Here is a 51,671-nt window from a genome sequence, read left to right on the forward strand (position 1 = left end):
TTTTGATCGTGATCGGCACTCAGGACGGAATCGCCGGCGTCGAGCAGATAATCGACAAGGGCTGAGCCGGTGCAGGTTTCGTGGGCGCTGTTGCTACAACTCGGCGCCCTCCTGGCCACGCTGGCCGTGTTGGGCGCCGTCGCACGCCGATTCGCGTTGTCCCCGATCCCGGTGTGCCTGCTCGCCGGCCTGTCGCTGGGCAAGGGCGGGATCCTGCCGCTGGAGGCCGGCGGCCAGTTCATTACGACGAGCGCGCCCATCGGCGTCGTGCTGCTGCTGCTGACCCTGGGCCTGGAGTTCTCGGCGGCCGAATTCGCCGCCAGCCTGCGCCACCACCTGCCGTCCGCGGGCGTCGACGTCGTCCTCAACGCGGCGCCCGGCGCGGTCGCCGGCTGGCTGCTGGGGCTGGACGGCGTGGCGATCCTGTGTCTGGCCGGGGTCACCTACATCTCCTCCTCGGGCGTCATCGCCCGCCTGCTGGAGGACCTGCACCGGCTCGGTAACCGGGAGACGCCGGCCGTGCTTTCCGTGCTGGTCCTCGAAGACTTCGCGATGGCGGCCTACCTGCCGCTGTTCGCCGTGCTGGCCGCCGGCGGCGGCTGGCTGCACGCCGTCGTCGGCATGGTGGCGGCGGTGGCCGCACTGCTGGCCGCCTTCGCCGCGTCCTATCGCTGGGGCCATCACGTCGGCCGGCTGGTCGAACACCCCGACTCCGAACAGCTGCTGCTCCGGGTGCTGGGCATCACGCTGATCGTGGCGGCCATCGCCGAATCCCTGCACGCGTCGGCCGCGGTGGGCGCCTTCCTGGTGGGCCTGACGCTGACCGGGGAGACCGCCGATCGGGCGCGTCGCGTGCTCCGCCCGCTGCGGGATCTGTTCGCCGCCATCTTCTTCCTGGCGATCGGCTTTTCGGTCGACCCGCACGCGCTGGTCCCGATGCTGCCCGCGGCGCTGATCCTGGCCGCGGTGACGGCGGCCACCAAGGTCGCCACCGGGGTGTTCGCCGCCCGGCGCGACGGGGTGGCGCGGCGCGGGCAGCTGCGCGCGGGCACCGCGCTCATCGCCAGGGGCGAGTTCTCGCTGATCATCATCGGCTTGGCGGGCACGTCGATCCCGGCGGTCTCCGCGCTGGCGACGTCGTACGTCTTCGTCATGGCGATCGCGGGGCCGGTGCTCACCCGCTACACGGGCGGTCCGCTGGCGCCCAGCGCCGGTCCGGTGCGCTGACCCGTCGGGTCAACCGATGTGCAGGGCCACCACCAGCCACCGGCCGCCGCCACCGGGCGCCCGCTCGACGCGGCAGGCGATCGCGTGGATCCGGTCGCCGCGGCTGTAGGAGCCGGAGACCTCGGCTGCGGCCTGGGGGTCCCCATGACCGGCCGGCTGCAGACGCATCCGCCGCAGCACCGCGGCGCCCTCGTGGCCGGCGGTCGTGTGGCCCACCGTGACCACGGAATCCACCAGGCTGGGTGTCAGCAACGGGCGCAGCTGGGCGGCCGGGCGGCGCCGGTCGATGACTTCGAGCACCCGCCGCAACGCGGCGTCGGCAAAGGCCGCGGCCTGCCGCATCTGCGGCGACGCGGCGGCGCGGGGCTCCGTCGTCGGCCTTCCCGGCGGGTGGGGCCGGCGCGGCGCGTGGGAGCTGCGCCGTAGCGACGGCGCGCGGGACGACCGCCGGCAGGCCGCGGCATTCGGCGGTACCTCCTGTGCCGGAGGCTCGTAGTCGACGACGGGCAGGACGGCGAAGGCGTCGGGCTGACCCACGACAGGACCGGTGTTCAACGCGCACTCTCCAACTCATCGGCCGGGACCGGAAGCCCGCTGGAGAGTGGCAGGCAGTGGTCATCATGGCACAACTCGGGCGCGCGCGTACCCGCGCTCGGCCCGGCCCCGCCCAGCCGATTACCGTGGGCGGGAAATCTCGTGTAGCGACGCCGGCGATGATTCGACGAGGAGGACGGCTCGCATGGTGACCCGGTTGTCCCCGGCGGACGCGGCGTTTTTCCGGCTGGAGAACACGGCCACCCCGATGTACGTCGGATCGCTGTCGATCCTGCGCCGCCCGCGCGCGGGATTGAGCTACGAGACGCTGCTGTCCACGGTCGAACGGCGGTTGCCGCAGATCCCGCGCTACCGGCAGAAGGTCCGTGAGGTGCGGGTGGGCTCGGCCCGGCCCGTGTGGATCGACGACGCCGACTTCGACATCACCTACCACGTGCGGCGCTCCGCGCTGCCCTCCCCGGGCAGCGACGAACAGCTGCAGGAGCTGGTCGCCCGCCTGGCCGCCCGGCCGCTGGACAAGTCGCGGCCGCTGTGGGAGATGTATCTGGTCGAGGGCCTGTCCAAGAACCGGGTCGCCCTCTACACCAAGTCGCATCAAGCCTTGATCAACGGCATGGCGGCGCTGGAGATCAACCACGTCATCGCCGATCGCACCAAACGCCCCCCGGCCCTGCCCGAGGACATCTGGGTCCCGGAACGCGACCCGGGCAACGCGCGGCTGATCTTCGGGGCCGTTGGCGACTGGTTCGTGGGGCCGACCACCCAGCTGCAGGCCGTCGGGTCGACCATCGGCGGGTTGGTGACCAACCCTGGTGAACTGCTGGCCGCGGGTCGCCGGGTCGTCGATTTCGCGCGGACCGTGGCGCGCGGCACCGCGCCGAGCAGCCCGCTGAACGCCAACGTGTCGCGCCACCGGCGGTTCACGGTCGCTAGCTGCAACCTGGAGGACTACCGCACCGTGCGCGCGCGCTACGACTGCGACGTCAACGATGTGGTGCTCGCGGTGATCGCCGGTGCCCTGGGCAACTGGCTGATGTCACGGGGGGTGGCGGTGTCGGCGACCGCCACCGTGCGCGCGATGGCGCCCCTGTCCATCTACGCCGAAGGCCAGCTCGATGCGAGCGGACCCGGCCAGGCCATCGGCCAGGTGATGCCGTTCCTGGTGGACCTGCCGGTGGGGGAGCCCAACCCGGTGGTGCGGCTGTCGCAGATCGCGCACGCCACCGAGTCGAACCCGACGGCCGCGCGCCTGGTGGACGCCAGGACCATCGTCACCCTGTCGGGATTCGCGCCGCCCACGCTGCACGCCATGGGCATCCGGGTCGCCACCAGTTTCCCGAGCTTCTCCAGGCGGACGTTCAACCTGCTGATCACCAATGCGCCCGGGGCCCAGTCGCAGATGTACATCGCGGGCACCAAGCTGCTGGAGACCTACGCCGTCCCGCCCCTGCTGCACAACCAGGCGCTGGCCATCAGCGTGACGTCCTACAACGGCATGCTGTATTTCGGCATCAACGCCGACCGCGAGGCGATGAGCGACGTCGAGCTGCTGCCCGGCCTGCTGAGCCAGTCGCTCGAGGAATTGCTGGAGGCTTCCCGGTAATTGGTCACAGTGAAAAGCGATGGCCGGTTCTATCATTCGTTGATGTGAGCACCGCGACGAAGAGCGCCAAGGCGAAGGCGGCGAAATCAACTGCGCCGAACGCGCCCAGGATTTCCGACGAGGTATACCAAGCCGAATTATTCCGGTTGCAAACCGAATTCGTGAGGCTGCAAGAGTGGGTGCGCCATACCGGCCAGCGCCTGGTGGTCGTTTTCGAAGGCCGCGACGGGGCGGGCAAGGGCGGCACCATCAAACGAATCACCGAATACCTCAATCCGCGCGTCGCCCGCATCGCGGCGCTGCCCTCGCCGACGGACCGGGAACGCGGCCAGTGGTATTACCAGCGCTACATCGCCCACCTTCCCGCCAAAGGGGAGATCGTGTTGTTCGATCGGTCGTGGTACAACCGCGCCGGCGTGGAGAAGGTCATGGGATTCTGCACGCCCCAAGAGCATGCGCTGTTTTTGCGGCAGACCCCGATCTTCGAGCAGATGCTCATCGACGACGGGATTCTGCTGCGCAAATACTGGTTTTCGGTTTCGGAGGGCGAGCAGCTCCGGCGGTTCAAGGCCCGGCTGAACGACCCTGTGCGGCAATGGAAACTGAGCCCGATGGACACCGAATCGCTGTACAAGCGGGAGGATTATTCACGCGCCAAGGACGAGATGATGGTGCACACCGATACCCCGGTCAGCCCTTGGTATGTGGTGGAATCGGACATCAAAAAGCACGCGCGCCTGAATATGATGGCGCACCTGCTGTCTACGATCCCGTATCACGACGTCGAGCGGCCGCGCGTCAAACTGCCAAAGACGCCGGTGGTGAGCGGCAACTACCGGCGCCCGCCGCGCGAGCTGTCCAAATACGTCGACGACTACGCGGCCACACTGATTGGGGATTCGTGACGATCGCGAGAGCGGCGGGGCCGGTCGAAGCGGGTCGGCAGGTGTCACTATGACGCTCGTCTACATTCCGGCCACGCTGGCGATGTTGCAGCGGCTCGTCGCCGACGGCTCGGTACGGCCCGTCAACGGCACCGCATTCGCGCTGACACCGGCCCTGCGTGAGGCGTACGCCGAGGGCGACGACGACGAGCTCGCCGAGGTCGCGCTGCGTGAGGCGGCGCTGGCTTCGCTGCGCCTGTTGGCCGATGACGCGGGCGCCAGCGGGTCCCTGCCGCCGCGGCGCGCGGTGCTGGCCGCCGAGGTCGGCGACGTCAGCTACCGGCCGGACCTCGACGACGCGGTGGTGCGGCTCGGCGGGCCGGTCGCGCTTGCAGACGTGATCGCCGCGTACGTCGACAACGCGGGCGCCGAGCCGGCGGTGACGAAGGCGATCGAGGCGATCGACGCCGCCGACCTGGGTGACGAGGATGCCGAGTTGATCGTCGGCGACGCGCAGGACCACGACTTGGCGTGGTACGCCAACCAGGAGCTGCCGTTCCTGCTCGAGCTGCTGTAGGGCCGCGCATGCGGACCCGGCGGCGTCGCGTCTCTGGGCCTAACATGCAGCCATGAACCAGGGGTCATTGCCGCGACATGCCCGGCGTCCCAACTCGTGCGACGCCGCATCGCCTCGATGACGCAGCCACCAGCGCGACAGGTCGGCCTGTCCATCGACCGCGTCGAGGGTCGTGCCAAGGTCACCGGGCGTGCCCGCTACACCGCCGATACGGTCGTCGATTCCGTCGCGCACGCGGCCCTCGTGCAGTCGCAGATCCCGCGGGGGGCGGTCACCGTCGAGTCACTGCTCGCCGGCGCCGACCGCGCCGCGGCGGCACCGGGTGTCCTGTACGTGCTGACGCCACTGAATTGCCCTCCACTGCACACGCTTCCACAGGACCTCACGTTCGACGTGCCCATCGAGCGGCGGCCCCCGCTGTCGGACCTGACGGTTCACCACGTCGGGCAGCACATGGCGCTCGTGGTTGCGGACTCGCCGGAGCGCGCGACGTATGCGGCGTCACTTTTCGATCTGCACTACGAGCACCGCCCGGCGACGCTGAGCGCCGCCGAGACGCTGACCCGGCCGCAGCCACCCGACGAACAGGACGGCCGGATTCGGTACGGGAGTTACCTGCCCGACCACTTCGTGAAGCTGGAGGAGGAGAAGCTGCAGGACCGCCGCGGTGCACCTGATGAGCCGCCCCTGCCGCACCGGATCGACTCCCACTACGCGACACCGCGTAACGCGCACTATCCCATCGAATTGTCCTCGACCATCGCCGCCTGGGAGGGTGACCGGCTCACCGTCCACGACACCACCCGCTGGATCACCGGGGAGCGGTCCGTGCTCGCCGGGTACCTGGGCATACCCGAGGCGAATGTCCGGGTGATCGCACCGCTGGTCGGTGGGGCGTTCGGGTCGAAGAGCTTTCTGTGGATGCACGTGGTGCTGGTCGCCGTCGCGGCCCGCGCGGTCGGTAGGCCGGTCAAGCTCGTCCTGAGCCGCAACCAGATGTTCTCCTCGACCGGGCACCGGCCGCGCACCGAGCAGCGGGTGACGCTCGTTGCCGCGGACAGCGGACTGCTGGGCAGCACCGAACATCACACCGTCACCGAGACATCCACCGTGGCCCACTTCTGCGAGCCGACGGGGCTGTCGAGCAGGTTCTTGTATCACTCGCCCCGGCTGGTCGTCTCGCACCGGGTCGCGCGCATCAACGCGCCCACGCCGTGCTTCATGCGCGGGCCGGGGGAGGCGCCCGGCTTGTTCGCCCTGGAGTCGGCCATGGACGAACTGGCCTACGAGCTGGGGGTGGACCCGCTGTCGCTCCGCATCCGCAACCACGTGGACTTCGACCAGCCCAGCGGGAAGCGCTGGTCCGGTGAGCACCTACGGGACTGCTACACCCTGGGCGCCGAGCGATTCGGTTGGGACAAAAGGCCATTGGCGCCCCGCTCGTTGTCGGATCGGGGAATACAGATCGGCTGGGGAATGGCCACCGCGACCTACCCTGGTCGGCGGATGCCGGCCTCCTGCAGCGTGGCCACCACAGCGGACGGGCTGGTGCGCTTCGCCTCGGCGGCCCACGAGCTCGGCACCGGGGTGCGCACGGCGATGAGCCAGGTTGCCGCCGACGCGTGCGGACTGCCGTTGTCGCAGTTGAGGTTTGCCTCCGGAGACTCGGATTATCCCGATGCGCCGTATAGCGGCGCCTCCCAGACCACCGCAACGGTCGGCTCGGCGGTGTTCGCGGCGGCGGCGGAATGGAAGCGACGGCTGCTCAGGCTGGTCAGCGACGACGAAGGGACCCCTTTCCACGGCTTGGCGCCGGACCGGCTCACCGTCGCCGACGGCGACGTGGTGGGCCCCGGCGGCAACCCGCGGATCCCGGTGACGGGGTTGCTCGACCGCGGGGCCGAGCGCTACCGAACAGAGCTGAGCTTCAACATGTCCGCCGACGCGGGCGATCAACGCGACGCGATCTCGCAGTCCTTCGGTGCGCATTTCTGTGAAGTCGAAGTCGACGAGCAGATCGGCCGCGCGACCGTGACACGCTGGGTCGCCGTGCTGGACTGCGGCCGCGTCCTCAACCCGAAACTCGCGCGCAGTCAGGTGATGGGCGGCATCACGTTCGGCTTGGGCATGGCGCTGATGGAGCAGGTCCCGTACGACGCGGCCACCGCACAGTTGATCGGGGAGTATTACGTGCCCACCCATGCCGACCGTCCCGACTTCGACGTCTCCTTCGTGGACACCCCCGATTTCGGGTTGGATCCACTCGGCGTTCGCGGGATCGGGGAGATCGGGGTGTGCGGTGTCCCGGCGGCCATCGCCAACGCCATCTTTCACGCCACCGGCCGCAGGTTGCGCGAGCTGCCGATCACCGTCGAACATCTCATGACACCGTTTGCGACGCCGGAGGGGAACGGCTGATGGAGGCAGCTGCCGAATGCGAGATCGCGCTGGGCGTCAACGGTACGACGCATCGGGTACTCGTGGACGTCCGCACCACACTGCTCGACCTGCTGCGAGAGCGCTTGGGATTGACCGGCACCAAGAAGGGTTGCGATCACGGGCTGTGTGGCGCTTGCACGGTGACCGTGCGCGGGGAGCAGGTGCTCAGTTGCCTGTCGCTGGCCGTGTCGATCGATGGCGCGGAAGTCCTGACCATCGAGGGCGTCGCCGACGGCGACGATCTGGATCCGCTTCAGGAAGCGTTCCTCGAGCACGACGGTTTTCAGTGCGGCTACTGCACCGCGGGCCAGATTTCGTCGGCGCGTGCGATGCTGCGCGAACACGCTCGCGGCGATCTGTCCATGGCTTCCTTCGAAGGTGACCGCCAGGCGGCGCTGAACGGTTCGATCCCGCTGACGGAGAACGAGATCAAGGAACGCATGGCCGGAAACATCTGCCGGTGCGGGGCATACGCCAACATCGTCGACGCGATCGCGGCGGTTGCCGAGGCGAGGCCACAGTGAAGACGTTCGCCTATCAGCGCGCCACCTCGGTGGCCGACGCGATCACCGCGGCGGTCCAGACGGGGGGCGTGTATCTCGCGGGCGGTACCAATCTCGTTGACCTGATGAAATATGGCGTCGTCCAGCCGCCGGCGCTGATCGATATCGGCCGACTCGGCCTGACCTCGGTGACGGCGACCGAGTCGGATGGGGTGTACATCGAGGCGGGCGTCACCAACAGCGCGCTCGCCAACCACACGCTGATCCGAACCCGCTATCCCGTTCTCTCCCACGCGATTCTGAGCGGCGCGACCACCCAGCTACGCAACATGGCGACCGCGGGCGGCAACCTGCTGCAGCGCACCCGCTGCCCTTACTTCATGGACACCGACTTCGCGAAGTGCAACAAGCGCGCACCCGGTTCGGGCTGCGCAGCACTGGACGGCTTCAACCGGGAGCACGCCGTTCTCGGCGCGGGGCCGCGGTGCGTGGCCACAAACCCCTCCGACATGGCGGTGGCCTTGGCGGTGCTCGACGCCGTTGTGCACGTGGCGGGCCCCGGGGGCGTGCGCCGTGTGCCGATCGGCGAGTTCTTCCGCCTGCCCGGCGATACACCGGAGATCGACAACGCCCTCGAGCCCGCCGAATTGATCGTCGGCGTCGAATTGCCGCCGTCGCCCTACGCGGCGAAATCCTGGTACCTCAAGGTGCGGGACCGGCACAGTTATGCGTTCGCGTTGGTATCGGTGGCGGTCGGCCTCGCGCTGTCCGACGGCGTCATCACGTCGGCGGCCATCGCACTGGGCGGCGTAGCGCCCAAGCCGTGGCGGTTGATCGAATCGGAGGCCACGCTGGTCGGGAACGCGCCGGGTCCGCAGGCGTTCCGTGCCGCCGCCGAAGCCGCCATGTCCGGTGCGCAACCGTTGAGCCAGAACGCATTCAAGATCGACCTTGCCCGCCAAGCCGTGGTCCGGGCGTTGAAGCTCGCCACCAGTGCGGCCGGCTAGGTTGCTCCACCGCGAGGGCGGGCGATCGGCAGGGCCCGGCCCGAGGGTGTGATGTGATCGCGCCCACCGAACGCTGGCTACGCAACCGTAGGTTACGGTACCGTAGGTTTCGTGAGGCCCACAGAGTCGACCACAATGGTGAGTGCAAGCAAGACGCAGCATTGTGAGCAGGAGCTTCCCCTGGGCAGACGTAACCCATCGATCGCGGGCAACGTCGTCGACACCAAGCGGCCGGTGGTCGCGGGTGCCGAGCGACACCCCGGCTGGCACGCGCTGCGCAAGCTGGCCGCGCGCATCACCACGCCGCTGTTGCCCGACGACTATCTGCACCTGGCCAACCCGCTGTGGTCGGCACGCGAGCTGCGGGGCCGCATCCTCGAAGTGCGCCGCGAGACAGAGGATTCGGCGACCCTGGTGATCAAGCCGGGATGGGGCTTCAACTTCGACTACCAGCCGGGCCAGTACATCGGGATCGGCCTGCTGATGGACGGGCGCTGGCGCTGGCGGTCGTATTCGCTGACCTCCAGCCCGGCCGAGACGTCCGGATCGGGCTCCGCGCGCACCGTGACCATCACCGTCAAGGCGATGCCCGAAGGATTCTTGTCCACCCACCTGGTGGCGGGCGTCGAGCGGGGAACCATCGTCCGGCTGGCCGCCCCGCAGGGCAACTTCGTGCTGCCCGACCCGGCGCCGCCGTCCATCCTGTTCCTCACTGCCGGATCGGGGATCACGCCGGTGATGTCTATGCTGCGAACCTTGGTGCGCCGCAACCAGATTGGTGACATCGCGCACGTGCACTCCGCGCCCACCGAGTCCGACGTCCTGTTTCGCGCCGAGCTGGCGGCGCTGGCCGTCGAACATCCGGGCTATCGCCTCACGCTTCGGGAGACCCGCTCGCAGGGCCGTCTCGACCTTGCGCTGCTGGACCGCGAGGTGCCGGACTGGCGCGACCGCCACACCTGGGCCTGCGGGCCGGAGGGCATGTTGGCCCAGGCGGAGAAGCTCTGGTCGGCGGCGGGCATCGGCGACCGGCTGCACCTGGAACGCTTCGCCGTGTCCAAGGCCGCGCCCGCGGGCGCCGGCGGCACGGTCACCTTCGCCCGGAGCGGTCGCGCCGTCGCCGCCGACGCCGCGACGTCGTTGATGGACGCCGGCGAGGGCGCCGGCGTGCAGATGCCCTTCGGCTGCCGGATGGGTATATGTCAGTCGTGCGTGGTCGGCCTCGTGGAGGGCCACGTGCGTGATTTGCGCACCGGCGCGGAGCACGACCCGGGGACGCGGATTCAGACGTGCGTGTCTGCCGCCTCGGGCGATTGTGTGCTCGACATCTAAGTGCTACTCACAGGTAACCTACGGATTCGTAGGTTACGATAGCGTAGGTCTGGATCTGGTTTTCGAACCGAAACATCGACCGTAGGGAAGGAAGACGATGGCGATCACCGACGTCGACGTATTCGCCCATCTGACGGACGCCGACATCGAGAGCCTGGCCGTTGAGCTGGACGCCATCCGCCAGGACATCGAAGACTCTCGCGGCGAGCGGGACGCCCGCTACATTCGCCGCACCATCGCAGCGCAGCGCGCGCTGGAGGTATCGGGCCGGCTGATGCTGGCCGCGAGTTCCCGCCGCTCGGCGTGGTGGGCGGGGGCCGTCACCTTGGGCGTGGCCAAGATCATCGAGAACATGGAGATCGGCCACAACGTCATGCACGGCCAGTGGGACTGGATGAACGACCCCGAGATCCACTCCTCGACCTGGGAGTGGGACATGAGCGGGTCGTCCAAGCACTGGCGATTCACTCACAACTACGTGCACCACAAGTACACGAACATCCTCGGGATGGACGACGACGTCGGCTACGGCCTGCTGCGCGTCACCCGGGACCAGCGCTGGAAGCGCTTCAACCTGTTCAACCTGGTCTACAACACCATGCTCATGCTCCTGTTCGAGTGGGGCGTCGGCCTGCAGCACGTGGAGCTCGGCAAGATCGCCAAGAGGCGGATGGACCAGGACGACGCCCGGCAGCGGGTCGACGAGTTCCTGGCCAAGGCGGGCCGGCAGGTGCTCAAGGACTACGTCGCGTTCCCGGCGCTGACCGCGCTGTCACCCGGGGCCACGTACACCTCGACGCTGAAGGCCAACGCGGTGGCCAACGTGATCCGCAACGTGTGGGCCAACGCCGTCATCTTCTGCGGCCATTTCCCCGACGGCGCGGAGAAATTCACCAAGACCGACATGGTCGGCGAGACCAGGGGTCAGTGGTACCTGCGCCAGATGCTGGGCAGCGCCAACTTCGAGGCCGGGCCGGTGCTGCGGTTCATGAGCGGCAACCTGTCCCACCAGATCGAGCACCACCTGTTCCCGGATCTGCCCAGCAACCGGTACGAGGAGATAGCGGTGCGGGTGCGTGAGGTGTGCGACAAGTACGACCTGCCCTACACCACGGGCTCCTTCCTGGTGCAGTACGCCAAGACGTGGCGCACGCTGGCCAAGCTGTCGCTGCCGAACTCCTACCTGCGTGACAGCGCCGACGACGCGCCGGAGACCCGCAGCGAGCGCATGTTCGCCGAGCTGGAGCCCGGCTTCGCGGGCACCGACCCGGAGACCGGCCGGCGCCGCGGGCTGAAGACCGCCATCGAGACCGTGCGTGGGTGGCGGCGCGCCAAGCGCGCGCAGCGGGATGCGCGGCGGGCCAACGGCGGTGCCGACGGCCTGGCGGCCTAACCCTTTTCGCCGAACGTGTACTGAGGGCGAGATTTCGGGCCGATTCTCGCAGTGAGTGCACGTTCGGCGCACCGCCGTTCGCCATACTGGGATACGTGCAGGTCTTCGTCGGGTCCCAGGTTTCCCACTGGGACTTCCCGCGGAGCACGACCAGCGTCGCGTTGATGGCCGAGTTCGGTTCCCGCAACGGGCTTGCCGTAGCGGACGTCCTCGAAGGGACCGGCCTGTCGGAGGCCGACCTGCGCGACCACGAGCGGATGATCGTCGGGCGCCAAGAGCTGACGGTCGCGACCAACCTGGTGAACCTGCTGGGTGACGCTGCCGACCTGGGGGTGCGGGTGGGCGACAGCTATCACGTCGGGTCGCTGGGCATCTTCGGCTTCGCCTGCCTCACCAGTTCGACGCTGGGTGATGCCGTCCGGTTCGCGGCCCGGTTTTACGAGCTCAGCTACGGCTTCGGCCTACCGACGGTCACGGTGGACGGGCCGGTGGCCGCGATGCGGCTCGACCTGCCCGGCCTGACCGGTCCGGTCGCGGAGTTCCTGGTGCGGCGCGACCTGGTCGCGATCGCCCGGGTCATGGCGGAAATGCTGGGCCGCCCCGTCCCGTTCACCTCGATCGAGTTCGCGGGCCCCGCGCCGTCGTCGGGTGATGCGTTGGCGTGCAAGGCATTCGGCGTGGCGCCGAGTTACGATGCGCCGGCCAATGTGGCACGTTGGCCGGCCGCGCTGCTGGACGAGCCGCTCCCGCGCGCCAGCGCGAGCAGCGTCGCCGTGTGCGAGCAGCAGTGCCGCGCCCTGCTGGAGCGCCGCAGGCAGCGGACCGGCGTCGCCCGGCGGGTGCGTGAGCGACTGGCGTCGATCGACGGCGAACCCCACACCATCGGAGCCGTCGCGCGGCAGTTGGCGATGAGCGAGCGGACGCTGCGCCGGCGGCTGGCCGAGGAGAACACCACGTTCCGGGATCTGGCCGATGAGGTGCACCGGGTCCTCGCCGAGGAACTGCTGGCGACGGGCGCGTTGTCGGTGGAGGACGTCGCGCTGCGGCTGGGCTACGCCGAGGCGACGAGTTTCATCGCCGCGTTCAAACGGTGGACGGGCACAACCCCGGCGCGTTATCAGCGTTCGGTCGCGCCGCGGGCCCGCCTGGCCGCCGGCTGAATCGTGGCCGGAATCATGGATTTGCCGACCGCAATCGGCTGCCGGCGACCTGCCGCCCACCCCTAACCTGTGCTTCATGACTTCGACCATCCGCAAGCCTCGCGTGCTGGTGATCGGCGCCGGCTTCGGTGGCCTCGCCGCCGCCTACGAGCTCTCCCGCGACGGCCTGGCCGATGTGACGGTGCTGGAGAAGGCCGACGACATCGGCGGCGTCTGGCGGGAGAACACCTACCCCGGCGCGGCCTGCGACGTGCCGTCGAACCTGTACTCCTACTCCTTTGCCCGCAAGACCGACTGGGGACGCCGGTACGCCGAGCAGCCCGACATCCTCGGCTACATCCACGCCGCCGCCGACCGGTTCGGCCTGCGCGACCTGGTGCGCACCGGGATCGAGGTCACCGCGGCCCGCTACGACGACGGCACCGCCACGTGGCGGGTGGAGACCGCGTCCGGTGAAGTGTTCGAGGCCGACGTGCTGGTGCCCGCCGTCGGCCAGCTGTCGCGGCCGGCGTTGCCGAACATTCCGGGGCTGGACACCTTCGCGGGCCCCTCGTTCCATTCGGCGCAATGGCGCCACGACGTCGACCTGGCCGGCAAGCGCGTCGCCGTGCTCGGCACCGGTGCGTCCGCGATCCAGTTCGTCCCGCGTATCCGCGAAACCGCCGCGCGTGTCACCGTCTTCCAGCGCTCCGCGCCGTACATCATCCCCAAGCCCGACCGCGCCTACACCGACGCCCACCACGCCGCGTTCCGGAACGTGCCCGGGTTCGCCGCCGCCATGCGCGGGCTGATCTGGGAGATCTCGGAGTTCTTCGGCCTCGCGCTGACCAAGGTCGCCCCGCTCGCCTGGTTGATCGGCGTGGTCGCATCGGCGAACCTCAAGCACCACGTCAAGGATCCGGTGCTGCGGGCCAAGCTCACGCCCGACTACCCGGTCGGCTGCAAGCGCCTCCTGTTCAGCAACGACTGGTATCCGGCGCTGGCCAGCCCCAACGTCGACGTCGAGACCGAGGCGATCACCGAGGTGACGCCCACCGGGGTGCGGACCGCCGACGGCCGGCTGCATGAGGTGGACGTCGTCATCTACAGCACCGGGTTCAAGGCCACCGAATTCCTGGCCCCGATGACGATCACCGGCCGCGACGGGCGGGACCTGCACGCCGAGTGGTCCGACGGGGCCCGCGCCCATCTGGGCATGGCCGTGCCGGGCTTCCCGAACATGTTCCTGATCTACGGGCCGAACACCAACCTCGGCAGCAGCTCGATCATCCTGATGATGGAGCAGCAGGCCCGCTACATCCGCCAGCTCACCGAGGAGCTTGCCCGCGGAGGTGTGGCCCGCGCGTTCGAGGTCCGGCGCGCCGTGGAGCAGGCCTACGACGCCGAGGTCCAGTCCCGCCTGGACGCCGGCGTGTGGACCACCTGCGACTCCTGGTACCGCACCGCCTCCGGCCGCGTCACCACCAACTGGCCCGGCCTGGTGCACGAATACCAGCGCCGCACCCGCACCGCAGTGCTCGCGGACTACGAGGTGGTCCTGCCCGAGCGCGCGGCCAAGAAGGTCGGCGCCTAACGCCGCGGCCGGGGACTACGCTCGGAAACATGCTCGCAGCGTTTGGATTCGAAACCATGGGTGTGGTCGTCGGGGACATGTTCTTCGTCGACCCGCGCCCGCTCGAAGGCCAGGAGACCCCGGAGCGGGGAGTCAGATTGGAACTGCGCCTCGTCGACCGGGACGAGCCGCAGGGATCGATCTATGCCGGCGTCCCGATCGGCTTCAACCGGCCGGTGTGGCGGGTGGACCTGTTCGGCTCCACCGAGAGCCCGCCCGGGACGCTGGACCGGGCCCATCACCACCCCCGGTTCGACGGGTGGGAGCCCGGCCGCCGGCATTTCGTCCCCGAGCTGTCGGCCGACCCGGTGGGCTGGCTGGCCGGGCAGCTGGCCGACCCGGCCGCCGTGTTGGCCCGGGCGGGCGTCGACCCCGACCAGGTCAGCGAGGCCGACAAGGCCGGGCTCGCCGCCGCGGCCCCGGAGATCGTCGCCGCGGTCAAGCGGATGCTCGACGGCGTGCGCGACGGGGAGTTGGCCCCGTCGCCGGCCGAGCCGGTCGCCGCCGCCCGCACCGGCTGGCTTTAGTTCACGAGCTGCTCTAGCGCCGACTTGCTCTCGGCGTTCGCGGCGCGGCAGATCATCAACCGCTGGTCCGTATCTTCAAGCGGCATGAGCACTTCGAAGTGCACTGCGATCACGCCGACTTCGGGGTGTCGCATCACCTTTTCTCCGCGGCCGTTCACCTTCACGTCTCGCTCGGCCCACAAGCGGGCGAATTCGTCGTCACCGGAGATGAATTCGGCGATGAGATCGGTCAGCGTCCGATCGTCCGGGTGGGCGGCCCACGCGGCGCGGAGGTGGGCGACCCCCTCCCGCACGACGCGTCGACGGTCGACATATAGCTCGCGTATTTCCGGATGCATCAGGCATAGCCACATCGAATTGCGCTGCGGCGGCGGTAGGGCATCGAAATCCGTGATCAGCTTCGCCATTTCGCCGTTCCAGGTCAGGATGTCGAAGCGGTGGTTCATCAGCATGGCCGGCATTGGCGACAGGTCGCTGACCAGCTCTGCCAGTGGCGGCGCCGCAGCGGTCGCCGGGCTGTCGGCCTTGCGTGGGCGCTGCTGGGTCAGGTCGAAAAGGTAGGCGCGTTCGTCTGGAGCTAGGCGCAGCGCCCGGGCCAGCGCCTCCACGACATCCGCTGAGGGCCGCAGCCCGCGGGCCTGTTCCAGCCGCACGATGTAGTCGACACTGACCCCGGCCAGTTCGGCGACCTCTTCGCGCCGCAATCCCGACGTGCGCCGCGATTGCCGGCGCGACGGCAGGTCGAAATCATGCGGGTCCAGGCGTTCGCGTCGACTCCGCAGGAACGCGGCCAGCTCCTGTGTCCTATCCACCGTCTGGGTCATCACATGGGCGTGCAACAGCCAAGGTGGGACTGGTGTTCCCAGGAAGTTCTCTCCCTTACCCATCGTGCGCCCCGGCCGCAGGCTTGTTGTCGACGACGCAAACAAGCGCAGGAGGACGTGAATGACGCTCAACCTTGACACCTATCGGCTGCTGGGCCGCTCCGGGCTGCGGATCTCACCGCTGGCGCTGGGGACGGCGACCTTCGGCACCGAATGGGGTTGGGGCGCCGACCGAGAAGAGGCACGCAAGCTCTTCGACCTGTACGTCGGGCGCGGCGGCAACTTCATCGACACCGCCAACACCTATACCGACGGCAGCTCCGAACGTCTGCTGGGTGAGTTCACCCGCGAGAACCGCGAAAGCTTGGTGTTGGCAACGAAATACACCACGCTCCGCCGCCCCGCCGACGCGAATTCCGGGGGCGCTCACCGCAAAAGCATGTTCGCATCGGTGGAAACCAGCCTGCGGCAGCTGAATACGGACTACATCGATCTGCTTTACCTGCACGTGTGGGACTTCAGGACGCCGGTCGAGGAGATCCTGCGCGGCCTGGACGATCTGGTCCGGCAGGGCAAGGTCTTGTATGTGGCGATCTCCAACGCCCCGGCCTGGCAGGTGTCCCGCATGCAGGCGATCGCCGACCTGCGTGGCTGGTCACCGCTGGTCGCGCTGCAGATCGAATACAACCTGATCGAGCGCACCGGGGAGCGGGACCTGATCCCGATGGCACGCGAGATGGGTTTGGGTGTGATCCCGTATTCGCCGCTGGCCGGCGGCGTGCTCAGCGGCAAGTACAACCACGGCGACCTGACCGGGCCGAACGGCGCTTCTGGCGACGGCACCCGCAAAAGCTTCAACTTCGCCCTGGGCGCACTCACCGAGCGCAACCTTGCCATTGCCGATGTCGTGAAGGAGGTCGCGACCGAGCTCGACCGCACACCGGCCCAGGTCGGACTCGCCTGGACCCTGCAGAACCCGGGCGTGACGGCACCGATCGTCGGTGCCCGCACCGCCGCTCAGCTCGATGACAATCTGGGCGCCCTCGAAGTCGACTTCACGACCGACCACCTTGGCCGCCTCGACCAGGCCAGCGGGATCGAACTCGGGTTCCCGCACGACGTACTCGCCAGCGATCACATCCGTACCGTGACAGCTGGCGACCTGAAGATTGAAACGCGCCGCTGATGCCGGAGCCGCCGCCCCGCTGAGCAACTTGGGGCTGGGCTGGGAAATATAACCGGACTGAAGTCCGGTTATATTGGTATGCGGCCCCGTGGCCCATGGGCGCCCGCCCCGAAACCCTGCAGCTGAGGAGGTGCGGTCCGTGATGTCGCCGGTACCGTCGGCGGAAGCGCCACAAGCATTCCCCGACAACGACTTTCAGGTGTCGCGGGTGATCGCCGTCGAGGAACACGCCTGGACCGCCGAGCTTCGGGAGGCCCTGGTCGAATTCGGCGGGGATGACACCGTCACCTGGCTCAGTAGTCCCGACATCGTCAGTCATCGGCTGCTCGACCTCGGCGACGAACGGCTGGACCGCATGGACGCCGCGGGCGTTGATGTCCAGGTGCTGTCAATCACCACTCCCGGCACGCAACCGCTGCCCGCGAAGTTGGCCGTGTCCCTGGCCCGCGACGCCAACGACGTGCTCGCCGACGCGGTCCGGCGCCGGCCAGACCGCTTCGCGGCGTTCGCCACCCTGCCCACCCCGGATCCCGATGCCGCCGCCGACGAACTGCGCCGCTGCATCCTCGAACTGGGCTTCGTGGGTGCGATGGTGTTTCCCCGCACCGGGCCAACCCTGCTCGACCACAGCAGTTTCCGGCCGATCTTCGAGGCCGCCGCCGAGCTCGGGGTACCGATCTACATCCATCCCGGGATACCGCCCGCCGCCGTACGCGAAGCCTGTTACGGCGGCTTCGGCTTCGGGACAAACCTCATGCTCTCCACCGGCGGGTGGGGCTGGCACGCCGAGGCCGGGCTTGCCGCGTTGCGGCTCATCCTCGCGGGAACCTTCGACCGCCACCCCGACCTGCAGATCATCCTCGGCCACTGGGGCGAGATGATCGTCTCCTTCGCCGATCGCGCCGATGCGCTCAGCAATACCGACAACGGCCTGGACCGACACGTCCTCGACTACATCACCGACAATGTGTACGTCACGGCCGGTGGCGTGTTCAGCCACCGCATGCTGCGACAAACCCTCGACGTGTTGGGGCCGGATCGCCTCATGTTCGCCCAGGATGACCCGTACAGCAGCGCGCTCGGACAACGACGTCCGGACCTCCTCGGGGCGGCCGCCGGCTACCGCGACGCTCGCGCCTTCATCGACTCCGCACCGCTGAGCGCCGAGGATAAGTCCAAACTGGCCCACCGCAACGCCGAGCACCTACTGCTGGGCCGCGGGGAACCGCCGAAATCCTGAATGCTCACAACGCAGGGACAGGTCGGGCGGCGTTGGCGGGTTACCAACCGCCGGTCACCTTTTCGGCCAGCGCCGCCAGTTTGGCGTCGAGTTCTTGTGCGGCGCCGAGCAATTCAGGATTGGGTTCGACGACCATCAGCGACGACGGCTTGACGTAGGTCAGGCTGCTGCCGGCCGGCTCGTCGGTGATCAGCAGCTCGACCGGGGCGAACAGGCCGGCGGTCAGGTCGTGGCGCAGCATCGTGATCGCGATCAGCGGGTTGCCGAGGATGACGCGGACCACCCTGCGATCGATGCCGGCCTTGGTGATCCACGCGCCGTGGTCGAAGACGCCGAACAGCATGAATCCGCTTGGGCCCGCGTGGGGTTCGATGCGCTCCCGATAGGAGTCCCAGTCGCCGGTGCTCGTCGCGATGTCGTTGACGGGCACCGGCCGCTCGCCGATGTCGGCCAGCAGCGCGGCGAGCAGCTCGTCGTAGCCCTTGGTGCTGTCGTAGCGCACCCGCACGCCCTCGAAAACAGTCTCGGTCATAATTTCCCCAGCCTTCGATCCTCACCAATCTTGAGGATCGGGCTCCGGTTCTCCGGTTGCACCCGGTCCCACAGGCCGCCTTTCCCCAGCGCCCTTCCGAGTTGGTCTTCTCTGCGGAACCATTCCTCGGCACTCCGGATCCGGTTCGGGTGGATTTGATCGAGTAGGTCGTAATCGCGTTTGACGACTCCGTATTTCCACAGATTCCAAAATCCCGTGAAGTTGTCCCGGACGGTCATGGTGCTCTTGTCGCTCGGGTCCGCGTTGTACCCGGCAGGCGCATCCGCCCTCCTGCTGAGGGGGCCGTTCTGCCAATACTCGTCTAGATCGGTGTCGATGTACCGCGCCGGGTGTCCGGTGACCTTCTCGAACGCCGCAGCAAGGTCCGCATAGGTGATGTGGTCCACAGCGACTTCGAGATCGAGGCCCTTCGCGCGCTCGGGATGGTCGAAAAGCCAACGGACATAATATCCGCAATCTTCGAGAGCCACATGGGGCACCGCGCCCTCGCCAAGCGGGACCCGCCACGTCAAGACACCGTCCTCGACGGTAGGCGTCATCGGCGTCCCGGGCGAGATCACCATCTCGATGTAGGGACCCGTCGTGAAGACCGCCGCCCCCATCCGGTCACCATTCACCCGATTCTGGAAGAGGATCCATTCGCCCACCCGGCCCTTGCCGTCATAGTGGCCGGTACGGAAGCGGGAGTCGTATCCCGACTTCTTGAGCCCGTAATCGAGGTTTCCATAGACGAAGAATTTCACTCCCTCTTCGATGGCTATCTCGTAACTGCGGATCGCCCAATACATCTCGGTCTTCTCACCGGTGTTGAATCCGTCGATGTTGACGAATGCCGCATCACAACCGCGGAAACCCTGCCGCAGATTCGCTTCGTCGGCGAATGAGCCTTCCAATACGGACACGTTGTCGAGCCCGAGCAGCTCCTTCGCTCGGCGGGAGTCGGGGTCGCGGCTGAGGAATCGAACGGAGTACCTCTTGTCGGCGACCAGGGCACGGATGATGGGCATGCCCTGAGCGCCGGTGCCGCCGATGACAAAGACGCTCGAGATGCTGGGCGACGACATCGCCGTCAGCCCAGCCGCTCGATGATCGTCGCGTTGGCCATGCCGCCGCCCTCGCACATCGTCTGCAGGCCGTAGCGGCCGCCGCGCTGCTCGAGCGCGTTGACCAGCGTGGTCATGATGCGCGCGCCGCTGGCACCCAGCGGGTGGCCGATCGCGATGGCGCCGCCGTTGACGTTGGTCTTGGCCAGGTCGGCGCCGGTGTCGTGCGCCCAGGCGAGCACGACGGGCGCGAAGGCCTCGTTCACCTCGAACACGTCGATGTCGTCCAGCGTCAAACCGGCCCGCCGCAGCACCTTTTCGGTGGCCGGGATGACCCCGGTCAGCATGTACAGCGGGTCCGAGCCCACTACGGTGGTGGTGTGGATGCGGGCCAGCGGGCGCAGGCCGAGCTTCTCGGCGACCTCGCTGGTGGTGATCAAGACCGCGGCGCTGCCGTCCGAGAGCGGCGAGGAGTTGCCGGCGGTGATCTCCCACTTGATCTGCGGGAAGCGGGCCGCCATCGCCTCGCTGTAGAACGCGGGCCGCAGCCCGGCCAGCGTCTCGACCGTCGTGCCGGGCCGGATGAATTCGTCGGCGGCAAGGCCGGCGATCGGAATCAGCTCGTTGTCGAACAGGCCGTCCTTGGTGGCGCGCGCGGCCTTGTCGTGGCTGCCCGCGGAGAACTCGTCGAGCTGGGTGCGCGAGAAGCCCCACTTCGCCGCGATCAGTTCGGCGCTGATGCCCTGGGGCACCAGGCCGTCGGGGTAGCGCCGCGTCATGTCGTCACCGAACGGGTTGCTGCCCGGCAGCACCGAGGTGCCCATGGGGACGCGGCCCATCGACTCCACGCCGGCGGCGACGACCAGGTCGTAGGCGCCGGAAATCACGCCCTGCGCGGCGAAGCTGATGGCCTGCTGGCTGCTGCCGCACTGCCGGTCGATCGTGACCCCGGGGACCGTCTCCGGGAATCCGGCGCCCAGCAGCGCGTTGCGGGCGATGTTGACCGCCTGGTCGCCGACCTGCGCGACCGCGCCGGCGATGACGTCGTCGATCTGGACCGGGTCCACACCGGTGCGCGCCACCACTTCCCGCAGGCTGTGGGCAAGCAGGTCGGCCGGCAGCACGTCGTGCAAGGCGCCGGTGGGTTTGCCCTTGCCGATGGGCGTGCGGACGGCTCCGACGATGACGGCGTCGCGGGTCATGGCTCCTCCTCGAGTCCTGCAGCCTAGGTATAGACCGCTGTACCCAGATAAACATCTAGGTACACTAAACGCAACCCAGATCGGGAGGTGATCTATGACACTGCTGCAGGGGCCGCTGGCCGATCGCGATGCCTGGTCCGCCGTGGGCGAATGCGCGATCGAGAAGACGATGGCGGTGGTGGGCACCAAGTCCGCGATGCTGATCATGCGCGAGGCCTATTACGGCACCACGCGTTTCGACGACTTCGCCCGCCGGGTGGGCATCACCAAGGCCGCCACGTCGGCGCGGCTGTCCGAACTGGTCGAGCTGGGGCTGCTGAAGCGCCAGCCGTATCACGAGCCCGGCCAGCGCCGCCGCGAGGAATACGTGCTCACCCCGGCCGGCACGGACTTCATGCCGGTGGTGTGGGCGATGTTCGAGTGGGGCCGACGCCACCTGCCGGGACGCAACCGCCTGCGGCTCACTCATCTCGGGTGTGGCGCCGAGGCGAGCGTCGAAATCCGTTGCGCGGAAGGCCATAAGGTGCCGCCCGACGAGCTTGGCATGCGGCTGGCTAAGTCTGGTTGAGCGCGGCCAGCAGCCGGCGCGCGGCGGCCACCCGGCGGGCGGCGGGGCCGGACAGCGCGTCGAGCGCGCACTCCGGGTCGGCCGGAGGCCCCATGTGTCCGCAGCCGCGGGGACAGTCCTCGATCGCCTCGGCGAGATCCGAGAAGGCCATCAGCACGTCGTTTGGCGCGATGTGCGCCAGCCCGAACGAGCGGATGCCCGGGGTGTCGATCACCCAACCCGACGTGGCCAGCGGTAGCGCGACCGATTGGGTGGAGGTGTGCCTGCCCCGGCCGATGTCGGTGACCTCGCCGACGGCCCGTTCCGCCTCGGGCACAAGGCGATTCACCAACGTGGACTTGCCCACGCCGGAATGCCCGAGCAGCACGGTGATCTTGCCGGCGAGCAGGTCGGCGACCGCGAGCAGCGTATCGTCGCGGCCCGCGGCGACCACCGTCAGGTCCAGGTCCACGAACTGCCCGGCGAACGGCTCCGGGGGGGCGAGGTCGGTCTTGGTCAGGCACAGGATCGGCGTCAGCCCGCCGGCGTAGGCGGCGATCAGCGCCCGGTCGACCAGCCCGGTGCGCGGCGGCGGGTCGGCCAGCGCGACCACGATCAGCAACTGGTCGGCATTGGCGACCACCACGCGTTCGGTGGGATCGGTGTCATCGGCCGTGCGCCGCAGCACCGTTCGCCGTTCCCCGCGCCGCACGATGCGGGCCAGGGTGTCGGTGCGACCGGACACATCGCCGACGACGTCGACATCGTCACCGACCACGATCGGGGTCCGGCCCAGTTCCCGGGCCCGCATCGCCGTGACCCGCCGAGCGGGGTCCCCGCCGAGGACGCACCCCCAACGTCCGCGGTCGACGCTGACCACCATCGCGGCCTCGGCGTTGGCGTGCCCGGGACGAGTCTTGGTGCGCGGTCGCGAGCCCCTGCCGGAGCGGACCTTGACGTCGGACTCGTCGTAATCGCCGGGCTTCAAATATCGGACCCCAACATTCGCGCCCACAGCTGCGGAAACTCGGGCAGCGTCTTGGAGGTGGAGCCTATGTCGTCCACCTGGACCCCGGCCACCCGTAGCCCGACGATCGCGCCCGCCATCGCCATCCGGTGGTCGGCGTAGGCCCGCCAGGGGCCGGGCCGCAGCGGCGTCGCGGTGATCACCAGGCCGTCGGGTGTTTCGGTGCAGTCACCGCCCAGGCGGTTGATCTCGGCGCTGAGCGCGGCGAGCCGGTCGGTCTCGTGGCCCCGCAGGTGGCCGATGCCGGTGAGGCGCGACACCGATCCCGGCTTTGCCAGCGCGGCCAGCGCCGCCACCGCCGGGGTCAGTTCGCCGACGGCGCGCAGGTCGACATCGAAACCGGGGTAGCCGTCGTTGTCGGCGCAACCCTGCACCTCGAGAAACGAGTCATCCTGCGAGACAACGGCATTCAGCTTAGCCAGCACGGTCAGGATGTGGTCGGCGGGTTGCACGCTGGCCGCGGGCCAGCCGTTGATACGCACCGTTCCGCCGGTGACCACGGCCGCCGCCAGGAACGGCACGGCGTTCGTCAGGTCGGGCTCGACCTCCCAGTGCCGGGCCGCCACCGGGCCGGGGCGCACCCGCCAGCGGTTGGGCACGGAATCGTCGACGTCGACCCCGGCCTGCCGCAGCATCTGCACGGTCATCGCGATGTGCGGCGCCGACGGCAGTGTCGCGCCGGTGTGCTGCACGGTCAGGCCCTCGGCGAACGACGGCGCGCACAACAGCAGCCCCGACACGAACTGTGACGACGCCGAGGCGTCGATGGCCACGGTGCCCCCGGCGACCGCTCCGCTGCCGTGCACCCGGAAGGGCAGGCCCGCACCCTCGATCGGCACGCCCAGACCGCGCAGGGCGTCGAGCAGCGGCGCGATGGGCCGCACCCGGGCTTGCTCGTCGCCGTCGAACTCCACCACCGCCTCGGCCAGCGCGGCCAGCGGCGGGACGAAGCGCAGGACCGTGCCGGCCAGGCCGCAGTCCACCCGCGCGCCGGGTCCCGGCGCGATGCGGCCACTGACTGTCAGCTCGGACCCGCTGCCGTCGACGCGCAGGCCCAGGGCGAGCAGGGCGCCGATCATCAGGTCGGTGTCGCGGCTGCGCAGCGCCCCGCTGATGGTCGGGGTGCCGTTTCCCTGCGCGGCGGCCAGGGCGGCCAGCACCAGCGCGCGGTTGGTCTGCGACTTCGAGCCCGGAACGGTCACGGTCGCGTGCACCGGTTTCGGCGCGCTGGGGGCCGTCCACATACTCACGCGTCCATCATGGCGTGTCACCGACTTCTGCCACCATGGAAGGTATGTGTGGACGGTTCGCGGTCACCACCGATCCGGCGCTGCTGGCCCAGAAGATCAAGGCGATCGACGAGGCCACCGGCACCTCCGAGGGCGCCGGGGCGCCCAACTACAACGTGGCCCCCACCTCGACCATCGCGACCGTCGTCAGCCGGCACACCGACCCCGACGACGAGCCCACCCGCCGGGTGCGGCTGATGCGCTGGGGCCTGGTGCCCCCGTGGGCGAAGGCCACCGCCGAGGGGGCGCCCGAGACCAAGGGGCCCATGCTGATCAACGCGCGCGCGGACAAGGTCACCACCTCGCCCGCGTTCCGGTCGAGCGCCAAGTCGAAACGGTGCCTGATCCCGATGGACGGCTACTACGAATGGCGCGTCAACGACGCGGTCGCGGGCAAGAAGTCCCGCAAGACGCCGTTCTTCATGTACCGCGAGGACGGCGAGCCGCTGTTCATGGCCGGGCTGTGGTCGGTGTGGAAGCCTGCCAAGGACGCGTCGCCGCTGCTGAGTTGCACCATCATCACCACCGACGCGCCCGGCGAGCTGGCCGAGATCCACGACCGGATGCCGCTGGTGGTGCCCGAGCGGGAGTGGGATCGCTGGCTGGACCCCGACGCCCCGATCGACGAAAAGCTGCTCAGCCGTCCGCCCGACGTACGCGGCGTTCGCATGCGGGAGATCTCCACGCTGGTCAACAACGTGCGCAACAATGGGCCCGAGCTACTCGAGCCGGCCGGCCCGGAACCCGAGCAGGCCCGCCTTCTTTAGGCTGCTCTAGTTGCTGAGGACCAGCTTCCAGTTGCCGTTGACGTTGCGGTCCGGAATGCACCAGAAGTTGTTCCAGTTGCCCGGTGTCGAGGCCTTCACGCCCGGCCCGGCGTCCTGGCAGGCCTGACGGGTCGGGTAGTTGCCCTCGGTCTGAATCGTGTCGGCGTTGGCGCTGCCCACACCGGCGGTCATCAACCCGGAAAAGGCCAGCACACCGGCGGCGAAGAGTCTGTTGGTCGATCGTTTCATGTCGTCAACGGTATGTGGTGTTTGCTGATCACAAGCGATTTTTGCGGTTTCGTTTGTTAGGCGGTCAATCAACGTCCAGCGCTGCGCAACCATCGTCATGCGCTGGAATGCAACTGTTGCCTTGCGGTTGTCAAGAGGGATATTTCCTTTGCCGCTGAAATGGCGAATCATATTGGCATGACAACCACCGAAGACACTGTTTTCGAGGGACCACTGCAGCAACTTGCCCGCAGCGCATGGCAACTGGTCCTCTTTATCGGCATCCTGGCCGTGGCGCTGGGTGTCATCGTCCTGGCCTGGCCCGGCAAGACGCTGTTTGTGGCCGGTGTGCTGTTCGGCATCTATCTCGTGGTTTCCGGAATCGGTTACGTGTTCGCCGCTTTCGGCGCGCACACCGGTGCGGCGATGCGGGTGCTGGCGTTCCTGACCGGCGTCGTGTCGTTGGTGCTGGGGTTCTTCTGCTTCCGGGACCGGTTCGAGGCGGCCTGGCTGCTGGCCCTCTGGATCGGCATCAGCTGGGTATTCCGCGGGATGAGCCTGCTCGCCGCGGCGCTTACCTTCGACCACCTGCCCGGCCGCGGGTGGCAGGTCGTTTCGGGCCTGATCATCATCGTCGGCGGCGGAGTGCTGATCATCTATCCGCAGGATTCGATCGCGGTGCTGACCCTGGTCGCTGGGTGCTGGCTGATCGCCATCGGCATCGTCGACGTCGTCACCGCGCTCCAGATCCGCCACCGGCTGCGGGCGTGACGGTCCGCCGCTCACTCAGGCAGTTGTCGGTCGATCTCGAACGCCAGGCATAGCTCCGCGAGTTCTGTCGGCCGCGAGAGCGAGCGGCCGGTCAACTCCTCGATGCGGCGCAGCCGGTGCCGAACCGTGTTGGGATGACAGTAGATTCGGGCCGCGGTCTCGTTGGCGGAGCCGCCCGCCTGCAGCCAGGCGCCGAACGTCTGCAGCAACACGGTGCGCTCCTCGGCGGGCAATTCGTCGACCCGCCGCAGCAGTGCCGATTTGATCTTGCCCATCACCTCAGGCGCGCTGACCGCCGCGACCGCCAGTGGCGTCCCGTCGAAGACGGTGACGAGTGAGTTCCCCGAACGCCTCTGGGTCAGTGCGATTCGCGCGAACCGCAGCGCGCCGGTGGTCTCGGCCAACTCATGGAAGGGGGGACTGATGCCGACCCGCGCCGTCGCGGCGTGCCCGAGCACGTCGACCAGGGTGCCGAGCGTGCCGGACGGCGCCGGATTGCGGACGTGGACGATTCCGGCGTGCAGGTCGGGCAGCAGCCGCCACGCCGAGCGGATGTCCCGGGCCCACAGCTTGTTCTCGATCGCCGGCAGGCCGACCCTTCCGATCGCCGGCAGCTCCGCGGCCACGACGACGTAGGGGCCCGCGGTCGGTAGCCGCAGCAACTCCGCCGCCTCCCAGAGGCTGTGGCCGCCGGTCATCCGCCCCGACAACAGCGCCTCGACCAAGGCGGACCGCTCTTCCTCGCGCTGAAACATCTGCGCGGTCAGCTGCTGGCGGTACGCACCGCTCATCGCGTCGGTGAACGTCTCCTGCGCGAAGAAGACCCGCGAGGTCGCGTCCAGGATCGAATCGGTGGGTATGCGCTCGGCCCTGGCGGTGGCGAGCGTCTGCTCCCACATGAACCGGAAACCGATCCGGTACGCGGTCATGACCGCCGGTAGGGGCACCCCCGCGAGCGCGCGCTCGGCTCCGGTTCGCTCCGCCGGAGCAACGTCGACATCTGTGTCGCCGGCGAGCGCGTGGAAGATGAAAGTGACGTTGGCTGCACAACTTTCGGCGACCTGGTCCGTCGTCACGAGGCCGCCGTCGCGGTACGCGTCGATCTCGCGACACAGCACCTCTGCCATCGCCCTGCCCAATTCGGGGGCTCTGGCCAGCATGAGCCTGCCCAGTCGGACCACCTGCGGGTCGACTGCGTCGCCGCTTGGCGCGGCGCAGGGCTGCGATGCGACGCCCATACGCGAAAACCCTAGGCCAGTGCCCGGGCGAATGTGGGCGGTAACACCAAACGGGCCTGGTCGTTGTCAGCGCGGACATTGTGGCGCTAGCTGCGTGCAATCACGCTTTAGACAGGCACTACAACAAATCCGGAGCGTCCATGACCGCGTTGAGCGACAACCTGATCTCGTCGAGAGAACGGCACCCTGAGCGCATCGCGCTGCGTTGCGACGACCTGACATTCACCTTCGCCGAACTCCACGCCGCCGCGTCTCGGGTGGCGACGCTGCTGGAACGGGCGGGGATCCGGCCCGGCGATCGGGTCGGTGTGATGCTGCCCAACACACCGGCCTTCGCGGTCGCGTTCTACGGCATCATGTACCGCGGCGCCGTCGCGGTCCCGATGAACCCGCTGCTGAAGGAACGGGAGATCTCCTACTACCTGTCGAACAGCGGCGCCACCGCACTGTTCGCAACGCTGGCTTTCGCCGCGGAGGCCACCGCTGGCGCCGCGCACGTCGGGGCGCAGTGCTGGCTGGTCGATGACCCGGGCCTGACGGAGCTGATCGCCGGCGTGCCCAAGCAGACGACCGCGGTCAAGCGCGGCGACCATGAGGTCGCGGTCATCGTGTACACCTCGGGCACCACTGGAAAACCCAAGGGCGCCATGCTTACTCATGGCAATCTCGGGCGCAATGCCGAGGTCGGCGTCCGCACCCTGCTCGAGGCGGGGCCGGACGATGTGGTGATGGGCTGCTTGCCCCTCTTCCATGTCTTCGGTCTCACCTGCGGGCTCAACGTTTCGGTCCGCGCGGGTGCCATGCTGACACTCATTCCTCGGTTCGACCCGCTCAAAGCCCTCCAAGTGATCGAGCGTGACGCCGTCACGATCTTCGAGGGGGTGCCGACCATGTATTCGGCGTTGCTCGGCGTGGCGGACAAGGCATCGACGGGCGCGATGCGGAGCTTGCGGACCTGCGCCTCCGGCGGGGCGGCACTGCCCGTCCAGGTCCTCACGGACTTCGAGAAGGCCTTCGAATGCGCGGTTTTGGAGGGCTACGGGCTCTCCGAGAGTACGGCCGTCGCCGCCTTCAATCATCCCGATCGACCGCGCAAGGCCGGCTCGATCGGCACCCCGATAGAGGGTGTCGAGATGCGGGTCGTCGACATGGGCGGCGCCGAGGTGCCACAGGGCCAGACGGGAGAGATTCAGATCCGCGGCCACAACGTGATGAAGGGCTACTGGAACCTGCCCGACGCGACACGGGCCGCCATCACGCCCGACGGCTGGCTGAACACCGGCGACGTCGGACGCGTCGACTCCGACGGCTACTTCTACATCGTCGACCGGACCAAAGACATGATCATTCGCGGCGGATACAACGTCTATCCGCGCGAGATCGAGGAAGTGCTCTACGAGCACCCAGCGGTGGCCGAAGCCGCCGTCGTCGGCGTCCCGCACGACTTCCTCGGCGAGGAGGTCGGCGCCGCCGTCGCGCTCAAGGACGGCACCGCCGTGACGACCGACGAACTGGTCGAGCACGTCAAGGCGCGCGTGGCCGCGTACAAGTACCCGCGTTTGGTGTGGCTCGTCGACGCGCTGCCCAAGGGACCCACCGGCAAGGTCCAGAAGCGCGACATCACCGTTCCCGCAACAGAAAGCACGCGATAACCATGATCACCAAAACCGCCAAGCCCGACGAGCTCGCCGTCCCGCTAGACCTGCTGCTGACGAGCGCCACCAAGCCGTTTGTCAGCAGGATGCTGCCCGACGACACCTGGACCCGCTTCGCCGTCAGCCTCGCCAAGCAGCCCGGCGCGGTGGCCGGCCGGATCGGTGCGCTCACGCGCGAGCTCGGTGCCGTCGCCGCGGGCAACTCGCACCGGGCGCCGGCGCGGGCCGACAAGCGATTCGCCGACCCGGCCTGGGAGCAGAACCCGGTGCTGCACCGGATCATGCAGGCCTACCTCGCCGGCGCGGAGACCGCCGACGGGCTGCTCGCCGACGCCCAGCTGGACTGGCGGGACCAGGAGCGGATGCGCTTCGTCGTCGACAATCTGGTCGAGGGCCTGGCCCCCAGCAACAACCCGCTGATCAGCCCGCTGGGTTGGAAGGCGGCGATCGACACCGGCGGCCTGAGCGCGCTGCGGGGCCTCAAAGCCTTTGCACGGGACATGCTTTCGAAGCCGCGGGTGCCCGCGATGGTAGAACCCGACGCCTACGTCGTGGGCGAGACCTTGGCCCTCACCAAGGGAGCGGTCGTGCTGCGGACGTCGATGTTCGAACTGATCCAGTACGCCCCGCAGACCGCGAAGGTGCGTGAGGTCCCGCTGCTCATGGTGCCGCCGGTGATCAACAAGTACTACATCATGGACATCGCGCCCGGGCGCAGCATGATCGAGTACTTCGTCGCGCAGGGGCAGCAGGTCTTCGTCATCTCCTGGCGCAATCCGCAGAAGCGGCACCGGGATTGGGGCTTCGACGCCTACGGGGCGGCGATCATTGAGGCGATGGACGCGGTCGAGACGATCAGCGGGACCGACCGCGCCCACCTGCTGGCCACCTGCTCGGGCGGCATCCTGGCCGCGATGACCGCGGCCCACCTGGCCGAGATCGGCTACGGCGATCGGGTGGCCGGCCTGAACCTGTCGGTCACCGTGCTGGACGAGAATCGGGCGGGCCTGGCTGCCGCGGTGATGAGCGACCGCGCGGCCCAGGCGGCGGTCCGGGTCTCGGCCCGAAAGGGCTACCTGGACGGACGCGACATGGCCGAGATGTTCGCCTGGCTGCGGCCGACCGACCTGGTGTGGCGGTACTGGGTGAACAACTACGTCCAGGGTCGCAAGCCGGCGCCGTTCGACGTGCTGTTCTGGAACGCCGACACCACCCGGATGACGGCGGCGCTACACCGCGACATGGTGCTGATGGCCGTGCGGAACGCGCTCGTCACCCCTGGCGGGGTCGAGATGCTCGGGACGCCGGTGGACCTGTCGAAGGTCACCGCCGACGCCTATGTCGTCGGCGGTGTGGCCGACCACATCTCGCCCTGGCAGGCCACCTACCGCAGCGCACGGCTGCTCGGCAGCAAGGACAACCGGTACGTGCTGTCCACCAGCGGCCACATCGCGGCTCTGGTCAACCCGCCCGGCAACCCCAAGGCTTCCTACCGGACCGGTCCGGTCGACGTCGAGGATCCGCAGCAGTGGCTGGAGTCGTCACAGCAGTCCACAGACTCCTGGTGGCCGGACTACGTGGAGTGGCTCGCCGAGCGCAGCGGCCCGGAGGTCGATGCCCCGAAAGCCCTTGGCGGCGAGGGTCTTCCACCTCTGGGACCGGCTCCCGGCGGCTATGTGATGGAAAAGTGAGCAAGGGTCGCGCACCGCAGAGGCGCCTGCGCGTGGTAACGCCGAGCACCATCGGCGAGGAGCGCTATCTCAGCGCCGGCGGGCAGCGAATCCGGGTCAACGTCCGTCGGGGAACGGGGGTCCCGCTGGTGCTGTGCAACGGCATCGGCGCCAGCCTCGAGGTGCTCGATCCGCTGGTCGAGCAGTTGCCGATGACCGTGGTGAGGTTCGACGTGCCGGGCACCGGGGGGTCGCCGACCTCGCCCCTGCCCTACGGGTTTCCCTATCTGGCCTGGGTGTTGGGTCGGGTGTTGTCCAAACTCGGCATCGGCGTGGTCGACATCTTCGGGCTGTCCTGGGGCGGCGCGCTGGCGCAGCAGTTCGCGTTCCAGAACCCGCGCCGATGCCGGCGCATGGTGTTGGTGGCGACGGGCACCGGCATCCTCATGGTGCCGGCCAGCCCCTTCGTGCTGGCGAAAATGGCCACCCCGCGCCGGTTCTCGGATCCCAACTACGCCGCTTCGATCGCCGGCGACCTCTACGGCGGCACCGTCCGCGCCCACGGTGAAGACGTGGCGAAGCTGTTCGTGCGGCAGCTGCACGCCGGTTCGAAGATGGGCTACCTGCACCAACTGCTCGCCGGGTCGGTCTGGACAAGCCTGTTCGCGCTGCCCGCGGTGCGACAGGAGACGCTGATCGTGTCGGGCACCGATGACCCGATCATTCCGGTGGCCAACGCCCACATCCTGCACAGGTTGCTGCCCCATGCGATTCTCCACCTGCATTCGGGCGGTCACATCGACATCGTGCACAACGCGACCGAACTCGCTCCCGTCATCGAGGGCTTTCTGAGCGAGGCGGGCGAACGCTCCTAGGCGTGGATCTCTGCGGTGACCGCATTCGTCAACCGGATCAGGTCCTGCGGTGACACCCCGACGTCCCAGCCGCGGCGCCCGGCGCTGCAGTACACCCGATCCCAGGCCTGCGCGCCCGCGTCCACAACGGTCGGCAGGGCCTTGCGCTGCCCGAATGGCGACACGGCGCCCAGCACGTAGCCGGTGGCCCGCTCGGCGGCGGCGGGCTCGGCCATGCTCGCCCTGGCCGCCCCGAGCGCCGCGGCGGCCGCCTTCAGCGAAAGGCGGGCCGGCACCGGCAGAATCGCGACCGCCAGGCCGCCGGGGATCGCGATGACCAGGGTCTTGTAGATCTGCTCGGGCGCGATGCCACGCTCCTTTGTCAGCGCGTGCACCGCCTCGTCGCCGAACGAGCGTGCCCGCGGATCGTGATCGAACCTGACAACCTGGTGCGGCACACCGGCTTTCGTCAGCGCCGCCAGCGCCGGCGTGGCGGCGCGGGCCACCGCTGCGCCCCCGCTAGGGACCGGTGTATCCCGGCGGGTTCACGCCGTCGACCCAAAAGTCGACGCCGAGCTCGCCGCCGGGCACGCAGTTGTACACCGACAGGTCGGTGACGCCGGACTCCACCAGCACGTCCTCGCACAACAAGGTGTTGCCGGTGTACTCGCGGGCGGGCTTGTTGAGGATGAGGTAGGCCGCGTCGGAGTACACCTCCGGCTTGCGGGCGCGTCCCATCGCCTCGTCGCCGCCGAGCAGGTTCTGCACCGCGGCGGTGGCCACCAGCGTCCGGGGCCACAGCGTGTTGGACGCGATGCCCGCCTCGCGCATCTCCTCGGCGATCCCCAGCGCGCACAGGGTCATGCCGAACTTGGCCATCATGTACGCGGTCGGCTTGAGCCACTCCTTGCCGAGCAGCACCGGCGGGGACAGCGTCAGGATGTGCGGGTTCTGCGCGGCCTTCAGGTGCGGGATGCAGGCCTGCGACACCGCGTAGGTGCCGCGCACCTGGATCCCGTTCATCAGGTCGAACCGCTTCATCGGCACCTCGGTGATGGACCCCAGGTTGATCGCCGAGGCGTTGTTGACGCAGATGTCGATGCCGCCGAACTGCTCGACGGTCTTGGCCACCGCGGATTCGACGGATTCCGGATCGCGGACGTCCCCGACGATCGGCAGGGCCTGCCCGCCCGCCTCCTCGAGCTCCTTGGCGGCGGTGTAGACCGTGCCCGGCAGCTTGGGGTGCGGTTCTGCGGTCTTGGCGATCAGGGCGACGTTGGCACCGTCTTGTGCGGCGCGTTTGGCGATCGCCAGGCCGATACCGCGGCTGGCGCCGGAGATGAACATGGTCTTGCCATTCAGGGACATGGCGTCACATTAACGTCCGGCCGCGCGCGCCCGGACCGGGGGACGGGCGGCCCCGGATTCGGTGGGAATGAGCACGTCGGCCGCCGCTGTTGAAGCAAGCGGTCTCTGATGTTATGGGGCGCACCCGGGCAGACACTGTCGGTGCCAGCCTCTAGATTGGGAGGAGCGGTTTGGTGTCAGCGGCGACGAGCCTGTTGGACCGTCCAATGGGTGGTGCCGAGCAGTTGGCTTGCTTTCCTGCAAGCCCGGTGGCGCTTTCAGTGCCGCCCGGCGACACCGCAGCAGAAGGGACCGGGGTTATCGAGATGGCCGACACAGACGGCGCGACAGCACGCGAGCTTCCCGATCCCGCCCCGCAGGAGACGGACGCGGAGCTGATGGCGCGTTTCGAGCGCGACGCGATCCCCCTGCTGGACCAGCTCTACGGCGGCGCGCTGCGCATGACGCGCAATCCGGCCGACGCGGAAGACCTGCTGCAAGAGACGATGGTGAAGGCGTACGCGGGGTTTCGTTCCTTCCGGGCGGGCACCAACCTCAAGGCCTGGTTGTACCGCATCCTGACCAACACCTACATCAACAGCTACCGCAAGAGGCAGCGCCAGCCGGCCGAGTACCCGACCGAGGAGATCACCGACTGGCAACTGGCGTCCAACGCCGAGCACTCGTCCACCGGGCTGCGCTCGGCCGAGGTCGAGGCGCTCGAGGCGCTGCCCGACACCGAGATCAAGGAGGCGCTGCAGGCGCTGCCGGAAGAGTTCCGGATGGCCGTCTACTACGCCGATGTCGAGGGCTTCCCCTACAAGGAAATCGCCGAGATCATGGACACACCCATCGGGACGGTAATGTCACGGCTGCACCGCGGCCGCCGTCAACTGCGTGGGTTGCTGGCTGACGTGGCCAAGGAGCGGGGCTTCAACCGCGGCCACCAGGCGCACGAGGAGGTGTCGTCATGAGCGAGTTTTCCAGCCCGAGCGACACGTGCCCCAACGACGACGCTCATGGCGCCGTCGGCTGCGCCGAGGTGATCCGGCAGGTCTGGCTCCTGCTCGACGGGGAATGCACGCCCGAATCGCGGGACCAGCTGCGCCGCCACCTCGAAGCGTGCCCGGGCTGCTTCAAGCACTACGGCCTCGAGGAACGGATCAAGGCGTTGATCGCCACCAAATGCCGGGGGGAGAAGGCGCCGGAAGGCCTGCGCGAGCGGCTACGGCTGGAGATCCGGCGGACCACCATCATCCGCGAGAGGCAGTAACGGTCCTCAGGCGTTGGGCCGCTTGCCGTGGTTGGCTTTGCTGTGCTTGCGGTCGCGCTTCTTACGGCCTCGTTTGGCCATGGTCGAATCCTCCGTTGATTGGTCTTTGATCCGGGCGCCCGGCGCCCGTGAGCCTGCCGCACAGTCTCTCACGGAAGTCGACGGCGGCGACAACGGCCCGTGCGCCGCGGCCGGAAGCGCGGTCCTGTGGTTCGATATACACCGAGCCTGACGGAAGCTTGATGACCAGCAGCCGGCCTCGCAATGGCCGAAACGAGTGGGGTGAAGATGGCCGAGGATGTCCGCGCCGAGATCGTGGCCAGCGTGCTCGAAGTCGTGGTGAGCGAGGGTGACCAGATCGGCAAAGGCGACGTCGTGGTCTTGCTGGAGTCGATGAAGATGGAGATTCCCGTCTTGGCCGAGGTCGACGGCACCATCAGCAAGGTGAGCGTCTCGGTGGGCGATGTCATCCAGGCGGGCGACCTGATTGCCGTGATCAGCTAGCCCCCGAAACAGTTGGACCCGTCCGTTGCCGGGGATGCCCGGGGAGTGAGTGATGTCGACGCTCGGTGATCTGCTTGCCGAACACACCGTGCTGCCCGGTAACGCCGTGGACCACCTGCACGCGGTGGTGGGGGAGTGGCAGCTGCTGGCGGACCTGTCGTTCGCCGACTACCTGATGTGGGTTCGCCGCGACGACGGCATGTTGGTGTGCGTGGCGCAGTGCCGGCCCAACACCGCGCCCACGGTGCTGCTCACCGACTCGGTGGGCAGTGTCGTCGCCGCCGACCGGCTGGCGCTGGTGGCCGGGGCTTTCGAGTTCGGCGCGCCACAGCGCAATTACGATGCGGGCCAAGAGGATTCGCTGCTGCCCGGCCCACACGTCGAGGCCTCGCCGGTGCGGTACGGCGGCAGCGTGGTGGCCGTGCTCACCCGGCATCAAACCGCGGGCGCGGCCGACCGCACGTCCGGCCAACTCGAGACCGCCTACCGGGAGTGTGCGAGCGACCTCGTCCACATGCTCGCCGACGGCACCTTTCCCGACGTGGGGGATGTCGTCATGTCCCGCTCCACGCCCCGGGCGGGCGACGGTTTCATCCGGCTGGACGTCAACGGCGTCGTCGCGTACGCCAGCCCCAATGCCGTGTCGGCCTACCACCGGATGGGCCTGACGAGCGAGCTGGAGGGCCGCAACCTGGTCAAGGTGACGCGGCCGCTGATCTCCGACCCCTTCGAGGCCCAGGAGCTGGCCGAGCACGTGCTCGACCTGCTGGCCGGCGGGAAGAGCATGCGGATGGAGGTCGACGCCGGCGGCGCCACGGTGCTGCTGCGGACGCTGCCGCTGGTGGTCAACGGCGGTGGCGCCGGGGCGGCGGTGCTGATCCGCGACGTCACCGAGGTGAAGCGCCGCGACCGGGCGCTGATCTCCAAGGACGCCACGATCCGCGAGATCCACCACCGGGTGAAGAACAACCTGCAGACGGTGGCGGCGCTGCTGCGGCTGCAGGCCCGCCGGACGGTCAACGCCGAAGGGCGTGAAGCCCTGATCGAGTCGGTGCGGCGGGTCTCGTCGATCGCCCTGGTGCACGACGCGCTGTCGATGTCGGTCGACGAACAGGTGAACCTCGACGAGGTGATCGACCGGATCTTGCCGATCATGAACGACGTGGCGTCGGTGGACCGGCCGATCCGGATCAACCGGGTCGGTGACCTGGGTGTGCTGGACTCCGACCGCGCGACGGCCCTGATCATGGTGATCACCGAACTGGTTCAGAACGCGATCGAGCACGCGTTCGACCCGGCGGCCGAAGCCGGGTCGGTGACCATCCGCGCCGAGCGGTCGGCCCGCTGGCTCGACGTCGTCGTCCACGACGACGGCCGCGGGTTGCCGGAGGGCTTCAGCCTGGAGACGTCCGACAGCCTCGGCCTGCAGATCGTGCGGACGTTGGTGTCGGCGGAACTCGACGGCACGCTGGGCATGCGCCAGGCCCCGTCCCGCGGCACCGATGTGGTGCTGCGGGTGCCGATCGGTCGGCGGACCCGCCTGGCGTTGTAGGCGCCGCGCGACCCACACAATAGTGCGGCCCCGACTTTCGTCGAGGCCGCACTATTTGCTCTGACTGGGTCAGACTCCGCTACGGGCCTTCGTCCGGGCATTGCGACGCTTGAGTGCGCGCCGCTCGTCTTCGCTCATGCCGCCCCAGACGCCCGAGTCCTGGCCGGTGTTCAGGGCCCAGGACAGGCAATCCGTGGTCACCGGGCACCGATTGCAGACCAGTTTCGCGTCAGCGATCTGCGCGAGCGCCGGGCCGCTGTTCCCTACCGGGAAAAACAGCTCCGGGTCCTCGTCACGACAGACCGCCTTGTGGCGCCAATCCATACGTTCTTACTCCTCACTGAGTGCGCAGCAAGGCGCACGGCCAATTTTCTTCGGCTGTTAACGCGTGCACAAGAAAAGGGTCCGTACCCCTATCTAAATTTCTGCATGCAACCTTTTGATCGTTTCACAGGCTCAACAGAAGTCAATAGCACCGAGTTAGCTCGTGGGCTATCTCACTTTGATCATTCCGTAGCCGAGCCCTTACACAGTTGTACTACACTGACTGGCCACTCTTGCGGAAAAGCTTCGTCTGTTGGCCCGCGGCGGCTTCGTCGCCGCAGCTCAGAGCGGATTTTTTCGAGGCGGCGCGACGACGGCCAGCGCGTCCGGCACCGCCCGGTACGTCATGGTTTCGCGCACCCCGAGGTAATCCCCGTCGAACTGGCAGGCGACCGGGCCGCCGGTCGACGTGACACGCACGCAGGGGACGTCGTCCGCGGTGATGAGGTGGTCGAACTCGAACTTGGGCCGCTTGGCGAACATCTGCCGCACGATCCGCAGGGTGGGGATGGTTTTCATGGTGGTGGGCGCGAAAACCCCCAGGCCCGTCTCGAAGGTGCAGCCGGGATTGGTCCAAACCGGCCGGTCGTTGGCGAACGTCCAGGGGCTGGAATTGGACACGAACGCGAAGCTGACCCCGGTGACGGGTTCGCGGCCGGGCAGTTCGAGGGTGAGCATCGGTTCACGGCGGGTGTAAGCCCACACGGCGGGTATCGCCGCGCGGATGTAGCGCCACGCGGTCACCTTCCCGCCCTTGTCGCGTTCGGCCTCGACCGCGGCGACCACTTCCGCGTCGACACCCATCCCGGTGTTGAACACGGCCCACCGCTCGCCGCAGTCGATCAGGCCGATGCGGCGCCACATGTGGTGGCGGTGGTAGTCGTCGAGCAGCTGGATGAGCTGGTTGGTGGCGGCCACCGGATCCCGGGAGATGCCCAGCGACCGCGCCAGCACGTTCGCCGAACCGCCGGGGACCACCGCGACCGCCGGCACCGGACCGATCGGTCCAGAAGCGGCGCCGGGACGGCCGAGCAGGCCGTTGACGACCCCGCTGACGGTGCCGTCGCCGCCGTGCACCACGACCAGGTCGACGCCGTCCGCGACCGCCTTCTCCGCGAGTTCGGTGCCGTGACCGCGGTGATTGGTGTGTTCGACGGTGAGCTGCAGGCGGCTTTTGAGCGCGTGCGCCAGCAGGTCGCGACCGGCCGGGGTGGTGGACGTGGCTGTGGGGTTCACGATCAGCACGGCGCGCATGAGGCACGAGCTTATGCGGGAGCCTTAAGGCGACGCTGTGGGGAACGCCCCGCCGCCGCGGGTGACTACGCTGACGCGGGTGACAGGTTTGCGCCGCTACCCGGGGGGCGTCCCATCCGCTGTGCGCGGCGCCGGCCTTCTGGTGGCGGTGCAGGGGGTGGCCGCGCTGGTCATGGCGGTCGTGCTGGTGGTGCGCGGCATCGCCGGGGCCGACCAGCACGTGGTCAACGGGCTCGGCACCGCCCTGTTCTTCCTGGTGGTCGGGGCGGTGGTGCTGGCCGCCGGGCGCGCGCTGACGCTCGGCAAGCGCTGGGGCCGAGGGCTTGCCGTGATCACCCAGCTGCTGCTCCTGCCGGTGGCGTGGTACCTCACGGTCGACTCGCACCGGCCCGTCTTCGGGATTCCCGCGGGCCTCGTGGCGCTGGCCGTGTTGGGGCTGCTCTTCAGCCCGCAGGGGGTGCGCTGGGCCGCCGGCGGCGATCAGCGCGATTCGGCCAGCTCGGCCAACCCGGGGCCCGACAGCCGGTAGGTGGTCCACTCGCGCTGCGGTTCGCCGCCGACCCCGTCGTACAGCGTGATGGCGTCGGCGTTCCAGTTCAGCACCGCCCAGGACAACCGCGTGTAGCCCCGGTCGAGGCATTCGGCCGCCAGGGTCGCGAACAGCGCGCGGGCCAGGCCGCGACGGCGAAACCCCGGCCGCACGAACAGGTCTTCGAGGTAGATGCCCGCCACGCCGTCCCAGGTGGAGAAGTTGAGAAACCACAGCGCCATCGCGGCGATCTCGCCGTCGACCTCCGCAAGGTGCCCATACACCGTCGGGGTGGCGCCGAAAAGCGCTGCGGCAATTTGTTTTTCCGTGACAGTGCACTGATCCGCGGCGTGTTCGAATTCGGCCAGCGCGTGAATCATTTCGGTGATCGCACCGGCGTCTTCGGGCGTGGCGCGGCGAATGGTCATTGCTTGACGTCCAACGCGTTGAGGATGGTGGCGAATTTCGTTGTAGTTTCCGCGACTTCCTGATCGGGGTCGGATTCGGCGACGATCCCGCCACCGGAGCGGGCGATCGCGCTGCGGCGGTCCGCCGACAGTTGCGCGCAGCGGATGGACACCACCCAGCGGCCGTCGCCGCGCGCGTCACACCAGCCCACCGCCCCCGCGTAGAACCCGCGGTCGCCCTCCAGCTCGGCGATGAGTTCGACCGCGGCCTTGGTCGGCACCCCGCCGACCGCCGGTGTGGGGTGCAGAGCAAGGGCCAAATCGATTGCCGTGGTGGATGTTTCGCGCAGACGTCCGCTGATCGGTGTGCACAGGTGCCACACCGCCGCGGTGCGGCTCAGCTCGGGCTCGGCGGCGATCGTCAGCTCGTCGCACAGCGGCTCCAGCGCGGTGCGGATGGTCTCGATGACCAACTGATGCTCGTGCCGGTCCTTGGCCGAACCGGCCAGCGCGGCGCCGTGGGCAGCGTCGACGTCGGGATCGGCGGCGCGGGGTGCCGAACCGGCGAACGGCCGGCACGTGACGCGGTCCCCGGAGCGCGCCACCAGAAGCTCCGGGCTGGCGCCCACCAGCGCCGCGCCGGCGTAGTCGTCGCCGGCGCCGGTCAGGTCGACGAGGTAACCGTATGCTGCCGGGTCCGCGGTGATGAGCCGGCGCAGGATGACGCGGGCGTCCAAGGGGCCCTCGGCGACCAGTCGCAGCGCTCGGGACAGCACGACCTTGCTGAGCGGGCTGTCGGGCGCGATGAGTTCGTCGCGCGCGCGGGCGACGCGGCGGCGGTAGTCGTCCGGCGACGGGTCTGCGGCGGCGACACGCACCGCCGGCAGCGGGTCGCTCGGCCAGTCCGGCGGCGCGTCGCTGCGGCGCACCGCCTGGGGCGTCAGCAGCGCCGCGGGCCGGCCCACGTCGAAGGGCAACGCGCCCAACACAATTGGCACAGAGCCCGAACGCAGCGCGTCCTGCGCGGCCGCCGCGTCGTGGTAGCGCTCCCGCACCCCGTCGGCAACCAGGGTCTGCGTCGGTCCGCACAGCGCGAACGGCGGTTCGTGGTTCACCCGGGCTTGATCGCCTGCGGCTGGGCGGTCAGGCCGAGCGCGGCGAGCTGTCGCACGCCGTGCTCGAAACCGCACACGGCGAGGGAGCCGGCCAGCATCCAGAAGCGGCTGCCCTCGACGAGCGGCAGCTCCACCCAGCGCGTGATGACCGAGCGGGAGAAGTGGCTGTGCCCCACGAACACCACGTCGCGCGACTCCATGTGCTCCAACGCGAACGCGACGGCCCGGTCGGCGCGTTCGCTGACTTGGGCCACGCTCTCGCCGCCGGGGCATCCGTGCGTCCAGACCAGCCAATCGGGGACCGATTCGTGGATCTGGGGTGTCGTCAGGCCCTCGTAGGAGCCGTAATCCCATTCGGCGAGCAGGGGAGAGACCTCGTCGACGGCCAGCCCGGCCAGCTTGGCGGTGGTCAGCGCGCGGATGCGCGGGCTGCTGACCACCAACGGGTCGGTGAGGTTCAGTTCGCGCAGGACGCGGCCGGCGAGCTCGGCCTGGACGCGGCCGGTGTCGGTGAGCTCGAGGTCGGTCCGCCCCGTGTGCTGGCCGGATTTCGACCATTCGGTCTCCCCGTGGCGGAGGAGGACCAGTCGATGGTTGTGCAAGCCCATATCGACCGATTCTGCCGGACGACATGCCGGGCCCGTCGGCCGCAGCGTTGGACGATCGAACATGTCAGGATGGGCACTGTGACCGTGGCAACAGGAGGGGCGGGCGCTGGTGAGTAAGACCCGGGTGTTGGCGGTGGCCAACCAGAAGGGCGGCGTCGCCAAAACGACGACGGTTGCCTCGCTGGGCGCGGCGATGGTCGACGAGGGTAAGCGGGTGCTGCTGGTCGACCTGGATCCGCAGGGCTGCCTGACGTTCTCGCTCGGCCAGGATCCCGACAAGCTCCCGGTGTCCGTGCACGAGGTGCTGCTCGGCGAGGTCGAGCCCAACGCCGCGCTGGTCACGACGATGGAGGGCATGACGCTGCTGCCGGCCAACATCGACCTGGCGGGAGCCGAGGCGATGCTGCTGATGCGCGCCGGCCGCGAGTACGCGCTCAAACGCGCGCTGGCGAAGCTCGCCGACGACTTCGACGTGGTCATCATCGACTGCCCGCCGTCGCTGGGTGTGCTCACGCTCAACGGCCTGACCGCCGCCGACGAGGTGATAGTGCCGCTGCAGTGCGAGACGCTCGCGCACCGCGGCGTCGGCCAGTTCCTGCGCACGGTCGCCGACGTCCAGCAGATCACCAACCCGGATCTTCGGTTGCTCGGCGCGTTGCCGACGTTGTACGACTCGCGGACCACCCATACCCGCGACGTGTTGCTGGACGTCGCCGACCGCTACAACCTGCCGGTGCTGGCCCCGCCGATCCCGCGGACGGTGCGTTTCGCCGAGGCCAGCGCCTCGGGCTCCTCGGTGATGTCGGGGCGCAAGAACAAGGGCGCGTCGGCCTACGCCGACCTGGCGAAGGCGTTGCTCAAGCACTGGAAGACCGGCAAGCCGCTGCCGACGTTCGCCGTCGAGGTCTAGCGGGCGCGGTTGTGCGCCTGCGGCTTTGATTGTGCGCCGACGGCGCGGCACGTCGGCGTGCCGCCGCGGCGAGCGCACCCGCGATATCAGCCCAGGGCCACCACGGCGTCGCCCCGCTGCTCGAACACCTGGGATCCCGCGACGGCCGGGACGACCGCGCGTCCGGGCTGGCCCGGCGCCCTGTTCACCGGGATGTAGCGCTCGTTGGCGCCACTGACGGGGTCGTAGACCCCGATCGCGCCGGTGACGGGCACCAGCAGCCGGCCCGCCATCATCGCGCCCGGCCCCAACGGCGCGGTCGTCGCGCCGGCGGCGATGGTGTAGCGCAGCGTCAGGTTGCCCGTCTCGAAAGCCATCACCGAATCGCCCGTCCACCAGGTGATCAGGCTGCCCGCGTGCGAAACCGCCCCCGGGCCGGACGGCGGCTTGGGCAGCAGGGTGCTCGACACGGTGGTGCCCGTTTCGTCGACCACGTCCACCCGCGGCTGCGGGGCGGGCAGATACACCGCCGTGTTGCTCTCCCAGACGGCCAGCACCCGGGCGCCCGAGTCCGCCGTGATCCCGGGTTCGGCGACGACGCGCTGCTGGGGTTCGTCGTCGTCCTTGCCGGGCCGCAGCAGCACCAGCCGCAGGTCGGCCTGGTTCACGCAGCTCTCCAGCACCGACACGGCCGACGAGCTGGCCGCCGCCGAGACCAGCCTGCAGCCGGAGTGCAGCCCGCGCGTCGGGGGCTTCACCCGCGCGTCGGTCTCGCCGTAGGCCACCATCCGGACCATGTCCGAGCGCCACAGTTCCACCCGAGTGTCGCCGGCCGACAGCACGGTGGTGCCGTCGGAGGACAGCCGCACGCGCGGGTCGGCGTAGCCGCTGCGGGCGGGCCCGCGGCGGCCCGTGGAACCGTCGAGCGTGCTCACCTGGCCGCATCCACGGTCGTCGCGGTAGACGGCGACGGCGAAGTGGTAGACCCAGGAGACCCCGCACAGGTCGCTGTCGCGCTGGTAGCTCCAGCGAGACAGCCCGGACCGGGGGTCGCGCCCGTCGACCCGGTGGCCGTCGCCGGTGATCACCGTGCCGCCGACCGCCACCGGTGCGGTGGTGGCCGGACTGGGCGCGGTCCACAGCTCCTTGAGCGTGGCCGGCACCTGCCGGGCGGGATTCTGGTTGGCCGCGGCGACAGCGGCCGGGCGGCTGATGGTGGCCCGGGCGTCGCTGGTCCACCAGATCAGCGAGGCGACGGCGGCGACCACGACCGCGATCGCCGCGGCGGCCACGATGTCGCCCTTGGTGCGGCGTTCGGGTCTGACCATCCGTGGGCGCGCGGCCTAGTTGGCGTGCGCGCCGGCTTCGGCGGGCTTGCGGCGCCGGCGCCGACGCCGGCTGGTCCCGGTGTTGCCGGACCCCTCGGCGGCGGCTTCGCCGCTGGTGGCGTCGGCAGCGGCGTTCCCGCCGGGGTGCCCGGTGACGGGCTGGCCGCCGCGGGTGCGCCGCCGCGGCGCGCCGGTCCGGGCACGCCCGGACCGCTCGGCCTTCTGGCCGTCACGCTCGGTGTTGCGCCGTGGGCCCTGCGGCTTCTTGGGCGCGCCGACGGTGCCGGTCGTCTCGGCGGGGATACCCAGTTCTTCGTAGAGGTGCGGGGAGCTCGAGTAGGTCTCGGCGGGTTCGGGGCAGTTCAGCCCCAGGGCCTTGTCGATCGTCGACCAGCGGGGCAGCTCGTCCCAGTCCACCAGGGTGACCGCGACGCCGGTCTTGCCGGCGCGGCCGGTACGGCCGATCCGGTGCACGTAGGCCTGCTCGTCCTCTGGGATCTGGTAGTTGATGACGTGCGTGACGTCGTCGATGTCGATACCGCGCGCGGCCACGTCGGTGGCGACCAGCACGTCGATGTCTCCTGACCGGAATGCCTTGAGCGCCTTCTCTCGGGCGACCTGGTTCAGGTCGCCGTGCACGGCGCCGACCTTGAAGCCCCGCTCGGCCAGCTCGTCGGCGACCTTCTGGGCGGTGCGCTTGGTGCGGGTGAAGATCATGGTGGCGCCGCGGCCCTCGGCCTGCAGCACGCGGCTGACCAGCTCGATCTTGTCCAGGGCGTGGGCGCGGTAGACGAACTGCTCGGTCTTGTCGTGCACCGCCGACGAATGCGGTGCCTCCGCCCGGATGTGGGTGGGCTGCTTCATGAACGTGCGGGCCAGCGTGATGATGGGCCCCGGCATGGTCGCCGAGAACAGCATCGACTGCCGGTCGGAGGGGATCTGGCGCAGGATGCGCTCGATGTCGGGCAGGAAGCCCAGGTCGAGCATCTCGTCGGCCTCGTCGAGCACCAGCACCGAGAGCCCGCCGAGCTGCAGGTGGCCCTGCTGGGCCAGGTCGAGCAGTCGGCCGGGGGTGCCCACCACGACGTCGGCGCCGGCGCGCAGCGCGTCGATCTGGGGCTCGTAGGCACGCCCGCCGTAGATGGAGATGACCGCCAGCCGTCGGCCGTCCTCGGCGGTCAGGTACTTGGCCGCGGTGGCCAGGTCCTCGGTGACCTGCACGCAGAGCTCGCGCGTCGGCACCACGATCAGGGCGCGTGGCGTCCCATTGAGCGGGCGCGTCGCGGCCTGGGCGGTGATGCGCTGCAGCAGCGGGACGCCGAAGCCGAACGTCTTGCCCATGCCGGTGCGCGCCTGGCCGATAAGGTCGTCGCCGGCGAGCGCCAGCGGCAGGGTCAACTCCTGGATCGCGAAGGGCCGCTCGATGCCCTTTTCCGCGAGGGCGCGCACGATTTCGTCGCGGACGCCGAGGTTGGCAAAGGTCAATTCAGTTGTGCTGGTCAGTGTGCTCATGCGTGGGTAGTACGCCTTTCGGTGACATATCGGTTTGTGTCGGTGTTTCTCTGTCGCGGTCACGCGCGCACGAGTTCCGACTCCGAATACGTCGCCGAGTCGCCGGCCCTGCTCGGGGCGGGCCAGCTGTGCACGCACATTTCGCCGATAGCGGCTCTTATCGCGGAAACACAGCCGCTATCTCCATACATGATAGCCGGTCGACAGCTGGCCCCATTTTGCGCCAGGTCCGCCGACTACAGTGTTGCCATGACCCGGCCCTCTTGGCAGCCCTCCGAAGCCGACCTGGAAGCCGACCGAGGGGACGGTCCGCCCGCCCCTCGCCTGCCGGCCGACCACCCGGGCGTCAACGAGTTGTTCGCGGTCCTGGCGTACGGCGAGATCGCTGCGTTCTATCGGCTGACCGACGAGGCTCGGATGGCCCCCAACCTGCGCGGACGGATCTCGATGGCGAGCATGGCCGCCGCCGAGATGCAGCACTACGAGCTGCTGCGCGACGCCCTGGAGGCCCGCGGGGTCGACGTGGTGTCGGCGATGTCGAAGTACGTCTCGGCGCTGGAGAACTACCACCGGCTGACGATGCCCAGCACGTGGCTGGAGGCGTTGGTCAAGACCTATGTCGGCGACGCGCTGGCCGCCGACCTGTACCTGGAGATCGCCGACGGGCTGCCCGACGAGATCGCCGGCGTGGTGCGGGCGGCGCTGTCGGAGACCGGGCATTCGCAGTTCGTCGTCGCCGAGGTGCGCGCCGCGGTGACCGCCAGCGGCAAGCAGCGCAGCCGGCTGGCGCTGTGGTCGCGTCGCCTGTTCGGTGAGGCGATCACGCAGGCGCAGTACCTGCTGGCCGACCATGACGAGCTGGTCGACCTGGTCGTGACGGGCACCGGCAGCCTGGGCCAGCTCAGCGCCTTCTTCGACCGGCTGCAGCAGACGCACGACCGGCGGATGCGTGAACTGGGTCTGAGCTGACGCTCAGCCGTGATCGCAAGCGCGGTGCAGCCGGGCGCAGCGGGTCACGGCCATCGGACTGAGCCGTGATCGCAAGCGCGGTGCAGCCGGGCGCAGCGGGTCACGGCCATCGGACTGAGCCGTGATCGCAAGCGCGGTGCAGCCGGGCGCAGCGGGTCACGGCCATCGGACTCAGCGCGCGCAGGTCGCCAGGCTCGAGTTGTTGGCCGACGCGGCCACCAGTTGCCCCGAGGCGTTGACGATCGAGCAGTTGAGCCGCCCGTAGAAGCTGGTCGCGACCACCGACGGGTTCTGCACGCCGGGATTCAGGATCACCGCCTTGGTCCACGGCAGCGACACGTTGAACTCGGTCTGGGAGTAGCCCTGCCCATCGGTGTAGACGATGTTGACCAGGTCCAGCAGCTGCTTGGTGCCGGTGACGCTGTAGACGACGGTGCGCGGGTTCAGCGCGGCCGACGGCGGGGGCGTCAGCGTCAGGGGCGGCGTGGCGGTCGGCGTTCCGGTGGGCGCCAGGCTGGGTGATGCGCTGGGCGGCGGGGTCACCGTGGTGAACGTTTCGGGCGGCAACTGGGCCGTGCGCGAGGGGCTGGGCTGCGCGCTGGGCGCGGCCGAGCTCTTCGTGGTCGCCGGCGCGGACGTCACCGGCTGGGGCGCCGGCGCCAGGGTGGCCTTGGTCGAGGCGCTGTCGCCGCTGTTGATGATGACGGCGGTCGCGATCGCGCCGACGGCCACCACGGCGCCCAGGATCGCCGTGGCCGGGCACCAGCGCAACTCGGCCGGCCAGCCGGTCCAGGTGTAGTCGCCCTCGGGGTAGGAGTCGGCTTCGTAGAGCTCATCGGTCTCGTCGTCGGGGTAGTCCCGCACCCTGTCGAGATCGGCCAGTGTGGTACCCATGGTGCCGAAGTTAGCGATGTGAAAGCACGGATCGGCCGTCGAACCCCGCAGTGCACACAGCTGGAAGCGAATCGTTATCCGCCCGCGACCGGGGCTTCGCCCGCCGCGAACCGCGTGGCGGGGACCGTCGGGGATGCCGGCCCGCCGCGTCCACTAGCCTGCAGCTGACAGGTCTGTCGACTTCAATACCTACGGAAGGGGTGACCGTGGAGGTCAAGATCGGTATTACGGACAGTCCGCGCGAGCTGGTGCTCTCCAGCGCGCAGACGCCGGCCGAAGTCGAAGAGCTGGTCAGCGCGGCGCTGAGCGAGGGGCCGGGCCTGCTGAGGCTGAACGACGAGCGGGGCCGCCGCTTCCTGGTGCACACCAGCAAGATCGCCTATGTCGAGATCGGGCCAGCCGATTCGCGCCGGGTCGGCTTCGGTATCGGCGCCGAAGTCGGCAAACTCACCGGGAAGGGCGCTAAAGGCGAGTAAGCGGCACGTGTGACAGCCCGCCCCAGGCGAACTGGACCGTGCCCTCGACGGCGTCCGCCTTGGAGATCGGGCGGTCGGAGTCCAGCCAGTAGCGGGCGCAGTCGACGCTGATGCCGACCAGCCCCACCGCGATCATCCGGGCGCGGTGCGGGTCCAGGCCCGAGTCCGCGCTGATCAACGCGAACACCGCGTCGATGCACGACTCGGTGGCGACCCGCACCTGCGCGGCCACCTCGGGTTCGGTGACGTAGTCGTTCTCGAAGATCAGGCGGTAACCCTGGCTGTCGTGCTCGATGAAGTCGAAGAACGCCTGGACCGCCGCGTGCAACCGCCTGCGGTTGTCGGTGGTGGTGTTCAACGCCTGCTGCACGCCGGAGACCAGGTTCTCGACGTGCCGGGCGAGCACCGCCAGGTAGAGCTCGAGTTTGCTCGAAAAGTGTTGATACAAAACCGGTTTGCTGACCCCGGCGCGCTCGGCGATCTCGTCCATACCGGCGGCGTGATAGCCGCGGTCGACGAACACATCGCTGGCCACGATGAGCAGCTGGCCCCGGCGCTCGTCCCGGGGCAACCGGTTGCCGCGTCGGCTCGAGGCCGCGATGCCGTCCCCGGGCCGACCGCGGTCGGCCGACTTGACGGCACGCCGCGCCGCGGGTTTGGCGAGTTCGCTCATCGAGTCCTCATCTGATGTGTCGGCAACCGGCCGCCGGCACCAGTGGGCCAGCCGCGCGCGGCTCGTTGCGAGAGACATTACTACCCGAGCCATGCCCGCCGTTGTCGTCGCCGCCGTCGTCGCAGGCAGAAAGCGGTGTCGCCCGGCGCATTCGGGCGCGCCAAGGACGGCCGCACCGGCCGACTGTGTAATCCTGGGGAAATGACGTCCCAGCGGCCTTCGCGCGGCACCGGTCGCGTGCCGGTGCTGCGGGACGAGTGGCGGGAACCGCTTCGCGCCCTGCGCGACCCGGTCGCCCGCGACGCCGGACGGGCAAGGGCCGACCGGGAGCGGCCGCGGCAGTGGCGCAAACAGACCTGGCTGGGACGGTTCGTGTCCACCTACGGCTGGCGCGCGTACGCGCTGCCCGTTCTGGCGGTGGTGACCGTGCTGGTGGTCTACCAGACGATCACCGGCACCAGCGCCAGGAAGCCGGCAGCCAATCAGCCCATCCAGAGCCCGCAGGCGATCGGCGCGGTGGGCACGTCGATCATCGACGCGCCGCCACGCGGACTCGCGGCGTTCGACGCGAACCTGCCCGCCGGGACGCTGCCGGACGGCGGCCCGTTCACCGAGGCGGGCGACAAGACATGGCACGTGGTGCCCGGCACGACGCCGCAGATCGGCCAGGGCACCGTCAAGGTGTTTCACTACACCGTCGAGGTGGAGAACGGCATCGACGAGACCATGTTCGGCGGCGACACCGCGTTCGCCGAGATGGTCGACCAGACGCTGGCCAACCCGAAGGGCTGGACCCACAACCCGCAATTCGCGTTCATCCGGATCGACGGAACCAATGGCGGAAACCCCGACTTCCGGATCTCCCTGGTGTCCCCGGTGACGGTCCGGGAGGGCTGCGGCTACGAATTTCGCCTTGAGACGTCCTGCTACAACCCGTCGTTCGGCAAGGACCGGCAGTCGCGGGTCTTCATCAACGAGGCGCGCTGGGTGCGCGGGGCCGTCCCCTTCGAGGGTGACGTCGGTTCGTATCGCCAGTACGTGATCAACCACGAGGTCGGCCACGCCATCGGGTACGTGCGCCACGAACCCTGCGAGCAGCAGGGCGCTTTGGCGCCGGTGATGATGCAGCAGACGTTCTCCACGTCGAACGACGATGCCGCCCAGTTCGACCCGGATTTCGTCAAGGCCGACGGGAAGACCTGCCGATTCAACCCCTGGCCGTTCCCGATCGCCTGACCGGTGAGTTGAATTCATTGCCGTGCACTTCTGCGGCTGATGTGATGGTTGTGGACGACGAACCGCAGATCGAGACCGAGGAGATGTTCGGGCGTGTCGACATCCCAGACCGCACTGCCGCCTCTCGTGGAGCCGGCGGGGGAGCTGACCCGCGATGAGGTGGCCCGCTACGGCCGCCATCTGATCATTCCCGACCTGGGCGTGGACGGGCAGAAGCGGCTCAAGAACGCCCGGGTGCTGGTGATCGGCGCCGGCGGGCTCGGCGCGCCGGCGCTGCTGTACCTGGCCGCGGCCGGCGTCGGAACGATCGGCATCGTGGATTTCGACGTCGTCGACGAGTCCAACCTGCAGCGCCAGATCATCCACGGCGTCGCCGACGTCGGGCGGTCCAAGGCCCAATCCGCGCGGGAGTCGATCGCCGCGATCAACCCGCTGGTCCGGGTGCGCCTGCACGAGTTCCGGCTGGACTCGAGCAACGCCGTCGACCTGTTCGCGCAGTACGACCTGATCGTGGACGGCACCGACAACTTCGCCACCCGGTACCTGGTCAACGACGCCGCCGTGCTGGCCGGCAGGCCGTACGTGTGGGGGTCGATCTACCGGTTCGAGGGTCAGGTCTCGGTGTTCTGGGAGGATGCGCCCGGCGGTCGGGGCCTCAACTACCGCGACCTCTACCCCGAACCGCCGCCGCCCGGCACGGTGCCGTCGTGCGCGGAGGGGGGCGTGCTGGGCATCGTGTGCGCCTCGGTCGCATCGGTGATGGGCACCGAGGCGATCAAACTCATCACCGGGCTCGGAGAGTCGCTGCTGGGCCGGTTGATGCTCTACGACGCGCTGGAAATGTCCTACCGCACCATTGCGATCCGCAAGGACCCTGCGGCGCCGAAGGTCACCGAGTTGATCGACTACGAGCAGTATTGCGGCGCGGCGGCCGGCGACGTCGGTTCGCCCGTCGCCGGCTCCGCCATCACCCCGCGGGAACTGCGGGAGCTGCTGGATTCGGGCAGGAAGGTGGCGCTGATCGACGTCCGCGAGCCGGTCGAATGGGAGATCAACCACATCGACGGGGCCCAGTTGATCCCGCAGTCCTCGATCGATTCCGGTGACGGTCTGGCAAAGCTGCCGCAGGACCGGATGCCGGTGCTGTACTGCAAGACGGGTGTGCGGTCGGCCGCGGCCCTGGCGGCGGTGCGCAAGGCCGGATTCTCCGACGCGGTGCATCTGCAGGGCGGCATTGTGGCGTGGGCGCAGCAGATGCAACCCGACATGGTCATGTACTGACCCGATACGGCGTGCTTATGGGCGGCGACCCGCCGCGCCCGGCTTCGCCGCGCTCGCGATCGCCGCAGTGCTTTTGGGCGGCGACCCGCCGCGCCCGGCTTCGCCGCGCTCGCGATCGCCGCAGTGCTTTTGGGCGGCGACCCGCCGCGCCCGGCTTCGCCGCGCTCGCGATCGCCGCAGTGCTTATGGGCGGCGACCCGCCGCGCCCGGCTTCGCCGCGCTCGCGATCGCCGCAGTGCTTATGGGCGGCGACCCGCCGCGCCCGGCTTCGCCGCGCTCGCGATCGCCGCAGTGCTTATGGGCGGCGACCCGCCGCGCCCGGCTTCGCCGCGCTCGCGATCGCCGCAGTGCTTATGGGCGGCGACCCGCCGCGCCCGGCTTCGCCGCGCTCGCGATCGCCGCAGTGCTTATGGGCGGCGACCCGCCGCGCCCGGCTTCGCCGCGCTCGCGATCGCCGCAGGTCCCCTCGTCTAAGCTTCCCGTGTGAATGTCGAGCCACCGCCGGAGCATGTGCTGGCGGCGTTTGGTTTGACCGGTGTGCAGCCCGTCTATCTGGGCGCTAGCTGGGAGGGCGGCTGGCGCTGCGGCGAAGTCGTCCTGTCACTGGTAGCCGACCACGCCCGGGCGGCCTGGTCGGCCCGGGTGCGGGAGACGCTGTTCGTCGACGGGGTTCGGCTGGCCCGCCCGGTCCGCTCGACGGACGGCCGATACGTGGTTTCCGGGTGGCGGGCGGACACCTTCGTCGCCGGAACGCCCGAGCCCCGCCATGACGAGGTGGTCTCGGCGGCGGTACGCCTGCACGAGGCCACCGGCAAACTGGAACGCCCCCGATTCCTGACCCAGGGGCCCACCGCGCCGTGGGGCGACGTCGACATCTTCATCGCCGCCGACCGCGCCGCCTGGGAGGAACGGCCGCTGGCCTCCGTGCCCCCGGGCGCCCGGACCGCTCCGCCGACGGCCGACGCCCAGCGGTCGGTGGAGCTGATCAACCAGCTGGCCACCTTGCGCCGGCCGACCAAGAGCCCGAACCAGGTGGTGCACGGAGACCTTTACGGCACAGTGCTTTTCGTCGGCACCGCGGCCCCGGGCATCACCGACATCACCCCCTACTGGCGGCCCGCGTCCTGGGCGGCCGGTGTCGTCGTCGTCGACGCCCTGTCCTGGGGTGAGGCCGACGACGGACTCATCGAGCGCTGGAACGCGTTGCCGGAATGGCCGCAGATGTTGTTGCGCGCCTTGATGTTCCGGCTCGCGGTCCATGCGTTGCATCCGCGGTCGACGGCCGAGGCGTTCCCCGGGCTGGCCCGCACCGCGGCGCTGGTCCGGCTGGTTCTCTAGCGACCGAAGTCGTGACGGATTTCGCGCAGCGCGATCCTGCCGTCGGTGGCTAGGACGCCCTCGGCGCGCAGTAGCTCCAGCTGCCGGGTGGTCAGGTGACGCGCCGGGCGCCCCGAGGCGGTGATCACCCGGTGCCACGGCAAATCCGAGGAGTCGGTCCGCATGATCCACCCGACGATGCGCGGGCTGGAAAGCCCTGCGACGTCGGCGATGTCGCCGTAGGTCGCGACCCTGCCGGACGGTATCGCCGCGACCAGCGCGCGCACCCGCTCGATCTGCTCGTCGGTCACCGGCGCCACGATCAGCCGGCTCCCAGCAGCTCGCGCGTCAGCGCCGCCACCTCCGCCGGCGCCGCGTAGGGCACCATGTGGTTGCAGTCGAAGTCCAGCAGCCGGAACCCCGATCCCAACCGGTCCTGCAGGCCGGTGATCAACTGGTCGCCGACGTACGGCGGCGACGTGCGCTTGGCCCGCACCAGCACCGTCGCCGTCCCGGCCGGCGGGAACACGATGTCGCGAGCCAGCTCGCTCCAGTACGCCATCATCGCCGGCAGGCTGACGCGCCAGCCGTACCGGCCGCCCGGCAGCTCGATCAGGTGCTCGTCGATCTCGGCGTCGAGCAGGGCGGGGTCCACATCCGACCAGGAGCCGTGCAGCTTTTCCAGGCGCGCCTCCCCGGCGTCGGGGTAGTCGGGCGAGGACAACATCGCGTCGGCGATCTCGCGCATCCACGCGCCGTCCAGTCCGACCGCCGGGTCGAGGAGCAGCAGCGCGGCAACGAGGTCCGGCCGCGTCGCGGCCAGCTGCATGGCGAGCCCGCCGCCGAAGGAGTGTCCCACCACCAGCACCGGCGCCTCGGCCACGTCGTCGAGCAGCGCGGCCATCGCGGCGACGTTGGCGTCGATGCTCCACGGCGCGTCCCACGACGACCTGCCGTGGCCGATCAGATCCGGTGCGGCGAAGGCGATTTCGGGCAGCAGGCCGGCCAGCTGCTGCCAGCGCTGCCCGTGGCCGGTCAACCCGTGCAGCGCCAGCACGCGCACCGGACCGGGCGGCCCGTAACGGTGTACGTGGAGGTCGGCGGTCACCGGTCGACCGCGCCGGCCGTGGACACGGCCGCTCGCGGGCTCAGCGCCCGTCCTCCCACTCGTCGTCGGTGGGGACGACGTAGGCCTGCTCGATCACGTCGGCCTCGTTCGCCTCGCGGTCGGCGGTGGTCAGATATTCGGTGTCCAAGCCGGCCTCGTCAT

54 protein-coding genes and 1 pseudogene are annotated in these 51,671 nt (G+C 69.2%); 31 read left to right on the forward strand and 24 right to left on the reverse strand.

The features are described from left to right. Positions 1-69 precede the first annotated feature (69 nt). Positions 70-1,227, forward strand: coding sequence for a cation:proton antiporter (locus A5713_RS19180; RefSeq protein WP_068098007.1), 1,158 nt, complete (start codon positions 70-72; stop codon positions 1,225-1,227). Between the two features lie 9 nt (positions 1,228-1,236). On the opposite strand, the gene A5713_RS19185 is transcribed toward A5713_RS19180, so the two are convergent. Beyond that, positions 1,237-1,782: an Rv3235 family protein gene (locus A5713_RS19185; RefSeq protein WP_156751948.1), complete on the reverse strand. Its 546-nt coding sequence runs from the start codon at positions 1,780-1,782 to the stop codon at positions 1,237-1,239. A 184-nt stretch (positions 1,783-1,966) separates the two neighbouring features. Here A5713_RS19185 and A5713_RS19190 point away from each other — a divergent pair, with 184 nt between their 5' ends. The 11 genes from A5713_RS19190 to A5713_RS19240 all read left to right on the forward strand — a co-directional run bounded on the left by A5713_RS19190 (position 1,967) and on the right by A5713_RS19240 (position 14,819). After that, entirely contained in the window at positions 1,967-3,385 is a 1,419-nt protein-coding gene (locus tag A5713_RS19190; RefSeq protein WP_067919070.1) for a wax ester/triacylglycerol synthase family O-acyltransferase, read from the forward strand. Positions 3,386-3,429: 44 nt separating this feature from the next. Then, positions 3,430-4,290, forward strand: a complete 861-nt coding sequence (gene ppk2, locus A5713_RS19195; protein ID WP_068057281.1) for a polyphosphate kinase 2 — start codon at positions 3,430-3,432, stop codon at positions 4,288-4,290. 49 nt (positions 4,291-4,339) lie between these two features. Next, positions 4,340-4,846, forward strand: coding sequence for a hypothetical protein (locus tag A5713_RS19200; RefSeq protein ID WP_067919073.1), 507 nt, complete (start codon positions 4,340-4,342; stop codon positions 4,844-4,846). A 117-nt stretch (positions 4,847-4,963) separates the two neighbouring features. Next, positions 4,964-7,264: a xanthine dehydrogenase family protein molybdopterin-binding subunit gene (locus A5713_RS19205; RefSeq protein ID WP_068098035.1), complete on the forward strand. Its 2,301-nt coding sequence runs from the start codon at positions 4,964-4,966 to the stop codon at positions 7,262-7,264. Beyond that, complete coding sequence (locus A5713_RS19210) at positions 7,264-7,809, forward strand: (2Fe-2S)-binding protein (protein WP_068098008.1); 546 nt, start codon at positions 7,264-7,266, stop codon at positions 7,807-7,809. Before A5713_RS19205 ends, A5713_RS19210 begins: the two co-directional genes overlap by 1 nt. Continuing rightward, positions 7,806-8,795 carry a xanthine dehydrogenase family protein subunit M gene (locus A5713_RS19215; protein WP_067919079.1) on the forward strand — a complete coding sequence of 330 codons (990 nt, stop codon included), beginning with the start codon at positions 7,806-7,808 and terminating at the stop codon, positions 8,793-8,795. Before A5713_RS19210 ends, A5713_RS19215 begins: the two co-directional genes overlap by 4 nt. Before the next feature lie 135 nt (positions 8,796-8,930). Further along, the gene (locus A5713_RS19220; protein WP_369804502.1) at positions 8,931-10,127 is read left to right on the forward strand and encodes a ferredoxin reductase; all 1,197 of its coding nucleotides are present in this window, start codon (positions 8,931-8,933) and stop codon (positions 10,125-10,127) included. A gap of 97 nt (positions 10,128-10,224) precedes the next feature. Then, positions 10,225-11,520 (forward strand): fatty acid desaturase, encoded by a 1,296-nt coding sequence (locus A5713_RS19225; protein WP_068098009.1) that lies wholly within the window; start codon positions 10,225-10,227, stop codon positions 11,518-11,520. Positions 11,521-11,615: 95 nt separating this feature from the next. Next, the gene (locus A5713_RS19230) at positions 11,616-12,680 is read left to right on the forward strand and encodes an AraC family transcriptional regulator (protein ID WP_067918900.1); all 1,065 of its coding nucleotides are present in this window, start codon (positions 11,616-11,618) and stop codon (positions 12,678-12,680) included. Positions 12,681-12,756: 76 nt separating this feature from the next. Then, the gene (locus A5713_RS19235) at positions 12,757-14,253 is read left to right on the forward strand and encodes an NAD(P)/FAD-dependent oxidoreductase (protein WP_067918901.1); all 1,497 of its coding nucleotides are present in this window, start codon (positions 12,757-12,759) and stop codon (positions 14,251-14,253) included. A 29-nt stretch (positions 14,254-14,282) separates the two neighbouring features. After that, entirely contained in the window at positions 14,283-14,819 is a 537-nt protein-coding gene (locus A5713_RS19240) for a hypothetical protein (protein ID WP_068098010.1), read from the forward strand. On the opposite strand, the gene A5713_RS19245 is transcribed toward A5713_RS19240, so the two are convergent. Beyond that, positions 14,816-15,643: a helix-turn-helix transcriptional regulator gene (locus tag A5713_RS19245; RefSeq protein ID WP_369804501.1), complete on the reverse strand. Its 828-nt coding sequence runs from the start codon at positions 15,641-15,643 to the stop codon at positions 14,816-14,818. The genes A5713_RS19240 and A5713_RS19245 overlap by 4 nt on opposite strands. A gap of 121 nt (positions 15,644-15,764) precedes the next feature. Between A5713_RS19245 and A5713_RS19250 the strand changes: the two genes are divergently transcribed. Together A5713_RS19250 and A5713_RS19255 are read left to right on the forward strand one after the other, a co-directional pair. After that, a complete protein-coding gene (locus A5713_RS19250; protein WP_068098011.1) occupies positions 15,765-16,829 on the forward strand; it encodes an aldo/keto reductase in 1,065 nt (354 codons plus the stop codon). Between the two features lie 142 nt (positions 16,830-16,971). Further along, the gene (locus tag A5713_RS19255) at positions 16,972-18,069 is read left to right on the forward strand and encodes an amidohydrolase family protein (RefSeq protein WP_082973042.1); all 1,098 of its coding nucleotides are present in this window, start codon (positions 16,972-16,974) and stop codon (positions 18,067-18,069) included. Between the two features lie 40 nt (positions 18,070-18,109). Here the strand turns inward: A5713_RS19255 and A5713_RS19260 are convergent, their stop codons facing one another. The 3 genes from A5713_RS19260 to A5713_RS19270 are packed head-to-tail and all read right to left on the reverse strand — an operon-like array spanning position 18,110 to position 20,867. After that, positions 18,110-18,601, reverse strand: a complete 492-nt coding sequence (locus tag A5713_RS19260) for a DUF302 domain-containing protein (protein ID WP_068098012.1) — start codon at positions 18,599-18,601, stop codon at positions 18,110-18,112. Further along, positions 18,598-19,686 carry an NmrA family NAD(P)-binding protein gene (locus A5713_RS19265; RefSeq protein ID WP_068098013.1) on the reverse strand — a complete coding sequence of 363 codons (1,089 nt, stop codon included), beginning with the start codon at positions 19,684-19,686 and terminating at the stop codon, positions 18,598-18,600. Before A5713_RS19265 ends, A5713_RS19260 begins: the two co-directional genes overlap by 4 nt. Before the next feature lie 5 nt (positions 19,687-19,691). After that, entirely contained in the window at positions 19,692-20,867 is a 1,176-nt protein-coding gene (locus A5713_RS19270; RefSeq protein ID WP_068098014.1) for an acetyl-CoA C-acyltransferase, read from the reverse strand. 94 nt (positions 20,868-20,961) lie between these two features. Here A5713_RS19270 and A5713_RS19275 point away from each other — a divergent pair, with 94 nt between their 5' ends. Then, entirely contained in the window at positions 20,962-21,435 is a 474-nt protein-coding gene (locus A5713_RS19275; protein ID WP_067918908.1) for a helix-turn-helix domain-containing protein, read from the forward strand. Here A5713_RS19275 and rsgA read toward each other — a convergent pair. Together rsgA and aroA are read right to left on the reverse strand one after the other, a co-directional pair. Further along, entirely contained in the window at positions 21,422-22,402 is a 981-nt protein-coding gene (rsgA, locus tag A5713_RS19280) for a ribosome small subunit-dependent GTPase A (RefSeq protein WP_068098015.1), read from the reverse strand. The genes A5713_RS19275 and rsgA overlap by 14 nt on opposite strands. Beyond that, complete coding sequence (gene aroA, locus A5713_RS19285; RefSeq protein ID WP_102418597.1) at positions 22,399-23,691, reverse strand: 3-phosphoshikimate 1-carboxyvinyltransferase; 1,293 nt, start codon at positions 23,689-23,691, stop codon at positions 22,399-22,401. The genes rsgA and aroA overlap by 4 nt, the downstream gene beginning before the upstream one ends. Positions 23,692-23,735: 44 nt before the next feature. Between aroA and A5713_RS19290 the strand changes: the two genes are divergently transcribed. Continuing rightward, positions 23,736-24,497, forward strand: a complete 762-nt coding sequence (locus tag A5713_RS19290; protein ID WP_068098017.1) for an SOS response-associated peptidase — start codon at positions 23,736-23,738, stop codon at positions 24,495-24,497. A 6-nt stretch (positions 24,498-24,503) separates the two neighbouring features. Here A5713_RS19290 and A5713_RS19295 read toward each other — a convergent pair whose 3' ends face one another. Further along, a complete protein-coding gene (locus A5713_RS19295) occupies positions 24,504-24,746 on the reverse strand; it encodes a hypothetical protein (RefSeq protein ID WP_068098018.1) in 243 nt (80 codons plus the stop codon). 177 nt (positions 24,747-24,923) lie between these two features. Between A5713_RS19295 and A5713_RS19300 the strand changes: the two genes are divergently transcribed. After that, a complete protein-coding gene (locus A5713_RS19300) occupies positions 24,924-25,496 on the forward strand; it encodes an HdeD family acid-resistance protein (RefSeq protein ID WP_068098019.1) in 573 nt (190 codons plus the stop codon). A gap of 11 nt (positions 25,497-25,507) precedes the next feature. Here A5713_RS19300 and A5713_RS19305 read toward each other — a convergent pair whose 3' ends face one another. After that, positions 25,508-26,734: a CdaR family transcriptional regulator gene (locus tag A5713_RS19305; RefSeq protein WP_068098020.1), complete on the reverse strand. Its 1,227-nt coding sequence runs from the start codon at positions 26,732-26,734 to the stop codon at positions 25,508-25,510. A gap of 140 nt (positions 26,735-26,874) precedes the next feature. Between A5713_RS19305 and A5713_RS19310 the strand changes: the two genes are divergently transcribed. Genes A5713_RS19310 through A5713_RS19320 form a run of 3 tightly spaced genes read left to right on the forward strand, consistent with a single transcriptional unit; the run spans position 26,875 to position 30,934 of the window. Next, the gene (locus tag A5713_RS19310; protein ID WP_068098021.1) at positions 26,875-28,386 is read left to right on the forward strand and encodes a long-chain fatty acid--CoA ligase; all 1,512 of its coding nucleotides are present in this window, start codon (positions 26,875-26,877) and stop codon (positions 28,384-28,386) included. 2 nt (positions 28,387-28,388) lie between these two features. Beyond that, entirely contained in the window at positions 28,389-30,080 is a 1,692-nt protein-coding gene (locus tag A5713_RS19315) for an alpha/beta hydrolase (RefSeq protein ID WP_068098022.1), read from the forward strand. A gap of 32 nt (positions 30,081-30,112) precedes the next feature. Then, entirely contained in the window at positions 30,113-30,934 is an 822-nt protein-coding gene (locus tag A5713_RS19320; protein ID WP_231980524.1) for an alpha/beta fold hydrolase, read from the forward strand. Here the strand turns inward: A5713_RS19320 and A5713_RS19325 are convergent. Together A5713_RS19325 and A5713_RS19330 are read right to left on the reverse strand one after the other, a co-directional pair. Continuing rightward, a complete protein-coding gene (locus tag A5713_RS19325; protein ID WP_068098023.1) occupies positions 30,931-31,419 on the reverse strand; it encodes a YbaK/EbsC family protein in 489 nt (162 codons plus the stop codon). The two genes, A5713_RS19320 and A5713_RS19325, sit on opposite strands and share 4 nt — an antisense overlap. 13 nt (positions 31,420-31,432) lie before the next feature. Next, entirely contained in the window at positions 31,433-32,281 is an 849-nt protein-coding gene (locus A5713_RS19330; protein WP_068098024.1) for an NAD(P)-dependent oxidoreductase, read from the reverse strand. A 305-nt stretch (positions 32,282-32,586) separates the two neighbouring features. Here A5713_RS19330 and A5713_RS19335 point away from each other — a divergent pair, with 305 nt between their 5' ends. Together A5713_RS19335 and rsrA are read left to right on the forward strand one after the other, a co-directional pair. Then, the gene (locus tag A5713_RS19335; protein WP_068098025.1) at positions 32,587-33,234 is read left to right on the forward strand and encodes a sigma-70 family RNA polymerase sigma factor; all 648 of its coding nucleotides are present in this window, start codon (positions 32,587-32,589) and stop codon (positions 33,232-33,234) included. Further along, a complete protein-coding gene (gene rsrA, locus A5713_RS19340) occupies positions 33,231-33,533 on the forward strand; it encodes a mycothiol system anti-sigma-R factor (RefSeq protein ID WP_067926816.1) in 303 nt (100 codons plus the stop codon). Before A5713_RS19335 ends, rsrA begins: the two co-directional genes overlap by 4 nt. Before the next feature lie 6 nt (positions 33,534-33,539). Here rsrA and A5713_RS29745 read toward each other — a convergent pair whose 3' ends face one another. Continuing rightward, positions 33,540-33,614 carry a 50S ribosomal protein bL37 gene (locus A5713_RS29745; protein ID WP_011728008.1) on the reverse strand — a complete coding sequence of 25 codons (75 nt, stop codon included), beginning with the start codon at positions 33,612-33,614 and terminating at the stop codon, positions 33,540-33,542. A 207-nt stretch (positions 33,615-33,821) separates the two neighbouring features. Here A5713_RS29745 and A5713_RS19345 point away from each other — a divergent pair, with 207 nt between their 5' ends. Further along, entirely contained in the window at positions 33,822-34,037 is a 216-nt protein-coding gene (locus tag A5713_RS19345; RefSeq protein WP_067926821.1) for a biotin/lipoyl-binding carrier protein, read from the forward strand. 52 nt (positions 34,038-34,089) lie between these two features. Next, positions 34,090-35,589 (forward strand): sensor histidine kinase, encoded by a 1,500-nt coding sequence (locus tag A5713_RS19350; RefSeq protein WP_067926813.1) that lies wholly within the window; start codon positions 34,090-34,092, stop codon positions 35,587-35,589. Between the two features lie 69 nt (positions 35,590-35,658). On the opposite strand, the gene whiB1 is transcribed toward A5713_RS19350, so the two are convergent. Next, on the reverse strand, positions 35,659-35,913 hold the full coding sequence (gene whiB1, locus A5713_RS19355) for a transcriptional regulator WhiB1 (protein ID WP_007168139.1): 255 nt from the start codon (positions 35,911-35,913) through the stop codon (positions 35,659-35,661). A 282-nt stretch (positions 35,914-36,195) separates the two neighbouring features. Continuing rightward, positions 36,196-37,167, reverse strand: a complete 972-nt coding sequence (locus A5713_RS19360) for a diacylglycerol kinase family protein (RefSeq protein WP_067926811.1) — start codon at positions 37,165-37,167, stop codon at positions 36,196-36,198. Between the two features lie 88 nt (positions 37,168-37,255). Between A5713_RS19360 and A5713_RS19365 the strand changes: the two genes are divergently transcribed. Beyond that, positions 37,256-37,696 carry a hypothetical protein gene (locus A5713_RS19365; protein ID WP_082973040.1) on the forward strand — a complete coding sequence of 147 codons (441 nt, stop codon included), beginning with the start codon at positions 37,256-37,258 and terminating at the stop codon, positions 37,694-37,696. On the opposite strand, the gene A5713_RS19370 is transcribed toward A5713_RS19365, so the two are convergent. From A5713_RS19370 to A5713_RS19380, 3 genes are read right to left on the reverse strand one after another with little or no spacing between them, the layout of a single operon-like run. Beyond that, the gene (locus A5713_RS19370) at positions 37,648-38,124 is read right to left on the reverse strand and encodes a GNAT family N-acetyltransferase (RefSeq protein ID WP_068098026.1); all 477 of its coding nucleotides are present in this window, start codon (positions 38,122-38,124) and stop codon (positions 37,648-37,650) included. The two genes, A5713_RS19365 and A5713_RS19370, sit on opposite strands and share 49 nt — an antisense overlap. Further along, entirely contained in the window at positions 38,121-39,218 is a 1,098-nt protein-coding gene (locus tag A5713_RS19375; protein WP_068098027.1) for an isochorismate synthase MenF, read from the reverse strand. The genes A5713_RS19370 and A5713_RS19375 overlap by 4 nt, the downstream gene beginning before the upstream one ends. After that, the gene (locus tag A5713_RS19380) at positions 39,215-39,826 is read right to left on the reverse strand and encodes an acid phosphatase (RefSeq protein WP_067926801.1); all 612 of its coding nucleotides are present in this window, start codon (positions 39,824-39,826) and stop codon (positions 39,215-39,217) included. Before A5713_RS19380 ends, A5713_RS19375 begins: the two co-directional genes overlap by 4 nt. Positions 39,827-39,935: 109 nt before the next feature. On the opposite strand from A5713_RS19380, the gene A5713_RS19385 reads away from it, so the two are divergent. Then, a complete protein-coding gene (locus tag A5713_RS19385) occupies positions 39,936-40,736 on the forward strand; it encodes a ParA family protein (protein WP_068098028.1) in 801 nt (266 codons plus the stop codon). An 86-nt stretch (positions 40,737-40,822) separates the two neighbouring features. Here A5713_RS19385 and A5713_RS19390 read toward each other — a convergent pair whose 3' ends face one another. Together A5713_RS19390 and A5713_RS19395 are read right to left on the reverse strand one after the other, a co-directional pair. Further along, positions 40,823-42,043 carry a hypothetical protein gene (locus A5713_RS19390; protein ID WP_068098029.1) on the reverse strand — a complete coding sequence of 407 codons (1,221 nt, stop codon included), beginning with the start codon at positions 42,041-42,043 and terminating at the stop codon, positions 40,823-40,825. 15 nt (positions 42,044-42,058) lie between these two features. Beyond that, positions 42,059-43,555: a DEAD/DEAH box helicase gene (locus tag A5713_RS19395; protein ID WP_068098030.1), complete on the reverse strand. Its 1,497-nt coding sequence runs from the start codon at positions 43,553-43,555 to the stop codon at positions 42,059-42,061. A gap of 249 nt (positions 43,556-43,804) precedes the next feature. Here A5713_RS19395 and A5713_RS19400 point away from each other — a divergent pair, with 249 nt between their 5' ends. Beyond that, the gene (locus A5713_RS19400; RefSeq protein WP_067921335.1) at positions 43,805-44,524 is read left to right on the forward strand and encodes a ferritin-like fold-containing protein; all 720 of its coding nucleotides are present in this window, start codon (positions 43,805-43,807) and stop codon (positions 44,522-44,524) included. Between the two features lie 171 nt (positions 44,525-44,695). On the opposite strand, the gene A5713_RS19405 is transcribed toward A5713_RS19400, so the two are convergent. Then, positions 44,696-45,418 carry an MmpS family transport accessory protein gene (locus A5713_RS19405; protein ID WP_068098031.1) on the reverse strand — a complete coding sequence of 241 codons (723 nt, stop codon included), beginning with the start codon at positions 45,416-45,418 and terminating at the stop codon, positions 44,696-44,698. Between the two features lie 206 nt (positions 45,419-45,624). Between A5713_RS19405 and A5713_RS19410 the strand changes: the two genes are divergently transcribed. Continuing rightward, positions 45,625-45,894, forward strand: coding sequence for a DUF3107 domain-containing protein (locus A5713_RS19410; RefSeq protein ID WP_067921359.1), 270 nt, complete (start codon positions 45,625-45,627; stop codon positions 45,892-45,894). Here A5713_RS19410 and A5713_RS19415 read toward each other — a convergent pair. Continuing rightward, on the reverse strand, positions 45,881-46,567 hold the full coding sequence (locus A5713_RS19415) for a TetR/AcrR family transcriptional regulator (protein WP_067921339.1): 687 nt from the start codon (positions 46,565-46,567) through the stop codon (positions 45,881-45,883). The genes A5713_RS19410 and A5713_RS19415 overlap by 14 nt on opposite strands. Before the next feature lie 201 nt (positions 46,568-46,768). On the opposite strand from A5713_RS19415, the gene A5713_RS19420 reads away from it, so the two are divergent. The 3 genes from A5713_RS19420 (at position 46,769) to A5713_RS19430 (ending at position 50,422) form a co-directional block, all read left to right on the forward strand. Beyond that, a complete protein-coding gene (locus A5713_RS19420; RefSeq protein ID WP_231980525.1) occupies positions 46,769-47,803 on the forward strand; it encodes a DUF3152 domain-containing protein in 1,035 nt (344 codons plus the stop codon). 93 nt (positions 47,804-47,896) lie between these two features. Further along, entirely contained in the window at positions 47,897-49,084 is a 1,188-nt protein-coding gene (gene moeZ, locus A5713_RS19425; RefSeq protein ID WP_068098033.1) for an adenylyltransferase/sulfurtransferase MoeZ, read from the forward strand. Positions 49,085-49,567: 483 nt separating this feature from the next. Next, positions 49,568-50,422 carry a TIGR02569 family protein gene (locus A5713_RS19430; protein ID WP_067921345.1) on the forward strand — a complete coding sequence of 285 codons (855 nt, stop codon included), beginning with the start codon at positions 49,568-49,570 and terminating at the stop codon, positions 50,420-50,422. Here the strand turns inward: A5713_RS19430 and A5713_RS19435 are convergent. From A5713_RS19435 to A5713_RS29750, 3 genes and pseudogenes are all read right to left on the reverse strand, one after another. Further along, on the reverse strand, positions 50,419-50,721 hold the full coding sequence (locus A5713_RS19435; RefSeq protein WP_067921347.1) for an MGMT family protein: 303 nt from the start codon (positions 50,719-50,721) through the stop codon (positions 50,419-50,421). The two genes, A5713_RS19430 and A5713_RS19435, sit on opposite strands and share 4 nt — an antisense overlap. A 2-nt stretch (positions 50,722-50,723) precedes the next feature. Then, positions 50,724-51,509, reverse strand: coding sequence for an alpha/beta fold hydrolase (locus tag A5713_RS19440; protein WP_067921349.1), 786 nt, complete (start codon positions 51,507-51,509; stop codon positions 50,724-50,726). A 40-nt stretch (positions 51,510-51,549) separates the two neighbouring features. Further along, a pseudogene (locus A5713_RS29750) lies at positions 51,550-51,671 on the reverse strand (hypothetical protein); the annotation flags it as partial.

The sequence above is a fragment of the Mycobacterium sp. E2497 genome (genome assembly GCF_001668695.1).
Classification (GTDB): Bacteria; Actinomycetota; Actinomycetes; order Mycobacteriales; family Mycobacteriaceae; genus Mycobacterium.

What these genes read in the sequence shown, in the direction of transcription:
- A5713_RS19190 (WP_067919070.1), top strand. Translation starts at nt 1,967, where the DNA reads ATGGTGACCCGGTTGTCCCCGGCGGACGCGGCGTTTTTCCGGCTGGAG.
- A5713_RS19200 (WP_067919073.1), top strand. Translation starts at nt 4,340, where the DNA reads ATGACGCTCGTCTACATTCCGGCCACGCTGGCGATGTTGCAGCGGCTC.
- A5713_RS19205 (WP_068098035.1), top strand. Translation starts at nt 4,964, where the DNA reads ATGACGCAGCCACCAGCGCGACAGGTCGGCCTGTCCATCGACCGCGTC.
- A5713_RS19210 (WP_068098008.1), top strand. Translation starts at nt 7,264, where the DNA reads ATGGAGGCAGCTGCCGAATGCGAGATCGCGCTGGGCGTCAACGGTACG.
- A5713_RS19220 (WP_369804502.1), top strand. Translation starts at nt 8,931, where the DNA reads ATGGTGAGTGCAAGCAAGACGCAGCATTGTGAGCAGGAGCTTCCCCTG.
- A5713_RS19225 (WP_068098009.1), top strand. Translation starts at nt 10,225, where the DNA reads ATGGCGATCACCGACGTCGACGTATTCGCCCATCTGACGGACGCCGAC.
- A5713_RS19235 (WP_067918901.1), top strand. Translation starts at nt 12,757, where the DNA reads ATGACTTCGACCATCCGCAAGCCTCGCGTGCTGGTGATCGGCGCCGGC.
- A5713_RS19240 (WP_068098010.1), top strand. Translation starts at nt 14,283, where the DNA reads ATGCTCGCAGCGTTTGGATTCGAAACCATGGGTGTGGTCGTCGGGGAC.
- A5713_RS19245 (WP_369804501.1), bottom strand. Translation starts at nt 15,643, where the DNA reads ATGACCCAGACGGTGGATAGGACACAGGAGCTGGCCGCGTTCCTGCGG.
- A5713_RS19250 (WP_068098011.1), top strand. Translation starts at nt 15,765, where the DNA reads ATGACGCTCAACCTTGACACCTATCGGCTGCTGGGCCGCTCCGGGCTG.
- A5713_RS19255 (WP_082973042.1), top strand. Translation starts at nt 16,972, where the DNA reads ATGTCGCCGGTACCGTCGGCGGAAGCGCCACAAGCATTCCCCGACAAC.
- A5713_RS19260 (WP_068098012.1), bottom strand. Translation starts at nt 18,601, where the DNA reads ATGACCGAGACTGTTTTCGAGGGCGTGCGGGTGCGCTACGACAGCACC.
- A5713_RS19265 (WP_068098013.1), bottom strand. Translation starts at nt 19,686, where the DNA reads ATGTCGTCGCCCAGCATCTCGAGCGTCTTTGTCATCGGCGGCACCGGC.
- A5713_RS19270 (WP_068098014.1), bottom strand. Translation starts at nt 20,867, where the DNA reads ATGACCCGCGACGCCGTCATCGTCGGAGCCGTCCGCACGCCCATCGGC.
- A5713_RS19275 (WP_067918908.1), top strand. Translation starts at nt 20,962, where the DNA reads ATGACACTGCTGCAGGGGCCGCTGGCCGATCGCGATGCCTGGTCCGCC.
- A5713_RS19290 (WP_068098017.1), top strand. Translation starts at nt 23,736, where the DNA reads ATGTGTGGACGGTTCGCGGTCACCACCGATCCGGCGCTGCTGGCCCAG.
- A5713_RS19295 (WP_068098018.1), bottom strand. Translation starts at nt 24,746, where the DNA reads ATGAAACGATCGACCAACAGACTCTTCGCCGCCGGTGTGCTGGCCTTT.
- A5713_RS19300 (WP_068098019.1), top strand. Translation starts at nt 24,924, where the DNA reads ATGACAACCACCGAAGACACTGTTTTCGAGGGACCACTGCAGCAACTT.
- A5713_RS19305 (WP_068098020.1), bottom strand. Translation starts at nt 26,734, where the DNA reads ATGGGCGTCGCATCGCAGCCCTGCGCCGCGCCAAGCGGCGACGCAGTC.
- A5713_RS19310 (WP_068098021.1), top strand. Translation starts at nt 26,875, where the DNA reads ATGACCGCGTTGAGCGACAACCTGATCTCGTCGAGAGAACGGCACCCT.
- A5713_RS19315 (WP_068098022.1), top strand. Translation starts at nt 28,389, where the DNA reads ATGATCACCAAAACCGCCAAGCCCGACGAGCTCGCCGTCCCGCTAGAC.
- A5713_RS19330 (WP_068098024.1), bottom strand. Translation starts at nt 32,281, where the DNA reads ATGTCCCTGAATGGCAAGACCATGTTCATCTCCGGCGCCAGCCGCGGT.
- A5713_RS19335 (WP_068098025.1), top strand. Translation starts at nt 32,587, where the DNA reads ATGGCCGACACAGACGGCGCGACAGCACGCGAGCTTCCCGATCCCGCC.
- rsrA (WP_067926816.1), top strand. Translation starts at nt 33,231, where the DNA reads ATGAGCGAGTTTTCCAGCCCGAGCGACACGTGCCCCAACGACGACGCT.
- A5713_RS19345 (WP_067926821.1), top strand. Translation starts at nt 33,822, where the DNA reads ATGGCCGAGGATGTCCGCGCCGAGATCGTGGCCAGCGTGCTCGAAGTC.
- A5713_RS19350 (WP_067926813.1), top strand. Translation starts at nt 34,090, where the DNA reads ATGTCGACGCTCGGTGATCTGCTTGCCGAACACACCGTGCTGCCCGGT.
- whiB1 (WP_007168139.1), bottom strand. Translation starts at nt 35,913, where the DNA reads ATGGATTGGCGCCACAAGGCGGTCTGTCGTGACGAGGACCCGGAGCTG.
- A5713_RS19360 (WP_067926811.1), bottom strand. Translation starts at nt 37,167, where the DNA reads ATGCGCGCCGTGCTGATCGTGAACCCCACAGCCACGTCCACCACCCCG.
- A5713_RS19370 (WP_068098026.1), bottom strand. Translation starts at nt 38,124, where the DNA reads ATGACCATTCGCCGCGCCACGCCCGAAGACGCCGGTGCGATCACCGAA.
- A5713_RS19380 (WP_067926801.1), bottom strand. Translation starts at nt 39,826, where the DNA reads ATGGGCTTGCACAACCATCGACTGGTCCTCCTCCGCCACGGGGAGACC.
- A5713_RS19390 (WP_068098029.1), bottom strand. Translation starts at nt 42,043, where the DNA reads ATGGTCAGACCCGAACGCCGCACCAAGGGCGACATCGTGGCCGCCGCG.
- A5713_RS19395 (WP_068098030.1), bottom strand. Translation starts at nt 43,555, where the DNA reads ATGAGCACACTGACCAGCACAACTGAATTGACCTTTGCCAACCTCGGC.
- A5713_RS19400 (WP_067921335.1), top strand. Translation starts at nt 43,805, where the DNA reads ATGACCCGGCCCTCTTGGCAGCCCTCCGAAGCCGACCTGGAAGCCGAC.
- A5713_RS19405 (WP_068098031.1), bottom strand. Translation starts at nt 45,418, where the DNA reads ATGGGTACCACACTGGCCGATCTCGACAGGGTGCGGGACTACCCCGAC.
- A5713_RS19415 (WP_067921339.1), bottom strand. Translation starts at nt 46,567, where the DNA reads ATGAGCGAACTCGCCAAACCCGCGGCGCGGCGTGCCGTCAAGTCGGCC.
- A5713_RS19420 (WP_231980525.1), top strand. Translation starts at nt 46,769, where the DNA reads ATGACGTCCCAGCGGCCTTCGCGCGGCACCGGTCGCGTGCCGGTGCTG.